Origin of the sequence: Candidatus Tokpelaia sp., from assembly GCF_008636115.1 — a bacterium.
Lineage (GTDB): Bacteria > Pseudomonadota > Alphaproteobacteria > Rhizobiales > Rhizobiaceae > QLZD01.
In genome coordinates, this window is the sequence record NZ_QLZD01000028.1 from 1 (window position 1) to 56,949 (window position 56,949).

Below are 56,949 nucleotides of genomic sequence, written 5' to 3' on the forward strand. Positions count from 1 at the left end.
CTGTTATAATGCCTCTATTGCTGATTTTGCGGGCGCTGCCTCCGGGCTTTTTGCCTTTTGGCACGCCGCAGCGCCCGCAAAATCAGCAATAGAGGCATTATAACAGAGCATAAAGGCTGAGAGAAATGGCTGGGGTACCTGGATTCGAACCAGGGAATGTCGGTACCAAAAACCGATGCCTTACCACTTGGCTATACCCCAATATGCAGCGCCGGCCTCAGGCAATGGCTGCAAGCCGCCGCGATTTATAACTGCTCCCTGCGGCAAAGGCAATATGCCTTATAATAAAAGCAGCATTTTCAGCGCTGTTTTTTATCCATAGGCTATCTGTCAGAATATTGCCTTTATCTTCCTCGCAAAAGCCGCGCCCAAACGGCCTTTAATCTCTTGTTTCATCAACAGGGAGAGACAGGATTTCCGCATCAAGCCTGTTCATAAAATCAGCAATAAACCGGGCATTTATGCCGTAATCACGCGGCAAATAGCGCGAGGCAGAGCGCATATCGACAAAGCTTGTATCGCCTTCATCACTCAACCGAATAATAATATCGGACACAAAGCCCAGCACAAAAGTTTTTGCTACAACCTCAACCAGCAGCAGGCTGTCTTCTCCCGCTTTGCCCTGCTCGCCGCTTATCGTCCAGTTTTTTGCTTTCAGCACGGCATAAACCGCTTTTAACACTGTATCGGGCGAACCGTCATAACGCCGCCCGCTTAATTGCGGCCAGGCGGCCCATTGCTCTTCCGCTGCGGCAGGTGTAAAGCCGGCTTTGACCGGCAAGGCATCGGCCGGGCGGCTGCCGGCCAGAAAAGCCGGCGGCGTGTCAAAATCAGTAGTAATATCGTAAAGCGGCGGAAAGGCAAACCACGCTGCCCCGATAAAGAGCAGCGGCGCCAGAGCCATAAAGGCCAGCAAACCGCCTTTCACACAAGACAGGCCGCCTTTATAGCCTTCCTGCCACAAAGCCCGCAGCCCGAAAAAAGCAAAAATCAGGCTGAGCGCGGCAGAAATACCGACAAGCGCCATAATATAGGGCAAATTTACCGTTTGGATAAAACCAAAGCGGTGTAAAACAAGCGCAACCAATAGCAGAGCCACGGCAAACAGGCCAAAACGCGGGCACATAAGCGCGGCTTTTGATTGCGGGCGTATATATTTGCGTCTCATAATCTCTCTTGGGCCTGATAGAAGGGGAACCTATCCGATCGGGCAGCCGCCGGCTTTGGCCGGGCAGGCCTTGACCGGACGAGCTTCCCCCTCCCCGGCAGGAAAGCATAATTTGGCTAAAATTCCCTAAACCGGCAAGCCTGTTACCACCGGTTAAAAGATTTGGGGATTGTTTTTGACACAGAGTTCTGGAATATGCGGGAATTTGCGGGGAAGTATAGAAGTTTCTAAAGAAATCAGGAAATTATTGAAAATTTGGAGGACGAAAACCAGAGGGAGCGGCGAAAAGATTTTGACAGATATTTTAGCCGGGCAGGCGCAATCTGGTGAAAATCGGCCGAATAATGCGCAAAGCTTCAAAGAGGCTTTGAAAGCGCTGCTGCTGCCTTTGAAAATGCTTTTAAAGCCCATTAAACCGCCTTTGGAGTGGTTTTTATTATATTAAGCTATGTTCCATTTCGCTTTGGGGATAATTCTTTATGAACTGCTTCGCGCGACCAAATTGAACTGGCTGGGGCGCGGATAATAAAGAGGCGGATTATTCCATTCCGCTCCTGTCAAGGCGCTTTTGCAGGATCTTTGCTTATGCTTCAAAAACTCGATTTTGCCGGCGGAAAGATTCCGGAACCTCGTGGCAAAAATTGCAAAACCGCCTGACTCCGCCTGGCCCCGCCACTTCCGATATTTTGTGCTCAATATTCTCTGTTTTGTCCATTGCCCGCCGGTTTTGGCGGCTTTCATATTTCTGTCAGCTCCACTGCTCGCTGCAAATCAACCGAAACCAGGGTGGAAAGCCTCTTTTCAATCATTGTTACGCCAAACAGCCTGTCCATATGCGCCATAGTAATCGGATTATGGGTAATAACCAGAAAACGCGTTTTTGTTTGTGCCGTCATATCCCGCAATAAGCGGCAATAGCGCTCAACATTATAATCATCAAGCGGGGCATCGGCCTCGTCCAGCCCGCATATTGGCGCCGGATTGGTTAGAAACACGGCAAAAATCAGAGATAAAGCGGTCAAACATTGCTCACCGCCGGAAAGCAGGCTGATATTTTTCAGCTTTTTCCCGGCGGACAAACCAGAATTTCCAGTCCGATATTAAGCGGATCATCAGATTCCACCCATTACAATTCTGCCTTGCCGCCGCCAAACAGTGTAGCGCGCTGAAAATTTTGGCAAAAAAAACAGACGGATTTTGGCAAAAACGCGCCACGCTCAAAATTCATGCACTACTAGATAGTGTATGCCAGGCGCCAGAGATAACCGATGCCAACAGCCAATTTGACGCTTGGCTCACGCTAACCCGGCGCAAAGCCTCTGCCAGGCTGGATTTGCCGCAGCCATCAGGGCCGACAAGGCCTGTCAGCCCGGCTTCTATAACCAGCTCTGCCGGGTCAATAAATGATTTAAACCCCGCAAGGCGCAGTTTGACAAACTGCATAAACACCCCTTTATCCGGCAAAACAGCAGCAGTTTTGGCCGCAACACAGGCAATAGCCCGGTTGGGCAATAAAACTCTGCCGATAAATAGGGCAATTAAAAAAACAAGGCAAAATAAAAGAGACGCATAAATAAAAAGCGGGCGGCGCCGGCACGCCCGCTTTTCACTGTTTATCGGCAGGAAAATCGGGGTTTATTTCTTGTTTTCCAGCGCTTTATCAATAATAAGAGAAATTTCATTCGCCGTTAAAGCGCCCTCATATTTCTGCCCGTTAATAAATATAGTCGGCGTTACACGAATATCGAAATCTTTCATCGCCAGATCTGCCGTTTTACGGAACTGATCCAATAATTTCTGATTAGTCAGGCAGGCGTTAAATTCTTTCTCGTCCAGCCCGGCCATTTTGGCAAGGCGCATCATCGGCGTTTTGCCGTCCGGGGCAAAAGCCCATTCTTCCAGTTTTTCAAATAAAAGCTGAACAAAGGGGAAAAACCTGTCTTCCGGCACACAGCGCGTTAACATGGCAGCGGCCGTGCCCCGCGGCTCAACCGCCAATTCGCGCAAAATATAATGCACTTTACCGGTTTTTATATATTTCTCCCGCAGTTGCGGCATGGTGTTTAAATAAAAATCAGCACAGTGGCCGCAAGACAAAGCCGCATATTCAATAATAGTGACCGGCGCCCTGGCATCACCCTCAGCCATATCCTTTAATTCACCCGGGCGCAAAAGAGCCGCCTCGCTCACTGTGGCCACCGGCTTTGGCACTTGCGGCGGGGCAGAATGCTGCGCTTGCGCCGCTACTATTTGCCAAAGCCCGACGGTCGCCGCAACAAACATGGCCGCCACAAAAGAGAAAATACGCTTTCCTCTGGTTGAATTTTTCATAATCCGCTTTCTCCCATGCCTGTTTCAAATAATTATAACCATCATCGGCACCGGCAAAACCCGTTTTGGCAAGGCCTTATTACCAATAATTAACTCCGGGGCTTTGCGCAATATATTTCTGCCGCGCGTTTGCGCAATTTTGCCGCCGGACGACCTCAACCGCGATAAAGAGCCTGCCCCAGACGCAATAAAGAGGCGCGCAAAGCCTCATCAGTAATTTCGGCAATATCTGCCTGCACTTTATCAGGCATGACTGCCGGCGCCTTGGCTGCGGCAAAGCCGAAAGCCGTTTTAGCCCAGGGCAGAGCAGCCGCCGATGAACCGCGCCGGGGCACCGGCGGCTGCGCCTGAAACGGTATTTTCAGCTCTATTCGTATTTTAGCAATAGCCTGATAGCCAAAAAACCGGTTAATACGCGCTATTATTTCACTTGTCTCATGCTGCAATTTTACTGCCCTATAGCCAAAACAGGCAAGGATCAGTGTCGCCGCCGCCAAATTGCTTTTTGTCGCCTTATTTGCCGGCTGCGGCCAGATAATTTTAACCGGCACCGCCACCGCAGCCACAGCCTGGCCGACAATTTCTGTCCAGTTCTGGATAAGGCGCCGGTTCAACCCCGCCTTTTTTTGCAAAACCGGCTCCATAATGCCGGCAGTTGCGGCCGATAGCGGCAAAAAACCGTTTTTACTCTTTTGTTTTGTCATTTTATCAGGCCTGTTTCCGATTAAAGCGGCGCGGATACGCTATGATATAAGAAAAGCAAATTTAGGGCAAATAGTGCGCAAGGCAAAATTTGCTCATCTTTCCACAGTCTCATAGGCAAAATGCCTATACAAAAAGCGCAGTCTGCCTTACAAAACCGCTTTTTCCTCTTTTGCCGGGTCATTGCCATGCCCGGCTGCGGCACAATTATGCAAACTCTCCCCCCATCGGCGCTTTATGCCGAAAAGCTGCTCTCCTGGTATGATAAAAATTTGCGCCTGCTGCCATGGCGCATTACCCCGCAGCAGCAGGCGCAAGGCATAAAAGCGGCAGCCTATCGTGTCTGGCTGGCAGAAGTCATGCTCCAGCAAACGACAGTAGAGGCGGTCAAACCTTATTTTGCCAGATTTATCGCTGCCTGGCCCAATCTTGCGGCTTTAAGCGCCGCATCATCAGACGCTATTCTGGCAGGCTGGGCCGGGCTTGGCTATTATTCACGCGCGCGCAATTTAAAAGCCTGCGCCGATAAAATCATGGCCGATTACAGTGGTGAATTCCCCCGCACGGCCGCAGAATTGCGCCGCTTGCCGGGCATTGGCGATTATACTTCCGCCGCTATTGCCGCCATTGCCTTTGATGAGCCTTGCGCGGTGATTGACGCCAATGTTGAGCGCGTTATCGCCCGGCTATTCTGCATTACCACCCCGCTGCCGGCGGCGCGCAAGGCAATCCGCTCTGCCTGTCAAAGCCTGGTGCCGCAAGACGGCACCCGGGATAATGTGCCGCAAGACGGCACCCGAGATAATGTGCCGCAAGACGGCACCCGGGATAATGTGCCGCAAGACGGCACCCGGGATAATGTGCGACAAAACAGTGCTTTGAGCGATGGGCGGCAAGCGCGACCAATAAACCGCGCCGGTGATTTTGCCCAGGCAATGATGGATTTAGGCGCCACAATTTGCACAATCAAAAAACCGGCCTGCTCGCAATGCCCGTTAACCGGGTTTTGCCTGGCGCGGCAAAATAATATGGCGGCAAGCCTGCCGCGCAAGGCGCCTAAACCGGCGCGGGAAGAGCGTTGCGGCGCCGCTTTTATCGCCCTTTCCGCTACAGGTAAAATTTATTTGCAAAAACGGCCGGCTCACGGGCTGTTAGGCGGCATGAGCGAAGTGCCCAATTATTTTGCAAAAGGCGCACAAATAGCACCGGCAAAAGCAGATTTGCAAAACGCGCCTTTTGCCGGTAGCTGGCGCTATCAGGGGAAGATTACCCATATTTTCACCCATTTTCATTTGACTCTGGCGGTTTATAAGGCAGAAAATATTACTGAGACTGCCGCTCTCCTGCCCGCGGCCCAACAGCCTGTGCCGGGCTTTTGGGTCAAAACAGAAGGACTGGCGGCAGAGGCCCTGCCAACTGTGATGAAAAAGGCAATCGCCGCCGCCTTGCCCACTTTGTTTAAGAAAAAATAATAGACTTTACGCCGTCAAAAATATAGGCTGCGCTTTACATTATTTAAAGAGCAGGAGGGTTCATGTCTGCTTATGATGAAATTTGTGTGGAAGCGGCTAAAAAAGCTGAGAAAGCTTTGGGGAAAAACTCAAAGCGGATATACTCTATTTCGATGCGCCTATCTACGGTATTATATTTCCACCTTTCCGGGAAGTGATTGAGAAACTTGCGGCGCACAGCAACAAAAACCCGGCCATAGCTATTCTTTTGACTACAGGCGGCGGCCTGGCTGAGCTTGCTGAAAAAATCGTTGAATTCACCCACGCCCATTATCAGCAGGTTTATTTTATTATCCCGGATAATGCGCTGTCTGCCGGCACTATTATGTGCATGGCAGGCGACCGGATATAGGGTGGCTGCGCGCTTATGAACAAGCGCGGGACTTGTCTATCACTTTGCTGAAAAAACGGCTTGTCAAATACAAATTTAAAGACTGGACACACCATAGGAGTGATGAACATAAAAAGAGGGAGCCAGTTACCGATGCAGAAAAAGAGGAACGGGCTGAAGAAATTGGCAATACACTTTCTGATAATAAAATCTGGCATTCTCATGGCAGAAGAATCGGTCTTGAAACTCTGGAAAAGGAGTGCCGCTTAGAAATTGATGATTTTGGCAAAGATAAGGAACTGCAAAGGCAAATCCGCCTTTATAGCGATATGATGACGCATAATGGCAGCCTGATGCAACAAGGCTTCCTCATTCACAGCTATAAAGCAGAATAAAGGGAAAGGAACAGGAACTATGGCCATTGCTGACAAAATATTGGATATGCGCAAGAACCCCAGTTTGGAAAACGTCCGTAAAGAAGCTGAAAGATTGCGCCGTCTTTCAGAGCAGCAAAGTGGCGGCAGAATCCCCAAACCTGAGCATACAAGCTATGATTTGGCGCGTAAATTTGCTCCTCCTCCTCCGGGTATATCCGTATTCAAGCCAAAGCTGAGAAAATTCGGCAGCCTGTAAATCTGCCTGCCGCTATTAGTGGCGCTTCGCCCAAAAACTGCCCTCTTTGGGCGGCTTTTATTTTATCAATCGCAGCTAATGGCTTTACACCCAATAAAAGCAAAGGGGAGAGAAGCATAAAACGGACATGAAATGCCTCTTCCCCTTTGCTAGCTCGCAAAATGTAGCAGCGCTCCGGCTTACAGCCCGGCTTGCCGGCGCCTGGCTTTAACCGCCGGCGGCCGTCATCTGGCGGCGAATTTCGCTGCGCAATATATCAATCGGCTGCAACTGCCCCTCATCTTCATAATGCCAGAAAGTCCAGCCATTGCAGCTTTCCAGCCCTTGTGCCCATGAGCCTATTTTATGAATAGAGCCGGCCTGATTTTTATAAACAAGCGTGCCGTCTGCCCGCACCAAAGCGGCGCGCTCACGTTTTTTATCATAGACGGCCTGCCCTGCCTGCAACAGGCCGGCCTCAATTACGCTTAAAAAAGCCACGCGCGGCTCAGCCTTTTTACCACGCAGCACTTCCAGCTCTGCCCTGCCCAGCGGAGAAACAGCGGCAATGCGCGCCCGGGCCGCGGTAATATAGCTTTCCTCCCGCTCTATGCCGACAAAATTGCGCCCCAGTTTTTTAGCCACTGCCCCGGTTGTGCCGGAGCCGAAAAACGGATCAAGCACTATATCGCCCGGACGGGTGGAAGCCAGCATGATCCGCGCCAGCAGCGCCTCCGGCTTTTGTGTAGGGTGCAGTTTTTTGCCATTGGCGGCTTTCAGCCGCTCCCCGCCGGTGCAGAGCGGAAACAACCAGTCGGAGCGCATTTGCACATCTTCATTGGCAGCTTTCAGCGCTTCATAATTAAAAGTGTAATTTTTGCCTTTTTTATCACGCGAGGCCCAGATAAGCGTTTCATGCGCATTTTGAAAACGGCGGCCGCGAAAATTGGGCATAGGATTGCTTTTGCGCCAGATAATATCATTAAGCAGCCAAAAGCCCAGATCCTGCATAATACTGCCGACACGGAAAATATTGTGATAAGAGCCGATAACCCACAGCGTGCCGCCCGGTTTCAGCACCCGGCGGCAGGCCAAAAGCCAGGCTTTGGTAAAGGCATCATAGGCAGCAAAATCGGCAAATTTGTCCCAGTCATCATTTACCGCATCAACCACGGAGTGATCAGGGCGCGCAAGCACACCGCCAAGCTGTAGATTATAGGGCGGATCGGCAAAAACAATATCGACACTTTGCGCCGGCAAATGCGCCAGCGCGCTCAGACAATCTCCCTGAATAATGCTGTTTTGCCACTGAGCCGCCTGTGCCGGCGCTGCGGGAGCCTGTTGCAATGCTGATTTTACCGACATACACACTTCACTTTTTACTTGAATTCGGCCTTGAGATTGGCTGTTATTATGGCGCCGGCGGGTAAAAATGCCGTTAAATATCGGTAAACAAGCCGTTAAGGCGGCATATTTCTGCCTGCCCCTTTGCTTATTGGACGAAAACTGCCTATAATTTTGCCGCCCCCAAATTTATAATGCGATTACGGCTCGCCAGGCAGGCAGCGGGTTTAAGGTTAAAGGTTCGGCCATGGCAAAAATTAAACTGGTTATTTTTGATTGTGACGGCGTGCTGGTTGATTCTGAATATTTGGCAGCGCAAATCCATGCCGAGCTGCTGACGCAGGCCGGCTTTCCCACGACCGAAGAGGATATAATAGAGCATTATACCGGACTGTCCTTTGCCGAGATTTTAAAGATAAAGGAAAAAACCGGTGACCGGGCTGTTTCTGCCGTCCTGCTTGATAAAGCCGATCAAATATTCAGAAAACGCATGAAAAAAGACCTGGCGGCAATTACCGGAGTGCGCGATTGTGTGGCGACAATTCGCGAGCAGCTGCATTTGCCTTATTGCATTTGCTCCAATTCTGCTTCCGCCAATATTAAAGCTATGCTGGAGCAGGTGAAGCTTTATGATTTATTTCGCGGGCGGATATTTTCTGCCCCGGAAGCAGGCAGCAAAAAACCCAAACCGGCGCCTGATATTTATCTGTTTGCCGCAGAAAAAGCCGGGCTTGACCCCAAACAATGCGTGGTGCTGGAAGATTCTGTGCCTGGCGCCAAAGCGGCGGTTGCGGCCGGCATGCGCGTTGTCGGCTTTACCGGCGGCCGGCATGCCAGGGCGCGGCTCAGCGGTGATTTAATGGAAACAGGGGTAGAGACGACTATTGCCCGTCAGAGCGATTTCCCCGCCACAATCCGCGCTTTAGACAAATTTCAGGAATAAATGCTCCGGATTTAAAAAGATTCGGGGATTATAATATCTCCCGTTTTGGGTGACAGCCGGTCATGACGGGGCAGGCGCTCACCAGGCTTTTTGTCCGGCTCTGCCTTTGGCCGGGCAGGCGGGCGCTCTGGCACGGCAAAGCCGATGGTAATTTTTGTGCCTTTTACCGCTTCGGCAATTTTTACCGCTGCTTTTTCAGAAAATAAAAATTGTGTCGCCGCATTGGCCTGTGCCGGCATAACACGCTGCTGATAAAGCCGGGCAAACAAAACCTGATCGCCGCGGGCGATTTTTATCGCAATGGGCAGGTTTAACGAAGCCCTGCCCGCACCGGCAGCAGCCACTACGCGCCCAGCCGCCGCAATATGTATGAGAATCAGGCCCTTATCACGATCATAGCGGCAATCGCGCGTAATATCGGCAATCGCAGCCTGCCAGGCTATTGCTCTCCCGGCATAAATATTATAGGCATAACCGCCCTCGGCAAATTCCACCGGCGGGCAAAAAGCACGCAAATCCGCAGCGCTGATTGCCTCTTCACCCTGTTTTTTCAACTCTGCCCGCCGTGCCGCCTGTGTCTGGCAGGCCGGCAGGCAAAAAAGCAGCAGCGGCAAAAAAGCGGCAGAAAAAATTTTCCAATATATAATGCGGGCTTTGATAATGCTCATGAGCACACCTGTTAACACAATTTCGGCCGAATTATATGATATTATGATACTGTGCCGCCGGCCCATGCCCGTTTGCCGCAAATTATAAGGCCCGGCTCGGGCGACCGGCAGTAAGAGCAGTTTAAAACAGCAACAGTGAATATTCCAGGCTGAAATTGAGCAAAACCAGGAAAAATTATACGCTATAAGACTATAGCTGCGCTTTGACTGGAAGCGCCTGCGGCCCGCATGAAAATATAAGGAAAAGCAATAAATGACTCTTGCCGCTTCAAAACTGGTAATTTCAAAACTGGCCAATGGCCTGACCATTGCTACCGAAAACCGCCCATTTATGAAAAGCATTGCCCTTGGCCTGTGGGTAAAAGCCGGCTCGCGCAATGAGCAGGAACCCGCAGGGGCACCGTCAAGCGGGCAAACCCGGCACGGTATTGCCCATTTGCTGGAACATATGGCCTTTAAAGGCACAAAAGGGCGCACGGCAGAACAAATTGCCGCGGCGATTGAAGATGTCGGCGGTGATATTAACGCCGCCACAGGCTTGGAGACAACGGGCTATTTTATTCGTATTTTGCCGAAAGATCTGGCGCTGGCAGCAGATATTCTGGGTGATATTATCACCGCGCCACTCTTTGATAAGACAGAATTAGAGCGGGAAAAACAGGTGATTTTACAGGAAATCGGCGCTGCCAATGATACACCTGATGATGTGGTTTTTGACCAGCTTACCGAGATCGCCTGGCCCGGGCAGGCAATCGGCCGCCCTATTCTGGGCACGCCGGCAACAGTCGCAAGTTTTGAGCCGGAAGATTTGCGCGCTTTCATGCGCGAGCATTATTATGGCGGCAATATGGTGGCCGTTGCCTGCGGTGCAGTTGAACATGAGGATTTTGCTGCCAAAATCGCTGAAAAACTGGGCAGCCTGCCGATAGAGCCGGCGGTAAAAGCGGCAGCCTTGCCGGTGCAGTATCAGGGCGGTGATAACCGGCAAAGCCGCAATTTAATGGACACACAGCTTATTATCGGCTTTGAAGGTTGCTCCAATACGCATGCCGATTATTATGCCGCGCATATTCTGGCGATGATTTTAGGCGGCGGCATGTCGTCCCGCCTGTTTCAGGAAATACGGGAAAAACGCGGCCTGTGCTATTCCATCTCAGCTTTTCACTGGGCTTTTGCCGATAGCGGGCTTTTCGGCATTCACACGGCAACCTCCGGCGCCGGCCTGGCAGAACTCATGCCGGTGCTGTTATCGGAGCTGGCCAAAGCCGCGCATAATATTGACAAGCGCGAGCTGGAGCGCGCCCGGGCGCAATATGCTGCCGGTCTGATTATGGGGCAGGAAAGTGCCGCTGCCCGCGCGGCCGGCATAGCGCGGCAAATTTTGTTTTACGGCTTTGTTAAAACAGAAGAGGAAATTTTGCAAAAACTGGCGGCAGTTTCTACCGCTCAGGTGCAAAATCTGGCACAGCGCCTGTTTTTCAACAGCAGGCCTTGCTTTGCTGCTCTTGGCTGCATTGACACTCTTCTTCCCTATAAAGCAATTTGCGAGGCAATGACGGCGAACGCGCCGGCAGCGGCGTCTGAGGCGCGCTTTCTGCCTGAAAAGTGAAGCTTATCTGCCAGGCAGCCTGTCGCAAAACGGCCTTTATGCGGTTTTATTAAGGAGAGCTTAAACAAAGCCGTTTACAAAAAACCGGCGGGAATGTGACAGCAAAGGGGCACAATACAGGCGGCTGCTATGCTGTTTGCCTGTATTTTTCTCTTCTGCCTTTATGCGCACAGGCTTAATTTGTGCATAAATCAGGGTGATTTTCTGCCGCTGCCGGTTTGGCCTGCGGAAATATGCTATTATCGCTTTTGTCCCTCTTGTGTGCCGCAGAACCGGCGGCAGGGTTGGGCTGCATGTTTTGGAATAAACAGATTAGGGGTTTAACCGCCTGCCGAATAATATTGTAAACATTGCCGATTTGTCATGTTTTTTGTCTCAAAACCCTTTTTCGGAGCAAAGCCCCTGTTGCAGCGTTTTGTTTTGCCGGTTTTTGTTTTGCTGCTCCTGTTTGCCGGCAGTGTTTGGGCGCAGCCGGCAAGTGACAGCCCGGATATTCCGGCACGCCCGATCGAGCCGATTAAAATTTCTCCTGACGATGTTGCCCTGAACCTGTCGCGGGCCGTGCAGATTTACCTTGATCAGGGCAAGAGTTTTCGTGTTTCGACCGCCCCGGGGCCTGACGGCATTATTCGCCGGATAGAAGTGCAGGCCAATGATGCGCATGGCAGCGGTAATTGGGCAGTTTTCGCCATTGCCAATCCGACAGATGAACAAATAGACCGGCTGATTGTCGCCCCGCATTATCGCCTGGCCGGCTCCGGCATATTAAAGCCGGATCTCGGTTCTGTCCGCATTCATTCCATTACTCCAAGCGAAGGCTTTGCCCTGGATCGGCAGGCCAGCCCGGATTCCGATATATTCCGGCTTACCATCAATCCCGGCGCGGTTATCACTTTTGTCGCCGAGCTTGGCACGGCCGCTTTGCCGCAGCTTTATTTGTGGGAGCCGGAAGCTTATAAAGACACAGTCAATTCCTACACTTTATATCACGGCATTTTATTGGGTATTAGCGGTTTGCTGGCTTTGCTGTTGACCGTGCTGGTGGTGGTCAAGGGCACTTCGCTTTTCCCTACTACGGCTTTTTTCGCCTGGGCTGTCCTTGCCTATATTTGTGCCGATTTCAATTTCTTCAACAAAATTTTTGCCGCCACACCTGAGCATGAGCTAATCTGGCGTGCCGCTACTGAAGTGGCGCTGGCAGCCGGGCTTTCCGCCTTTTTATTCGCCTATCTGCATTTACACCGCTGGCATAATCATTTTCGCTTTGGCGGTTTTGTCTGGATATGTGCGCTTGTCGGCGTAGTAGCGCTTGTCTTTTTTGACCCGGTGCGCGCTGCCGGGCTGGCGCGGCTGCTGCTTGGCCTTATTGCCGTTATCGGCGCCGCTCTTATCGGCTATCTTACTTTTCGCGGCTATGACCGCGCTATTATGCTTATTCCCGCCTGGCTGCTGTTCATTATCTGGCTGGTCGGCGCTTATGCCGCTGTTTCCGGCCGGCTGGATAATGATATTATTCAACCGGCTCTGGCCGGCGGCCTGGTATTGATTGTGCTGCTTATCAGCTTTACCGTCATGCAGCATGCTTTTGCCGGCGGCGGTGTCAATCAAGGCCTGTTTTCCGACCTGGAGCGGCAGGCGCTGGCGGTTATGGGCACAGATAATATTGTCTGGGACTGGGACGTCGCCCGCGATAAAGTGGTAACCAGCCCTGACCTTTCCATTTTTCTTGGCTCCGCCGCCAAAAATCTGGCCGGGCCAATGCGCAACTGGCTGCCCAATATGCATAATGAAGACCGTGACCGCTTTCGCATGGCGCTGGATTATATTCTGGACAAACGCGGCGGCCGGCTTGACCAAAGCTTCCGCCTGCGTTCGGGAGACGGCCAATATCACTGGTTTGCGCTTCATGCCCGCCCGGTTATCGGCAATGACGGTGAAATTATCCGCTGTGTCGGTATGATGGAAGATATGACCAAAACCCGCAAAGTGGAAGAAAGGCTGCTTAAAAACGCCATTTATGACAGTTTGACCGGCCTGCCCAACCGCCAGTTATTGCTGGACAGGCTGCAAAATTACTGCAATCTCGCCCGGCTGGATGAAAAAATCCGCCCAACTTTGCTGGTGATAGATTTTGACAATTTCCATTCCATCAACCGGCGTTACGGCCTGTCAGTGGGCGATACTTTTCTGCTGGCTGTCGCCCGGCGCTTAAGCCGCCATTTAAAACCGCTGGACAGTCTGTGCCGCCTCTCCGGTGATCGTTTTGTGCTGCTGCTGGCCTCGCAAAATAATTTATCCAATGTTGCCGCCTTTGCGCTAAATTTGAAAAAAGCCGTTTCCACGCCGATAAATTTTGCCAGCCATACTATAAAACTGACAGCCTCTATCGGCCTGCTGCCCTGGATAAATGACACTATGTCGGCAGAAGAGCGGTTAAATGATGCTGTTCTTGCTATGTATCAGGCAAAATATAATGGCGGTGACAGAATTGAACCTTTCCAGCCGGCGATGCGCGCCGGTAATCTGGCTGACGGCACTATGGAAAAAGAACTGCAGGAAGCCTTGCAGAAACAGCAGCTAAACCTTGTCTATCTCCCTGTATTTAATATTAAACAGGGCAATATTGTCGGCTTTGAGGCCGGCCTGCAATGGGACCATCATGCACGCGGTATTCTGAATATTCAGGATTTTATGACCGGGGTAGAAAATAGCGGCCTGATTATGGAAGTGGCGCGCTTTATGCTCGCCCAGGCGGCACGCGATATTAACCGCATAGAAGAGCATTTTCCCGGGCGCAAAATTTTTACCTCGGTCACTATTCCATCACCGCAGCTTGTCAGTTCGGAATTGCTGCCTTGTGTACAATCAGTCCTCGTGCATAATCCGCTCAAAAAAGGGCAAATGCAAATAGGCTTTTCTGAAAATATGATTGAGCAAAATCCTGAGCTGGCTTTTTCATTGGCAGAGCGGCTGAAAGCGCTGGGTATTGGACTGGTGCTGAATAATTTTGGCGCAGAACATGCCTCGCTTTATTATCTCACCCGCTTTCCCTTTGATATGATTCAGCTTGACAGCGTGTTATTTAATGATGATTCAGACAAAAGCCGCCTGTTGCTCAAGCCGCTTATCGATATGGCGCGCGATATTGGTGCGGTAATTATAGCTGACGGCGTGGAAAATGAAAATACGGCGCTGCTGCTGCAAAAACTGGGCTGCAATTTTATTAAAAGCTATACATTTTGCGATAATCTGGAAATTGGCGAAGCTATTGCCCTGCTGGAAAAACATTCCGCCACCTGAAGATTTTGCCCTTATCTTCTCCGCTTATTTATATCTGCTTTTGCCCGATAAAGGCCGCCCCCCTGGCCGGGTGATAGAAGTAAAAAACAGCGCCGCAGTTTTGCCCCGCAAAAGCGGTCGCAAAAATGCGGCGTAAGGAAAAAAGCTGCAAGATACAAACAGCCGGTCAGGCATGGCCTATCTGGCGGACAAGCCGGTGCGGATCAACACCGATTTGTGCCAGGCAACGCTCATATTGGCTGTCGGCCTCACCTTCAAACAGCAGAGAGCGGGTTGCCACACCGGTCAACCAGTCATTGGCGTTAATTTCCGCTTCCAACTGCCCGGGGCCCCAGCCGGCATAACCCAGTGCCACCAAAGCATGGGCCGGCCCCATGCCTTTGCTCAAAGCGTGCAAAACATCGACTGTTGCCGTTAAACACACGCCTTCCGCCACCCGCACGGTAGAATCGCAAATATAATCATCAGAATGCAAGACAAAACCGCGCCCTTGCTCAACCGGGCCGCCATTGCGGATTTTCAGCATACGCAAAGCGCGAGGCAGATGAACAGCCTCCATATTGCCGATAACGCCAAGCTGCCGCAATAAATCGGGCAGCACTGCCGTTTGCAACTGATTAAGCACAATTCCCATCGCCCCTTCTTTGGAATGGGCGCAAATATAAACAACTGTGCGGGTGAAATTGCCTTCACTCATGCCCGGCATGGCAATAAGGAGCTGTCCGCTTAAAAAACCGTCTCTGTGCATCATTGTCTTACACTGTTCCATAAAATCTTACACTTTCGTCCCTGTGACAGCTTTCAGAATAGAAATAAAATCTTTTAAAAAAGTAAAATATCAAAATATTCGCTAATTAAATTCTCCTTATTCTTCCATATTATTTCAGCTAAAATTAAATATAGTTAAATATAGATAAATATAATATTTTATTAACCATGATATATTTCAGCTATCATGGCATTAGTTTGAAAAGGAATATGAGGAAAATATTTGGTAAAGGCAGGTGACTCTGCTATATAGGTCGGCAAAGCGCGCCGGAAAGGACAAATATGATCAAAGCCGGGAAATTCCGTTTGCATTTAAGGCGCTTATATTTGCTGCCGGTGAGCGCGGCCGCTGTGCACTGGCTGATTTTTTCAGGCGCAGGCAGTGCCGTGGCAGCCGAGGTGCCAAATCCCGGCCCGGCGCCTTTTCCCGTTTCCACCAATTTTGCCGGTGAGGGGCAAAAAAATGTATTTTCTTATGCGCTGGAAAGCGGTTTTATGCGCATTTCCTTTGCCAATATGGCAGCCGGCCGCGCGCCCGCTGCCGCCGGAAAAAGCGGCAAGGCACAAGCAAAAACCGGGGAGGCCAGGCAGATTTACGGCCTGATAGCCATGGAGCTGAAACCGGGCTGGAAGACTTACTGGCGCAATCCCGGCACATCGGGCTTTGCCCCGAAAATAGAGCTTGACGGCGGCGCCAGGGCCGAAATTCTGTTTCCTGCGCCGCAGCTCTTCCGCGGGCCGGGGGAGGAATGGAGTTACGGTTATAAAACCCGTGTAAGGCTGCCTTTCCGCCTTATTCTGCCGCCGCAGCCGCAGAATTTTTATAGCGGCACGCTGACAATCGGCATATGCGAAACTTTATGTATGCCGCAAAAAATTCCCTTCCGCTTTAGCACTTCCATAGTCGATAATGACAGAGAGACGGCTGAGATTGCCGCCGCGCTTGCAACTGTGCCCAAAGCGGCAAACAAGAATTTTCAGCTCCTGAGCGCCAAAGCTGTAACAGGCGGCCTGCGGCTGGTTTTACGCTATCCGCCAAACCGGGGAGAGGAGGCGCCGCATTTGTTTCTGGACGGCTTTGATATGCAAACAGGGCAAGCCCGGCCGGTTGCCGGCCCAGGCAAAAGCAGGCCAGGCACGTTGAATCGGGCAAAAAAGCCGCTGCAAATATATGAAGCGCCGCTGCTGCTTGATGAGGCAGAGATTGGTGCCCCCATTGCCTATACGGCGGTTTTAAAAAATGGCGAAGCTGTTTCCGGCCAGGTGCATGTTGAGGCTTCAGGAAAAGGCAAGCCTTAGCCAAAAACCGCCTGTCAGACTGTCAGTCCGGGTAACAGGTAAATCGCGGATAAGGTCGCCGCCTATAGACAAAGCGAGCCAAAAATTTCTGCCGCTATAGCCGGTCACAAGGTTTTAGAATTTTTGACACGCAGTTCTGGAATTTCAGGCGACTGGAAAATAGCCTTTATAAGGCACTCACCGGCATAAACCAACAGACTTTCAAGATATAGGCAAACAGCCTTTGAAAAATATTTGAAAGCAGCTCAACGGCTTTACGGATAATTAAAGAGGCGAAACAGGCATCTTCCAATTTATCTAAAACTATTTATCCGCGCCCGAGCCAATCCAGTTCGGTTCTTAAAGCAGTTTATGCTGCGGCCTGGCTGCATTTTGCACGCTCCCGCGCGCCCCTTCGGTTTGCACGCTCCGCGCGCCCCTTCGGTTTCCGGGCAGCTATACTCTATTCCGATGGCAGAATTAGCCGCTCATGGCTGTGGCCTGACCGCATTTCCCAAGTAGCTATACTGGGGGCGGCCACACAGTGAGACAATACTTGGCGGCGGCCTGGCTGCTCTTTCTGATCAGCTATATACAAGGGGGCAATCGCTTTATTTAATGCCGGGTTGCGGCGTGTCTGCCGTATTTTGCCGGTTTTGGCCGGCCGCTGTCTCGGCTCCCTTGCGCGCCAGCCTGTCAACCCGCTCATTTTCCACATGGCCGCTATGGCCTTTCACCCAATGCCAGGCAATATGATGCCGCGCCTGTGCTGCGTCCAGTTTCTGCCACAGCTCCCGGTTTTTTACCGGCTTATTGCCGGAATTTTTCCAGCCCTGCTGTTTCCAGCCTTCTATCCAGCGGGTAATGCCATTGCGCACATAGGCGCTGTCCGTATAAAGCTCAATATTGCATGGCCGGGTTAACGCTTCCAGCGCCCTGATCGCTGCTGTCAGCTCCATACGATTATTGGTTGTCTCCGCCTCGCCGCCATAAATTTCCTTTTCATGGCCGTTATAAACCAGCAGGCAAGCCCAGCCGCCCGGGCCGGGATTGCCGGAACAGGCGCCGTCCGTATAAATAATAATTTTTTTCATAAAATTTCTGCTCTCTATAATCTATATGAGCCGCCCCCCGGCTTTTGTCTCACAACCGGTTTTGCCGGGGAATATACTATCCTCCCCTGGTGCTGCGCCGGCGCGTGAGCCGCAGCCGGTTAATCCCCCCGGCGCGACCGCCCAGCCGCAATCGCGCGCGCCTCAGCCATAGCCGGCCTGTTATGTGACCTTATTAGAGATCATCTGCGATTTTCGCCCGGCGGCGCTCACTGCCGCGGCAGCGTCACCATTGACAAAAGCCATATCGGCAACATTCAAAGGGACACCGCGCAAAACCCGATTAAGCGGAAAAATTTCTGTTTCCTGCCGCGTTTCCGCCAAATCAATCACCACGCTGTAATAGCGCGAAAAGGCCCGGATAATTTCCTCTACCACGGCTTCCGGCGCCGAAGCCCCGGCCGACAGGCCAATAAGACGCAAATTTTTTGCCGAAACATTATTGCCCCGGAATTGCGGCTCAATAATGCCTTCGCCTGCCTCTGCCGTATCTACCCAAACCAGTTCATGCGCCCGCTGCACCAAAAGCGCGCGCTTTGCGCCCGAATTTTCTGCTACTTCCACCAGGCGGCGAGAATTGGAAGAATTCGGCGCCCCGACAATCAAAAACAAATCCACGCCGTCAGCTGCCTGTTTTACCGCTTCCTGCCGGTTGGTTGTAGCATAACAAATAGAATCAGCCGCCGGCGCTTCTATCAGCGGAAAACGGCGCCTTAACACGGCAATAACAGCCTGCGTATCTTCTACTGAAAGCGTGGTCTGGCTGACAAAACCAAGCAGTGCTGCATTTTCAGGGCAATAAATTTCCGCATCGCGCACGGTTTCAACAAGCGATACCGCCCCTTCCGGCAGCTGCCCCATTGTGCCGATAACTTCCGGGTGGCCGGCATGGCCGATAAGCACAATATGCCGCCCGCGGCGAAAATGACGAATAGCCTGCTTATGCACTTTGGAAACCAGCGGGCAGGTCGCGTCCAGATAAAACAAATTCCGCCGTTCCGCCTCAGCCGGGACAGATTTCGGCACGCCATGAGCAGAAAAAACAACCGGCCGATCGCTATGCTCCTTTGGAATTTCGTCAATTTCCTCAATAAAGACAGCGCCGCGCGCCCTCAACCCCTCTACCACTGTGCGATTATGGACAATTTCATGCCGCACATAAACCGGCGCTCCATATTTTTTGAGCGCCGCAACAACAATCTGAATAGCCCTCTCCACCCCGGCACAAAAACCGCGCGGGGCGCATAAACGGATTGTCAAAGACGGCTTTTCCATTATTTTCCTTTATATCTGCCCCCCACCGCCCCTAACTTGTCTTGCAAAAAGCAAATAGCATTATTAGAGTCTGTTACTGCTCTCTCACGCCAATCGGTCATAAAATTCCAGCGCGCGGGTGATGGTCGTTTCTGTCAGCAATATGGCAAATATCAGCGATAAATAAATAAGCGAAAAGAAAAACAGTTTTCGAGCATAATATATTACGGCAGCAGGCGCTTGCGCCAATAAAAGCCGTCTTGCATATTCAACAAAAATCAGCCCTAAAACAGCAGCGCAAAGACCGTAAATTTTGCCGCCAAAACCCAGAAAACTCGGCATTACGCCAATAAGCGCCATCAGGACGGAATAGACAAAAATCTGCCTTTTGGTAGAGCGTTCTCCGCGCACATTGGGCATCATGGGAATTTGTGCGGTCTTGTAATCATCACTGCTAAACAGCGATAAAGCCCAGAAATGCGGCGGCGTCCACAGGAAAATAATCAAAAACAGCACAATGGAAGAAAGGCTGATTTCACCGGTAGCGGCAGCCCAGCCAATCATTGGCGGAAAAGCACCGGCCGCCCCGCCAATGACAATATTTTGCGGGGTAGAGCGTTTCAGCCAGATTGTATATATTACCGCATAAAAGAAAATGGTGAAAGCCAGCAAAAAAGCCGACAACCCATTAACAAAAAAGCCGAGAGCCGCCACAGACAGCGCTGAGAGCACAAGGCCGTAAAGCAAAGCTTGGCGCGGAGAGACCAGGCCCTTGGGGATAGGGCGGCCGCGCGTGCGCTTCATCACGGCATCAATATCGGCATCATACCACATATTAAGTGCGCCGGAAGCCCCGGCCCCGACGGCAATGCAGATAATCGCCAAAATCGCCTGCGACAGGGTGATATGCCCCGGTGGCGCGGCCATCAAGCCGACCAGGGCAGTAAAGACCACCAGCGACATGACACGCGGCTTGAGCAGCACCATATAATTGCCGGCTTTGCTGCCGTCAGGCCGCAAAATTGCTGCCGGCTGTGCTTCACCCTGCAAAGGTTCTTTTTTCGCCGTTTTATCGACCGGCACCGACTCTTTTGTGACAATTGCCATGGATAATGCGCATTCCCGTTACGACTTGAATCTCCGCCTGCCCTCGGCTCAAGACACACAGCCGTAAAACCGCAACAGTCGGATCCCCTTTCTCCTTTAAAGCATTTTACCCGTTGAGGGAACCGCCTTCTTGCCTTGCAATACCTGATTTATGTCCTTTTCCCGCTCTTTATGCGGTGCAAACTTCCCCGCAGCCTGATATTGGCCCCAAGCCGGCAATAAATGCCCGGCCTGAGGCAATAGTTTTTTCTCACTCATATTGGCAATAAATTTTATTGCGGCCGCAATTCCGGCAATTTTCTGTTATAATGCCGATAATCCGGTGCAAACCAGTGCCTTATTATTGTCTTTTGCTTTTATTTTGCCCAAACAGCTTTTATATAAAAGCAGGATTATCTGCCTGGAGAAAATTATGTTTTGTGCAAAACAATGCCGCATGGCGCCGCGCTTGCTGACAGCAGTGTTGTTTCTCTGCCTTTGCGGCGTCCTTGCAGCCGGCGGCAAAGCGGCAGCGCAGGGAACAGCACGCAATCCGGCACCGGTTCGCTATGGCGACTGGCAGAAAAACTGCACGACACCGCCCGGCACCCCCAATATGATATGCGAATTGACACAAACAGCGCGCGCTAAAGACCGGCCTGATATATCTTTTCGCATTTCCTTTATCAAATTGCCGCAAAAAAAAGGGGTATTATTGCGCGTCATTGTCCCCATTCGGGTAGAATTACCCATGGGTGTGGGGGTGAATATTGACGGAGCCAAGGATATGGGCAATATGCTTTATCGCCGCTGTTTCGGCGATAGCTGCCTGGCTGAGGCGGTGCTGACAGAAAAAGATATGCAAAATTTCTTTGCGGCGCGCGCAGTCTCTTTTTTTATTTTCCCTACACCGGAAGAGGGCGTAGGCGGCACTGTCAGCCTGAATGGGGTAAAGGCAGGTTATGACTCTCTGCCTTGAAGCGCACGGCGTCCATAATGCGCGCCGGCTGCTTTTTGCCGAAAATGGCCGCAGCCGGAGTAAAAGAGGATTATGATGAAAAATCTGCTGCAATCTTTTGATATTCCGGAAGAAAAAGTGCACAGGCAGGTCGAGCAGGCGCTCAGCGCAGCCGATGATGGCGAGCTTTATCTGGAATATCGGGAAAATGAGGCGCTGGTTTTTGATAATGGACAATTAAAAACAGGAATTTTCAACCGCAATCAGGGCTTTGGCCTGCGCGCTATTGCCGGTGAAGCTACAGCCTATGCCTATGCCGATAATTTAAGCCAGGCGGCTTTGGCGCGCGCCGCTGCCGCTGTTTCGACAGTAGCACACGGCTATAAAGGGCACTCAGCCGCGCCGCCGCAAGGCACAAATCAGCATATTTATGGTGATGAAAACCCGCTGGATAAGCCTGATTTCGCCGCCAAAGCAGCGCTGTTGCAAAAAATTGACGCCTATTTGCGCAATAAAGACGAAAAAATCCGACAAGTGAGCCTGTCGCTGAATGCTTCGCTCCAGCATGTGGAAATTATCCGCGCTGACGGCGCGCAAATGCGCGATACAAGGCCCATGGTGCATCTTGGCATTAGTGTGGTGGCCGGAAACGACAAGCGGCTGGAACAGGGCTTTTACGGTTGTGGCGGGCGCAAAGATTTTGCTGATTTTTTGACTGAGGAAAACTGGCAGCAAAGTGCCGATGAAGCTCTGCGCCAGGCGCTGGTGAATTTGCAGGCAGAGGCAGCGCCGGCCGGGCGGTTTGATATTGTGCTCGCCAATGGCTGGCCGGGTGTGATGCTGCATGAGGCTGTCGGCCATGGGTTGGAGGGAGATTTCAACCGCAAAAAAACCTCGGCCTTTACCGGCCTGATGGGTGCTCAGGTAGCAGCCAAAGGGGTCACTGTGGTTGATGACGGCACAATCGCTGAGAGGCGCGGCTCCCTGACCATTGATGATGAGGGCACGCCAGGTGCCCGCACTGTGCTGATAGAAGACGGAAAACTGGTGGGGTTGATGCAGGATCGGCTGAATGCGCGGCTGATGAACATGCAGCCGACCGGCAATGGCCGGCGGGAATCTTATCAGGCTGCTCCCATGCCGCGCATGACCAATACGATGATGCTAAGCGGCGATAAAGAGCCGGAAGAAATTATCGCCTCGGTTAAATGCGGCATTTATTGCGTTTCCTTTGGCGGCGGCCAGGTCGATATTACTTCCGGCAAATTTGTCTTTGAATGCACGGAAGCCTATCGCATTGAAAACGGCAAAGTGAAGGCGCCGGTAAAAGGCGCCACCCTGATCGGCAACGGGCCGGAGGCGATGAAGCGTATCACCATGATCGGCAATGATTCCCGGCTGGATAATGGCATTGGCACATGCGGCAAAGCCGGGCAGAGCGTGCCTGTCGGCGTGGGGCAGCCGCATTTGCGCCTCAATGATATGATTATCGGCGGCACTAAAGCGGGGTGAAGCGGAGCATTGGCTACCAAGCTGCCATATTCAAGACTTCTGCAATTTTGCTAATAAACAGAAATACAAGAAACTATAAAAGTCGGTCAAAGAGAGAGTTAAAGTGGAGTGGTATAAAAATTTTGGCCGAAATGAGAAATCTGTTCTTGCCGCAAGTTTGCTTGTTATTTTAGTTATTGTAAGTGGCTGGTTATGTGTCTGGCCGCAGCCCGCTTGCCCGGTAGCTCAACCGGCCTGTCATGATGCCGTAGACAGGCTCGGCTTTATCGGTGCGCTTATTAGCGCGGCTGCAACCTGCCTTATGGTCTGGTTTATCTGGTGGCGTGACAGCCGCAAGGAACGTGCCCAAAGGCGCGGCACGCTTTATGCTTTTTACGGTCATATCTGCTCTGTTCAGGCCAATTTAATGGAACAATCGGCTATAGCAATCGGAGCAATGAGACGCTATAGAGGCGGCGTTCCTTCCTCGATTATTTATATACCGAGCTACAGAATGCCAAGCTTGGAACATAATCTGTTGCTCTATGCCCATATGTCTGATTCACCAATTTTTAGCCGGTTGATTATAGAGTTAGAAAGTATTCTGGAATTTGTAAAATTGCAAAATAATGGTAAAAATAGTATACAGAACACGGGTTTTGATTTTTTTTGTAGGGAACGAGCTATTGCATTATGTGAATTGTTAAAACAGGAATGCCAGTCTTCTTCATCACAAATAGCAAATAGAATGGCGGATCCAAAAGATAAAATCGAAAAGCTCTACAAGCTATTAGAGCAAGGTCAGGAGGAAGAGGTCTTACCAAAAGAAGAGATTCTGCAAAATTATAAGGCAGAATTTTTGCCATAATTGGATCAGGGAGAAATATAGTGATAATAAGTTACATTTATAATTTTGAGCTTATCCTGTTTTCCAATTCCTCGGAGGGATTTGCACGAATCTTTATCGGTGCAGATAATATGAGTTCTATTCAAAATTTGACAGAAGCTATTTACCGGCGAGCACAGAAGGGCGGGTTCCAAAAATATTTTTCTGTCCATAAAGTGGAAATAGGTTACCGGCAATCTCCCCAAAAGCCTTCTTATGTCTGGAATGCGGAATTTCTGCTGGCTGAAATGCAAAAAGGGGCAGACATTATCCTTTATTTGCAAAAGCGGCAGGGAGCAGAATGGTTGAAGCCGGAAACTGAAAAGACGCAAGAAAAACGAGAAGTAAACAGGCAAGGCTCTTATAGCATGACATATAATCTCTCTTATGTCCGCTAATCTCTTGCCATAAGGAGGTGTTTACTAGCTTTTTAAAGCTGCCAGGTCTTTTTGGCCGGGCGTTTGGTGAGAATGGCCACCGCCTCACTATGCGGTGACCATAAAAACTGATCAATCGGCGTTATAGATTGCAAATGATAGCCGCCGGCCAATAAAATCACCATATCGCGCGCCAGGGTCACCGAATTGCAGGAAACAGCGACTACCGTTTTCACCGCTGATTTGGCAATTTCCCGCGCTTGCGCCTCTGCCCCGGCGCGCGGCGGATCAAAAACCAGCCCGTCATAGGCGGCCAGTTCGCGCGCGGTCAGCGGCTGACGGAATAAATCGCGCTGCTCACAGCTTATGCGCTTTAAAGCCGGCAGAGGCTTGCTGCTCGCTGCTGCCCAGACTGCCGGCACATTGTCGCCGGCTGCGCTGTTTTCCGCCACACTGCCTGCTGCCAGGCGGCCGGCCGCAATACGGTCTGCTGCTTTTCTCTCTTTTGCCTCACAGCCTTTTGCCTCAACATTGCCTGCTGCGATTTCCCTGCCTTTTTGCGCTGCGGCCGCAGCCGGCAAGGCGGCACTTTCCTGCGCCGCGGCAGCCGATGACGAAGCCGCCCCATGCGCGGCCGCCTGAACAGAAGCCGCCCGGGCAGCCGCCTGCGCCAAAGCGGCCAAGGCGGCTTTATTCTGTTCCACCGCATGAATATTGCTATTTTCCGCCAGCCGAAAGGTGAAACTGCCGCAACCGGCAAATAAATCCGCCACATTTTTGCAACGGCGCAGAGCGTGAGCAGCCAAAGCGCCCATATGCTCTTCTGCTCCGCGCACGGCCTGCAAAAAACCGCCGGGCGGCAAATCCACCGGCACAGTGCCGAAAAGCACAAACGGCCGGGTCAGATCGACAATAATTTCGGCGTCACTGCTCAGCCGCACAATATTGGCCGCTCTAGCCGTTTTTATTACATAATCAGCGCTGCGCAATTTTTCTTCTTCTTTTAGCGGCGGGGTCAGACCTTGCAGCGCTATATCCAGGCCGTTTTCCGCCGCTGTCAGCACAATATGGCAGCCTTCCCGCCGTGCCCGCAGCAGCGCCAATAGGTGGCGGAGAAAGGGCAGCGCCGCCACCAAAACAGGTTCAGCCACCGGGCACTGCTCCACGGCAATAATTTCATGGCTGTGCAGGCGGTTAAAGCCCAGTTGCAGCGCTCCCCCGCGCCAGCCCGTGCTTAAAACCAGCCGCCGCCGGCTCGCCGCGCCCACGCTGACAAGCGGCACCATGCGGCCGCTTATTTCTGCCTCGGTCAGGCCGGCCTGCGCCAAAACCTGCTTAAGCCGGCCGCGTTTCCATGACTGATAAGGCCTCTCCTGCCAATGTTGCAAAACACAGCCGCCGCAGGCGCCAAAATGGCGGCAGAGCGGCGCCTGCCGCTCAGGTGAGGCGCGCAGCACTTGTTGCAATATTGCCGCCTTGCCCGCGCCCGCCGCTATTTCCGCTTTCTCGCCCGGCAGAGTAAAGGGCACATAAACCGGGCGGCCGCCCAATATGGCAATGCCCTCGCCTTCTGCGCCCATATGGGTAATCTCCACCTCAGCCATTACCGGCGTCCTTATTATTTGTCTTCCGCCGGCCGGCCGGGCCAGGCTCCGGCTCAGCCAGGTGAAGCTCCGGCTCAGCCGCGCTCTGCTTTTTACCATAAAGCAAAAATTCCTGTGCCCCTTCTCCGCCGCTAATCGGGCTTACGCACAGGCCGCAAGCACGCCATTGCGGCAGGCTGTCCAACCAGTGATAAAGCTCTTGCGCTATCACCTTTGCCTGCGCTCTATCCAGTAATTGCCCACCTTTGCCAATATTTTCACGCCCGGCCTCAAATTGCGGCTTGACCAGCAAAACCGCCTTTGCCCCGGCGGCGGCCAGTTGCAGCACTGGCGGCAAAGCTAATTTCAGCGAAATAAAACTGACATCAGAAACAATAAAATCGGGCCGGTGCAAACCGTCTTTACCGGTAAAATGCGCCGCGGTCACCGCGCGGGCATTCAGCCCTTCATAAAGTGTCAGCCGCTTATCTGTGCGCAGATTTGCCGCCATTTGCCCATGACCGACATCAATGGCGGTTACATGGCGCGCCCCGCGCTCCAGCAAAACCTGGCTAAAACCGCCGGTAGAGGCACCAATATCCGCCGCTCTTGCCCCGCGCGGCGACAGGCCGAAACGCTCCAGCGCCGCCAGCAATTTTAGCGCCGCGCGCGAAATATAGGCGCGCGCCGGATCGGCTACCTCCAGCGCCGCGCCGGTCGCCACCAACAGCCCCGGCCTGGCCACTATCTCTCCCGCCAGCCGCACTGTGCCGCGCAAAACAGCATCACGCGCCCGGGCGCGCGAACCAAAAAAACCGCGCGCCACCAGCACATTATCCAGCCGCATTTTGCTCATATCTGCGCCCATAATTGCCCGCCGCTATTTTGCTTCATTTGTGATACGGCCTGTCAGATTCCGCCCTTCAATACAGATTTTGCCGTTGCAACAATACCCGCCGCCGACAGGCCGATTTGCGCCATTACCTGTTTCTGCTCCCCATGCTGCAAATAAGAATCCGGCAAAGTCAGAGTGCGGATTTTTAGCCCCGCGCGCCCGATTGCTGCGTCCAGCAGGCCTTTGCGGCTTAAAAATTGCAGCACTTGCGCGCCAAAGCCATTGCCGGCACCTTCCTCCAGAGTTATCAGCGCCTCATGCTCACGCGCCAGCCGCGCTATCAGCTCTTCGTCCAGCGGTTTGGCAAAACGCGCATCAGCGACAGTGACAGCAATCCCCTCTGCTGCCAATGCCTCAGCCGCAGCCAGAGCCTCATGCAATAAAGTGCCGAAAGAAAGCAGTGCCAGCCGGCTGCCCTCCCGCATTATGCGCCCTTTGCCTATCGGCAAAATTTCACCGCGCTGCGGCAGATCCGTCATTTCTCCCTCGCCACGCGGATAGCGGAAGGAAATCGGCCCGTCATCATAAGCGGCGGCCGTGCGCACAATGTGCATCAGCTCCAGATTATCAGCGGGAGCAGCCACAACAAAACCGGGCAGAGCTGTTAAAAACCCCGTATCAAAACTGCCGGCATGGGTGGCACCGTCAGCGCCGACAAAACCGGCGCGGTCAATAGCAAAACGCACCGGCAGCCCCTGCAGAGAGACATCATGCACAATCTGATCATAGCCGCGCTGCAAAAAGGTGGAATAAATAGCGACAAAAGGCTTGAAACCTTCGGCGGCCAGCCCGGCGGCAAAAGTTACCGCATGACCCTCAGCAATGCCGACATCAAACATGCGCCGGGGAAAATATTCGGCAAACCGGTCAAGCCCGGTACCGCCCGGCATGGCCGCGGTAATGGCGACAATTTTTTCGTCCCGGTGCGCTTCTTCCACCAGGCTGTCGGCAAAAACACGCGTATAAGAGGGTGTGTTGACCGCAGCTTTCACCTGCTCGCCGGTTTTGACATCAAAACGGCTGACACCGTGATATTTATCGCGCGCTTCCTCGGCCGGCGGGTAGCCTTTGCCCTTTTTGGTCACAACATGAATCAATACCGGCATTTGCCCGCCGCTGCCGGCGCTATGATCGCGCACATTTTTCAAAACCGGCAATAAATGGCTTAAATTATGCCCGTCTATCGGGCCGATATAATAAAAGCCCAATTCCTCAAACAAAGTGCCGCCGGTCAAAAAGCCGCGCGCATATTCTTCTGTCTTGCGCGCCGTGTCGGAAAAGAATTTCGGCAATTTGCGGCTCAAAGCGCGGGCGCGCCCGCGCAAAGCCAGATAGGCAGGGGCCGAAGCCAGCCGCGCCAGATAAGCGCTCATCGCCCCTGTCGGCGGCGCAATGGACATATCATTATCGTTTAAAACAACAATCAGATTAGCGTCCAGAGCGCCGGCATTATTCATGGCTTCAAAGGCCATGCCGGAGGACATGGCGCCATCACCGATAACCGCAATAATATTGCGTTTTTCGTGGGTGCGGCCGGCCTCTTTATCCTGCTCGGCCTGTAGTTTTTCTGCCATAGCCATGCCCAGCCCGGCCGAAATAGAGGTGGAAGAATGGCCGGCGCCAAACGGGTCATATTCACTCTCGCTGCGTTTGGTAAAGCCGGAAAGCCCGCCTGCCTGCCGCAGGCTGCGCATTTTGCCGCGCCGCCCGGTGATAATTTTATGCGGATAAGACTGGTGGCCTACGTCCCATATCAGCCGGTCATAAGGTGTATCAAACACATAATGCAGCGCTATAGTCAGCTCAACCACGCCCAGCCCGGCGCCCAAATGGCCGCCTGTTTGCGCAACATTATCAATCGTCTCGCGGCGCAATTCTGCTGCCAGCAGCGGCAAATCTTTTGCCGCTATTTTGCGCAAATCGGCAGGGCCGGCAATATTATCCAGCAAAACTGTTTCCGGTCGCGGCACATATACCTCCCTGGCCAAATCCGTTATCGGCACTTTGCAGTGCGGCTCCGGCCATAATGATTTAAAACGGCTTTTGTTTAACGCCTCGGTTTTAAGCATACCGGTGCAATAAAACAAGTTTTGTCAGGCAATCTGGCAAAAATAAACACAAATCCTGTCAAAATATGCCTGTAAAGATCTTTTGGCGGGCTTGATTGGGCGCCGGCCTGAAATTACAAGATAATTCATGACTATAGTCCAGCATATTACCTATTGGATTGCTCATTATGGCGGGCTGAGCTTTTTCCCGCTTATGTATGTCAATGCCCTTGGTCTGCCGCTTGTCCCGGCCGGAAGCCTGTTATTTGCCGGCTCTGTTCTGGCGGATAAAGGCAAAATTGATTTTAACACTATGCTGCTCGCCGCTTTTGCCGGCACATTTCTGGGCGGCCAGACTGCCTGGTATATCGGCCATTGGGGCGGGCAGAAACTTGTCGCCCGGCTGGCACATTTTCTTCATCTTGACCGGCAGAAATTCGCCGGATTTGCGGCCATGACAGCTACAAAAGGCGTGTATTTTGTTGTCATTGCCCGTTTTATCCCCCTCGCGCGGGAGTTTAACGGCTTAATCTGCGGCAGTCTCGGCATGAGCTTCGGCCGCTATCTGACCGGCAATTTTATCGGCGCTTTATTATGGGTTTTATGCTGGGGTGCCCTGCCCGATATTTTCGGCCATATTTTATAAAAACACGGCTTGCCGCCCGCACTCGGCGGCGGCCGGCACGGCTTCGCACGCCAATAAGATCGGCGCTAATCCAGCTTTTCCACTCCCTGCGGCGCGCCGGCAGAATCCAGGCGGATTTTTTCCACTTTATCTTCTGCCGCCTGCAACAGGTTTTCGCAATGTTTTTTCAGAGCTTCTCCCCGTTCATAAATGGCAATAGATTGTTCCAAAGGCACATCACCGCGCTCCAGGCGGCTGACAATCATCTCCAATTCCGCCAAAGCTTCTTCAAAACGCATTTTTCCAACCGCGCCCGCGCCTGCCGCCTTTTCTGCCGCTTTGCTCATGCCGCCTTATCTTTCGTCATTTATGCCGCCCTGCTGCACATCGCAGCAGGCGCCGATTATACAATATCTGTTGCACTAATATGAATGCCAAAACCCGTAAGCCCGACATAATGCCGCTCTTTCGAGGCCAGCAAAATAATGGAGCGCAACCCCAAATCGCGCAAAATCTGGGCGCCAAGGCCAATCTGCCGCCATTCTTCCTCGCGCAACTGCGCCTCTTTATGCGCCTCACCCCCTGCTGCGGTATTGTCGCGATAATGCCCGTCATCAGCGCCGCTATTCACACCGGCTGAGCCTTCACGCAAATAAACAAATACGCCGCGGCCATATTTTTCCCGCATGCGCCGCAGCATAAAATCCACTTCACGCCGGCGACCAAAAACATCGCTGAGCACGGCCTCGCGGTGAATGCGCACAGGCACATTGTCACCATCGCCAATATCGCCCAGCACCAGCGCCAAATGCTGCAAATTTTCAAAGGGCAACTGATAACTCAGCGCCTGCGCCCGGCCGGCGACAGTCTCTATCGGCATAGTGCCAATATGCTCCACCAGCCTCTCTTTATGGCGGCGCCGGCTAATCAAATCCGCCACGGTTACACAATGCAAACCGTGTTTCTCGGCAAAAGCAGCTATTTGCGGGCCGCGCATAACTGTGCCGTCATCATTCACCAGCTCACATAAAGCGCCAATGGGCGGCAAACCGGCCAAAAGGCATAAATCCACCGTAGCTTCCGTATGGCCGGAGCGCGTCAACACCCCGCCCTCACGCGCAATAAGCGGGAAAACATGACCCGGGCGGACAAAATCCTCCGCCCCGGCATTGGGATTGGCCAGATTACGCACGGTCAAAGTGCGGTCAGCCGCCGAAATGCCCGTTGTCGTGCCGTGCTTATAATCCACCGTCACCGTAAAGGCCGTGCTATGCGGCGAATCATTATCAGCTACCATTGGCGCCAGATTAAGGCGGCGCGCTTCTGCCTTAGGCATGGCGGCACAAACAATGCCGGAAGTATGGCGGACAATAAAAGCCATTTTCTCAGGCGTGCAATGCACAGCGGCAATAATCAGATCACCTTCATTTTCGCGGCCGCCATCATCTGTTACTACCACAATCTCACCGCGCGCAAAGGCCTCAAGCGCCGCGTCAACAGCATTTTCGTTTTTTTGTTCACTCATAATTTCCGGTTTTCCTGCCTTTATCCGATTTTTAAAATTATGCCGACAAACCTTGTCTTGCAACCGGCCTCGCCCCATTTTATTCCCAGATATTTCCCGGTATTTTATCGGTATAAGGAGTTGCGGTCAAATTATGCAACAGGTTTTGGCATAAATTTAACGGAAAATCTGCCGCGCACCGATAAAATACCATAATTGGGGGAGATAAGGCAGCCTCGCGGGTTTTGCCGCCGCCTGTCTTGCCGCCGCCAAAGCACGCAACTGAAAATTACAGCCCAGCCTGAGGAGCTGCCAATGCCTTTTACATTTTTCTTGCAACACTTTGCCCGCCGGCTTGCCCGTTTTGCCGGGTGCAGTTTGACGGCAGCGGTTTTGAGCATTGGTTTTGCCGCCGCCGCTTTAGCCGATAGCGCAGACGGCACAATTACCCGGATCGATGAGAGTGATAATAGTTTGACATTGAATAATGGCAGGCTTTACAAATTGCCGGGAGAATTTGATTATTCAAATTTTCGTGTCGGGCAGAAAGTCTCGGTATTTTATGATACTGACCCTTCCGGCTCTTATATAACCGATATTGAAGTGCAGGGTAAGCCGGCAGCGGATACTGACCCGGCCGAAAATAATGAGACCGTCAATAATAATGGCGAAGCAGATGATAGCGAGCGCTGAGGCAGAGCTGCCTCTTGCCCGGGGGCAATTTGCCGCCCTTAAAAACCTGACGGCGGCCGTTTTGCCGCAGCGCGTGCCAGCCTGTCATTTACCGCTTCGCCAAGACCTGACTGCGGTATTGGCTCCACGGCAATAAGGCCGCCGGTTTTGCTCACTATTTTATCCAGCCGCGCCAGATAGGCGAATAAATGCAAGGCCGCCTCCCTGACATCACCTTTTTCGCTTAAATTCAGCATAGCAACGGCTTTTTCATAGTTTTTTGCCCGGTTTGCGCCAAAGGCCAGCAAAGCCTCGCCCGGCCTGATTATCCGCGCCTTGAGCCGCAGCACAGCCTCAGGCGCATAATGTGACGGCAGCATGCCCGGCGCGGCAATCGCTGCACCCAAATTCTGCTTTATAACTGCCTGCCCGGCCGCCTCCTCTATTGCCTCCCGCGTCAGCCCGCCGGCGCGCAGCAGGCTGATTTCCCCTCCCTTTATAGCGAGAATTGTTGATTCTACCCCTATTGCGCAAGCGCCGCCATCGAGAATAAGCGGTATTTTACTGCCCAGAGCGCGCTCTACTGCCGGCGCCGTGGTCGGGCTGATACGGCCGGAAATATTGGCGCTTGGCGCGGCCAAAGGGCGGCCAAGCCTGGCAATAATATCGGCAAAAATACCTTGCGGGCAACGCACGGCCATAGTCGGCAGGCCGGCTGTCACCAAAGGGTGGATCAAACTGCCCGCCCGCAAGGGCAGGACAAAGCTCACCGGCCCGGGCCAGAAATGCCGCATCAATTTTCGCGATAAGGCGTCAATCTCAACATATTTATCCGCCATATCCGCGCCGCTGACATGGGCAATAAGCGGGTTAAATTGCGGCCGGCCTTTAGCCGCAAATATTGCCGCCACGGCCTGCCCGTTCATTGCATCAGCCGCCAGGCCGTAAACAGTCTCAGTCGGCAGCGCAACAATCTGCCCGGCAGCCAATAAAGCCGCAGCACGCGCAATATTTTTTTCATTAACGGGCACAATCATGGGCAGCCTGTATCCAACGGCGAAATCCCCCATTTTACCGAGAATTTAGCGCAAAAACCGCCTGTTTACAATCTGCTTGTCACCAGGCTGAGCCTTATTTGCGTATTATTCCTGCTGTCCGGCCGGGCAAAAAGGGCGATAAATCTTTCTCCCGCGCCGATAATGAGGCGTATGAGGCAGAATAGGCCGAAATCGCCGATTTTAAAAAAATTTATGGAGCCGGCCTTGCCGGTGATTAACGGCCTTAAGACCCGCAACAGGCAAAGCCCTGCCGTCATTTTTTGGCCAAAATCTTTAGCGGCGCAAAGGAAAAACGATGCAAACCGGGCACAGCGCCCATCTGCGTTAGAGCGGCCAAATGCTGCGCCGTGCCATAGCCCATATGCTTGCCAAAGCCGTAACCGGGATAGCTGCTCTCTGCCCGCTGCATCATTTTATCACGCATATTTTTGGCAATAATGGAGGCAGCGGCAACAGAAAGCGATCTTGCATCGCCCTTTATCAGGGCAAAAGCGCGGCAGCGCAATCTGGGCGGAATGTCGCGCCCATCTATCAGCGCATAATCGGGACAGAGCGCCAGGCCGTCCACAGCCATGCGCATAGCTGCCAGAGCAGCAGCCCGAATATTGCCGGCATCAATCACTCTGGCCGGCAGCGAGGCTATCGACACCGCCAAAGCTTTGGCCAGAATTTCTTCAGCTAAAGCAGCGCGCTGGAGCGCGCTCAGCTTTTTGGAATCGGCGACCCCTTGCGGCAAATTATCGGGATCCAGTATGACAGCCGCGGTCACCACCGGCCCGGCCAAAGGACCGCGCCCCACTTCATCAACCCCGCAAACGGCGCGCGCGCCCTGGCGGCGCAGCAAAGCCTCAGCGGCAAAATCCGGCTGAGCCGGGATAAAGGCAGCTTTCATCGCCAAAGCGGCAGAGTCTGAAGTAGCAACCGGCATTATAATACCCTTTATTTGCAATTTCGCCGCGCGGCCTGGGCCGGCCGGCGCCGATAATAGGCTTGATTACCGGCAATAAGCAAGGCGCGCGCCTGTCACAGCAGCAATAATTGCTCCTTTTTTTGCTGCGCTGCCGGTGCCCTGGCCGCAACACTGCCCGGCCTTTTTGCGCCGCCGGCATTGCCCGGCCTGTCTGCTGCCGGCCGCCAGGCGGCCGGCACATGGAACAAATGGCTGGTCAGGCGAATTTTTTGCCGGTTAAGGCCGTATTTTTCTGCCGCCAGTTGAAAGCGGCGCGCCAGCAAAACCGCCATAACACCCTGCCCGCACCCATGGCCGGGCGCCCCGGCATTATTTTCTTTGCCGCCGCGCAAGAGCCGCAACTGGCCAATAACACGCCGATATTTATCGGGATATTCTCGCAGCAGCCAATCTTTAAACAAGGGTGCCACCTCATAGGGCAGGCGCAAAAGCGTGTAATGAGCCGTTTCGGCACCGGCAGCGGCGGCGGCCCGCATAATATTTTCTATTTCGTGATCATTCAAAGCAGGAATAATCGGCGCCAGCATAAGCGAAACCGGCACATTTTGCTCGGCCAGCCGCTGCATGGCCTGCAGGCGCCGCGCCGGGGCGGCAGCGCGCGGCTCCAGCCGCCGCGCCAGCCTGTTATCCAGACTGGTAATAGAAAATGCCACATGCACCAGTTGCGCCTCAGCCAGAGCCGCCAGAATATCGCTATCGCGCAAAATCAAGGCTGATTTGGTGATAATATGCACCGGGTGGCGCGCTTCATACAGCACTTCCAGCAGTGAGCGGGTGATCTGATAGTGTTTTTCTACCGGTTGATATGGGTCAGTATTGCTGCCCAGCATGATAATGCGCGGTTGATAAGCGGGGTGCGCCAATTCGCGGCGCAACAGCGCCGCTGCCTCCGGCTTGGCAAACAGGCGCGACTCAAAATCCAGCCCGGCAGAAAGCCCCATATAAGCATGGCTCGGCCGGGCATAGCAATAAATACAGCCATGCTCGCAGCCGCGATAGGGGTTGATGGAATAATCATAAGGAATATCCGGCAAATCATTGCGGTTGATAATAGAGCGCGGTTTTTCTACCTGCACCTGGGTTTGCAGGCGGGCAGGCGGCCAATTTTCTTCCTCTTCTTCTGTCTGGTCGGCAGCAGCAGCCTCTATTGCCAGTTTTTCAAAGCGGCCTTTGGGGTTAAGCGCCGCCCCGCGGCCGCGGCGATAAGAGGCTGCCGCCCGGCCGGCCGCCATTATCTGATTGGCCGCTGCAAGGCAGTTTTCCCTGTCCTTTGGCACATAAGCAGCGCTTTGTCCCACTTCTGTCCCCCGCCCATAATTTTCCGGCATTTTATCGGCTTTGCCGGCAACAGGCCGTCCGCCAAAAGCTGCCTTATCGGCAGCCTCGGCCCGGTTTTGCAAATCCGGCGCAATAGATGTAAATTTTATCATAATATCCCTCATATATTCCCCGCTTGTTTACTGTTTACCGGCAAATTTAGAACAAATCAAGAACATTTAGCAGATACAGGTAAAATAATGACAAGGACGGGAAATAGAGGCGGCCGGCAGAATCGGCATGAGCGATAAAATCTCGCCGGCCTGAGTAACGCCAATGGCAAAATTCAAGCAGCCTCTGCCCTGCCGGCTGTCATGGCACCTTGTCAGGCGGCTTTGCCGCAAACAGGAAGATTGCGCCGATCTATTGCGGCAAAGGCGCGCCATTTGTTTTTGTTGCCAGCACAAAAAAGCCCGGCTGCTGCCGGCGGATAAAAGCAGCAGCAGCCTCTGCCGCTGCCATTGTGGCATAAAGGCCAAAGCAACTGGCGCCCGAGCCGGACATAGAGCACCAGGCAGCGCCGCTGGCCTGCAATAAAGCCAGATTATCGGCCAGAGCCGGCAGGGCGGCCAAAGCCGGCGGATATAAATCATTGCGCATCAGGCGTAAAAAGGCAACATAATCGGCAAAATTCATATCCGGCTTAATTGCCGGCTTTTGCAGCACAGGCGCATTATCTGCCTTTTTCAGCCGGGCAAAGACAGAAGCTGTGGCCAGTGCCGTGCCATTATTGATAATGACCGCCGGCAAAGCGGGGAAACAAGGCAAAGGTGTGAGCCTGTCTCCCCGTCCACGGGCAAGATAAGCGGATTGGCGGTAAAACCAGGCCAGGCACATAGGCACATCTGCCCCCAACTGCGCCGCTAATTGCATAAGCCGGCGCTGCACTGCCGGCTCTTCCGCCTTTATCGCCGCCAGCGCGCATAGCCCGATAAAGCAGGCCGCCGCATCGGCCGAGCCGCCGCCCAGCCCTGCGGCAGCCGGCAGAGTTTTGCTCAGGCGGATTGCCACCGGCGGCACAGATTTTGCCCCCAATAGCGCCCGCAAATTATCACGCGCGCGCAAAACCAGATTATCCTCTGCTCTGCCTGTATTGGCGGCAAAAGCGCCGGTAATGGCAAAACTGTCCTGCGCCGCCTTGCGGAAATGCAGCCTGTCGCCGGCAGCGCTAAAAGCGATCAGAGTTTCCAGCTCATGATAACCGTCTGCCCGCTTGCCTAAAACATGCAAAGCCAGATTCAGCTTTAGCGGCGCCTGCAGGGCAAAACCGGCCTCCCTTTGTGCCAAAGCAGTGTGACGCAAAGCGGCAAAAGAAGACATAATCAAAGCGGCTTTCTATAATCAATCTTCTTTAAGGCGATATTCGCCGGTTTTTTCATCACGCACCAGATCAACAGGCTCCTGCCCGCCGCCGGCTTTGTTTTCAGGCCGCCGGGGTGGCGGCGCTTTTCCCCGCGGCCTTTTTTTCAGCCAAAAGCTGCGCCCGCTCCAAAATACAAAGGCGACAAAGGCCAGAAGCAATAAATTGCGCGTCATTTCCTTACCCTTTGAGCGCCGGCCCGGCGGCAAAGGCAAAACTGTCGCCGGGCCTGAGCGAATATTCTCTTAATTCTCTGCCTATAAGCCGTAACGCGCATAAAGGCTGCGTTCCTCAGCCAGTTGGGCAGCAGTTTCCACCGCTCCTTCCGCCGCCTGCGCCGCCCAGCCGGCCTTACCCGCCCAGGCCGCCTGCACCGCGCCCGCCTGCTTGACCTGCCCCAAAAAATTGCGCGGCGAGGCAATCAGCTCCATTTTGGTCTTAGAGCCAAAACGCGCTTTTAAAATTGAACCTATATCGCCCAAATCATCAACCAGCCCCAATTCCTTACCTTTAAGCCCAGTCCAGAACATGCCGGTAAATATTGTGCCGTCATCGCGCAGCCGATCGCCGCGGCTTGTCTTTACCAGATCAATAAAAATTTCATGAATCTGCCGCTGCAAATCCTGCAAATGAGCAATATCGGCCGGCTTTTCCTCGGCAAAAGGGTCAAGCGAAACCTTGTTGACCCCTGCTGTGTAAACGCGCCGCTCCACGCCGATTTTCTTCAACAATTCAGGAAAGCCGAAAGAGGCGGAAACCACGCCGATAGAGCCGACAATAGAAGACGGATCAGCATAAATTTCATCACCGGCGCAGGCAATCATATAGCCGCCGGAGGCCGCCACATCTTCGACAAAAACCAGCACTTTTTTCTTGTGCTCAGCCGCCAGATCGCGAATACGGCGAAATATCAGGCGCGATTGCACCGGCGAACCGCCGGGAGAATTAACAATCAAGGCCACGGCCGGAGCATGCTTGGCGGCAAAAGCCTTTTCCAGCAAAGCAGCGCAGTTTTCCAGCGATAAAACAGTTTGCAGGCGGCCGCCTTTGGCGGCAATCATGCCGCTGAGCCGGACGACAGGAATAACAGGCGCAGCGGCAAAAAAACGCCGCGGCAGCAAAAATTTAAGCGGATTTTTCAAAACAAATCTCCTATATTGCCGGTTTTCCCGGCCTGCCATCACCAAATTTGCCTCCCGCCCCGGTTCTTCAAGGCTTTTAGCACAAAACGGCCAGGGGAACACAAATTTTTTGCCGACAAGTGCCGATTACCGCCGGCGCGCCGTCTTCCGCCGTTTTCCCTTGAATAGTCGCCCAATGAGAGGCTTTAATCAAACAGGCCTTGCCGGCCATTATTGACAGCATCGGCGCGCGGCAAAAAACCATGGCCGTCAGCGCCATGCAAAATGAGCGGCGGCATAAATTGCAAGGCGCTGCGGCTGCCCCTTATGCCGCGCAGGATAAAGCGAATAGCGGCATGCTCCTCACGCGGGTAAACCGGCACAATCTGCAAAGCGCCAAACCGCCCGCGACAGGCGGCCAGAACATCATTGAGCGATTGCGGCCGCGCAATCAGCGCCAGGCCGCCCTGCGGCCGCAAGGTCACCGCCGCCGTGCGCAGCCAGTCTTCCAGCAGCCCCTCACGCAAAATATGCGCCCGCGCTTTTTCATCATCAGGCGTAGGGCGGTCACGCCGATCATTAAAAGGCGGATTCATCAGCACAAAGTCAAACATATTATCCGCCAGCCCGGCAAAAGCCCGCGCCTGCCCTTTGAGGCCAATATCGGCGGCAATTAGCCGCACCCGCCCGGCAAAGGCGGCATTAAGCGGCTCATTCAGGGTTTTTTGCGTATAATCCAGCATAAAGGCAGAATTTTCAACCAGCGCCAGCCGCGCCTGCCGGCAGCGGGCAAGCGCCGCCAGGCCGACAGCACCGCTGCCGGCGCCGAAATCAGCCGCCAGACCGGCAAAATCCCGCGGCAGACAGGCGGCCAGAATCATGGCGTCAATGCCGGAGCGATGCCCGCAGCGGCGCGGTTGTATCAGACAAAAACGACCGCGATGAAATATATCCCTGCTATAATCTTCTGCTTTATCTTTTGCCATTGCGCCCGGAATTTTGCCTGCTTTCTCTTTATATCAGCCCATGAGTTATGTGCCTGTTGCCGTTTTCCTGCCTTGCGCGCGAGAAAACGCCTTGCTTAAACTTCAGGATAAATTATAAGAAAGGCGTCTGTGCAAAACCTGCCTGTTCAGTCTCTTCCCTGTTGCGGTTTTGCACAAATTTGCTCCAGGCGCGAATAGAGACAACCGGCAGTTTTAATAAAAGCGGATAAAATCAGATTATGCAAGCCTCCATTGAACCTTTGACAAAATTGACATTGCCCGATATGCAGGCTGTCAACAGGCTTATTCTTGCCAGCGCCGGCTCCGATGTTGACATGATACCGCAAGTGGCAAACCACCTTATTTCTTCCGGCGGCAAGCGGCTGCGCCCAATGCTGACCCTGGCCGCGGCCAAAATGTTCGGCTATAAGGGCGCCCATCATGTCACACTGGCCACAGCGGTAGAATTTATGCATACGGCCACATTGCTGCATGATGATGTGGTTGATGAAAGCGGTCTGCGCCGCGGCAAATCTACCGCCCGCATAATCTGGGGCAATCAGGCCAGCGTGCTGGTAGGTGATTTTTTGCTGGGGCAGGCTTTTAAAATGATGGTGGAAACCGGCTCCCTGCCCTGCCTTGAGGTTTTATCCCATGCTGCCACTGTCATTGCCGAAGGTGAGGTTATGCAGCTTGCCGCTGCCGGGCATATGACAACAGAAGAAGGCACTTATCTCACTATTATCAAGGCCAAAACAGCGGTTTTATTTGCCGCGGCGGCAGAAGTCGGCGCCATTATTGCCGGAGAAAATGGGGAAACACGCCGGAATATGGCCGCTTACGGCAAAAATCTCGGCCTTGCCTTTCAACTGGTCGATGATGCGCTGGATTATGGCGGGCAAACTGCTGAGCTGGGCAAAAATATTGGCGATGATTTCCGTGAGGGGAAAATTACCCTGCCGGTTATTTTGAGCTATATACGCGGCAATGCGGCAGAAAAAGCCTTTTGGCGGGGTGCTATGGAACAGGGCAATAATAATGAGGCCGCGCTTGAACGGGCGCTGGCCCTTATCAGCAATTATCAGGCACTGGAAGACACAATAAAGGCAGCGCGGGATTTTGGCAATAAAGCGCGGGCGGCACTGGCGGATTTTGCCGATACGCCTTATAAACAGGCGCTGATGCAGGTGGTTGACTTCTGCGTCAATCGTGTCACGTAACAAAGCCGGCGGCGCTCTCAACCCATATACAAGCCGCCGCTATAATTATGGGAATGACTGCAATTTTCGCCCGCAAGCGCCTTGTGGCCAGGCAGCACGAAAGACAGATTATGCCGGTTAAAAAATCTTCCTGCTTTTATAAAGCCCTGCTTCTTGCCGGCATAATATCGGGCCCGGCACCTTTATGGCCGGCTGTTTTGGGTAAAGGGCTGTTTGCCGGCACTACCGCTTTCGCCGCAATAAAGAGTGACACAGTTTCGGCGCAAAGCTTTTCCGGCGCTTATCTGGCCGGCTCTTATGCCGCCAGTCAGGGCAGTCCTTATGCCGGTGCCTATTTCCGCCTTGCTTTATCTTTCCGCCCGCATGATAAAATAGCGCAGCGCGAATTACTGCTCAGCCTGATTGAAGACGGCAATTATACGCAGGCCGTGCAGACAGCAGCAGCTATGCGCGCTGATTCCGACCCTGCTATCCGGCCGATTGTGCAGTTGGTTCTGGCCGCTGCGGCGTTTAAAAAGCAGCATTATGCCGAGGTCAATGCGACTGTTGGCGCAACCAAAGGCGATAATGAATCGCTATTATGGGTTTTCTTTACCTCATGGGCGGATTACGGCAGCGGACGAAAGGCAAAAGCCTTACGCAATTTGCAGCGGGCGCATTTTTCAGAATGGTATAGTTTTTTAAGCTGTTACAATACGGCCCTGATGCAGGATTTGAGCCGTAATACTGCCGAGGCCGCCGCCGCCTATGAAAAAGCGCTGAAATATAAACAATTAGCTGAAATGGCGCCGGAAGCCTATGAACATTTGCTGACAGCCTATATAAGTTTTATCCAGCGGCTGCATGGCAAACAGGCAGCAATAAAGCGGCTTGACCGGGCGCAGGCCGGGCCGGGCGCCCCCGCCCCAATAGTGCAGACCTTGCGCCGCCGGCTGGAACAGGGGGAGATTATCCCTCCTATTGTTAACAATCCGGCGCAGGGAGCGGCAGAATTTGCTTATGATACAGGCAGCACATTTTTGCGCGCCGGGGAAGATCTTTATGCCGATATTTATTTGCAGACCGCCTTGTTTTTATACCCTGAAAATGAGGCGGCTCTTTTCCGGCTCGGCATTCTGGCGGCCAAAAGCGGCCGTAGGGAAAAGGCGCAGGCAGCCTTTGCCCGCATTGCGCCAAATTCGCCTTATTTTGATGATGCCGAATTATTGCTGGCTCTCGGCCTGAACCGGAAGCTGGCCGATAGAGCCAAAACCGATAAAAAAGATACACAGGCAGCGGCTGAGCTGGAAAAAATGATTGCCCGCTCGCCCGATAAAGCGCCGCTGCAAAATGTGCTGGCCAATATTTACCTGCAAAACGGCAATTATTCTGCCGCTATTAACCTGCTCAACACTATGATAAGCAGGTTGACCAGGCCTGAGGGAAAAGATTGGAGCCTGTATTTCCAGCGTGGCATTGCTTATGAAAGAAGCAAAAACTGGCCGCAGGCGGAAGAAAATTTTCGTGAAGCGCTGCGCCTTTCGCCGCAAAATGCCGATGTGCTGAATTATTACGGCTATTCGCTGACGGATCGCGGCATAAGGCTGGAAGAAGGGCTGGATATGGTGCGCAAGGCGGCGGATTTGCGCCCGCAGGACGGCGCGGTAATTGATTCGCTCGGCTGGGCCTATTACAAGCTCGGCCGCTATGATGAGGCGGTTACCACTTTGGAAAAAGCCGTGCGGCTGGAGCCGGGAGAATCTTCCATTAATGACCATTTGGGGGACGCTTATTGGAAAATCGGCAGAAAGCTGGACGCAGTTTTTCAGTGGAATCACGCTTTGGCTTTTAATCCTGAGCCGGAGGAAGAAGCGGCGATCAAAACCAAGCTGCAATTCGGCCTGCCACCGGCCGCAACCGCAAAAACGGCAGAGAATATTGCCGGCAAAAGTGATAACAGCGCCAATCCCGGCCGCTGACCGGGCTGGCGCAGCCGGCAGGCCGCGCCTGTTTTTTTTGCAACGGCTTTATCAGCCGAAACAGAACAGGGCAAGCCGGCCGCAGCCAAAGTGCACCGCTGCACAAATGCCGGATCTGCCGCAGCGGCGCCAGGGATAAAGGATAAAGGCAGGATTTTGCGGCAAAGGCCGGCTTTAGGGCTTGGCTTTGGCAGAAATTCGCCTATAAAGGCTAAAATGCTGTTTCTGCTTTAAGCCGCATTTTGGCGGCAGTAGCCAGTTCAAAGGGATTGGATTTGTGAGCCTGCCTGTTTATCTTGACCCGCGCCGCTCCTTTCAGGGGCTGATTTTAACGCTGCAAACTTATTGGGCAGATTATGGTTGCGCCCTTCTCCAGCCTTATGATATGGAAGTGGGCGCCGGCACATTTCACCCTGCCACTACTTTGCGCGCTTTGGGGCCAAAACCGTGGCGGGCGGCTTATGTCCAGCCCTGCCGCCGCCCGGCAGATGGCCGCTATGGCGAAAATCCCAATCGTTTGCAGCATTATTACCAGTTTCAGGTTATTTTAAAACCTTCGCCGGAAAATTTGCAGGAGCTTTATCTCGGCTCGCTCAAGGCAGTCGGGCTTGATGCAGACAGGCATGATATTCGCTTTGTTGAAGATGATTGGGAAAGCCCGACTTTAGGCGCCTGGGGGCTGGGCTGGGAATGCTGGTGTGACGGTATGGAAGTGTCGCAATTCACCTATTTTCAGCAGGTTTGCGGCATTGAATGCGCCCCTGTATCCGGTGAGCTGACCTATGGGCTGGAGCGCCTGGCCATGTATTTGCAAAATGTTGATAATATTTATGAGCTGAATTTTAACGGCCGCACCGGCGCGGCAAAAATAAGCTATGGCGATATTTTCCTGCAGGCGGAGCAGGAATATTCGCGCTATAATTTTGAATATGCCGATACGGCCCTGCTGCATCGCCATTTTATCGAGGCAGAAAAAGAGTGCGGCGCTCTTCTGGCCGCCGGCCGGCCGGTAGAAAAAGGCTGCTCTTATCGCTGTGTCCTGCCCGCTTATGATCAATGTATCAAAGCCAGCCATATTTTCAACCTGTTGCAGGCGCGCGGCACTATTTCAGTAACCGAGCGGCAAAGTTACATTTTGCGTCTGCGCAATTTGGCGCGTGCTTGCGGTGAGGCTTTTCTGCAAACGCAGGGCGGCGGTTTTACCCCGGCAGTGCCGCCGGCAAGAACAGTTGAAAAACAGACCAATAGCGGCGAGACGAGCCATAAGACAAAAAATAAAAAGTAAAGATTGTACCTATGCCTGACCTTCTTCTGGAACTTTATAGCGAGGAAATACCGGCTTTTATGCAGCGCCCGGCGGCTGAAAACCTGAAAAAACAGGTTGAAGAAGCGCTGGCGGAGAAAAAGCTGGCTTATGCGCATGCGCATATATATTGGACCCCGCGCCGTTTGGTTTTGCATATAAGCAATCTGAGTGAAAAATCACCTGATAGGCAGGAAACGCGCAAAGGCCCCGCAATTACAGCGCCGCCGGCAGCCGTGGCGGGTTTTTTGCGCGCCGGCGGGCTGACATCGCTTGACCAGGCGACAATCCTCACTGATCCCAAAAAAGGCGCCTATTACAGCGCCGCAATCACCCATAAAGGCCGGGCGGCGCGGGATATTCTGGCTGAAATTCTGCCGGAAATTATTCGTAATTTTTCCTGGCCGAAGTCCATGCGCTGGGGGGCAGATTCTGCCCGCGAAGGTGCCTTGCGCTGGGTGCGCCCGCTGCATTCTGTTTTATGTGTGCTGTCCACGGATACGCAATCCGATATTGTAGAATTTAATGTCGGCTCCATTAAATCAGGGCGCGCCACTTTCGGCCACCCTTTTATGTATGGGCGCAAGCCGATAAATGTGCGGAATTTTGACGATTATGCCGCCAGATTGACCAAGGCCAAAGTGGTTCTGGACGCTGGGCGGCGCAAGGAGATTATCCTGGCTGATGCGCGTAATCTCTGCTTTGCCCGCGGGCTGGAACTGGTGGAAGATGAGCGCCTGGCGGAAGAAGTGGCCGGGCTGGTGGAATGGCCGGTAGTGCTGTCCGGAACATTTGCCGAGCGCTTTTTGGCTATCCCGCCGGAAATTATCCGCCTGACAATTAAGACCAATCAAAAATGTTTTGTCACTCGCCTTATGCCGGCAGCCAAAACGGCAGCCGGGCAAATAGAAAAAATGGCCGGCCCGCATGAGCATCATGACAAAAAACTGGCAAATTATTTTATTCTGACAGCCAATATTGAACCAAAAGATAAAGGCGAAGAAATTATTAAAGGCAATGGCAAAGTTGTGCAGGCGCGCCTGGCTGATGCCCTTTATTTCTGGCAGACAGATCAGAAATCTCTGCCTGATCTGCCGCTATTGCGCCAATCGGCAGAAAAATTTGCTCTTGATATGCACAAGCCGCTGGATCAGCGCATGGCGCAACTGGATTATCTTAATGTCACTTTCCATGCCAAATTAGGCACGCAAGGGGCGCGCGTGGCGCGAATTATGGCGCTGGCGGCCAAAATTGCTCCGCTGACGGGGGCAGAAAGTAAGGCGGCTCGCCGGGCAGCCGCCTTGGCCAAGGCCGATTTGCAGACAGAAATTGTCGGCGAATTTCCTGAAATGCAGGGCCTGGCGGGGCATAAATATGCTCTGCTGCAGGGCGAAAATGCCGCTATTGCCGCGGCAATAGAAGAACATTACAAGCCGCAAGGCCCCAAAGATAATGTGCCGCGCAATCCTGTCTCTGTCGCCGTGGCGCTGGCTGATAAAATTGATATTCTGGTCGGCTTCTGGCTGATAAATGAAAAACCGACCGGCTCTAAAGATCCTTACGCTCTGCGCCGCGCCGCTTTGGGGGTGATTCGCCTGGTTTTGGCGCAAGACCGGCCGCTTCATTTACTGCCTTTATTTCGTGAAGCGGCGCATTTATTGCATATATCTATTGTGGAGCAGCATATGCAAAATTTTGCCGGCAGCAAAATTTCTGCTGCAACCGGCCAGAACGGCGCTGCATTGCGGCCGGCGGAAGAAGAAAAACATTTTGAAGAGCAGTTAATTGCCGGAGCAGACGCTGCTTTGCGCGATTTGCTCGGCTTTTTTCATGAGCGTTTTAAAGTCTGGCTGCGGGAGCAAGGCGCGCGCCATGATGCCATAGAGGCCGTATTAACGGCGCAGAGTGATGATTTGCGGCAAACAGCGCGCAAAATAGAGGCTGTGATTGCTTTTATCGGCAGCACTAATGGTGCAGCTCTGTTAAATGGAGCAAAGCGCGCCCTTAATATTCTGGCAGCGGAGGCCGGCAAAAAGACACAAATTGCCGCGCAGGTTGACCCGGTAGAATTTACTGCCAAAGAAGAGACAGCGCTTTATGATGCTGTTTTTCAGACTGAGAAAAAACTGCAAGCGCTGCCGGCAGAGGATAATTTCAGTGACGCTCTGGCGGCATTGGCGGAGTTGCGCGCACCGATTGACGCTTTTTTTGAAAAAGTGCTGGTCAATGACGAAAATACCACCCGGCGGGCCAATCGTCTGGCTATTCTGGCGCGTATTCGCAATCTGCTCACCCCGCTGGCGGATTTTAGCAGGCTGAATGGGTAAACGACCCTTACGCTCCCGGCTCATAACGCCCCGGTCATAGAGAGAGGGGCAGATGATAAATGGCAGCGGTTACCTTACAGTTTTGACTATAGCCCGTTTCCGGAACCGCTTGCCGGGCTATAATGGCGGTGATATGAAAGCTGCTTTTCCAGCCGGCAATATGGCGGGGGAAAATACAATGAGGGGCTGGCAAAACGCCGCGCCGCTGGATTGGGCAATGTTTAGCGGCAAATATGATGGCGGCTTTAACGGCGCTCCGAAAGTATGGCAGTGGCCAAAGCCGGTGCCGACAGGCTATATGGGGCTGGGCGATATTTTCCCCGGCCAAAAACCAAAAAGGCAGGATTATGCCGGGTATCCTGTCGGGTGGAATGGTGAAAAAACAAAAATCATAGAAGTTGATGAAAATGTTTAAAATTATAGCGGCTATTATAGCCGCTTTTTTTATTGTCTGCCTGCTCTGATAAATTCTGGCAGGGCTATGATAATTTTGTAGATGGAGCAAATAAAAATCTGCAAATGCAGTCGGCTCCGCGGGCGCAACACCCTCAACCGGCTCCCGCGCTTAATATTGATGGCAGCGGGATTATATATAATTATGGTGATGATGTTGATTGCTTGCGAAGGCAGGTAAGAGATTTAGAAAACCGATAATGATAGTTTCAGTTTACAATTAAAGGCAATTACAAAATGCCGGCATGATATAGCCCCCCAACCGCGTCGACAAGCCGGGCACATGGTCGCTAACAGCCGTCAGGAGTGCCTGGCCGCAGTATCTATTATGCTGACGGTTACCACGATCGTATCTTTATAACTGCCTATTGGCGGCGTTGCCTGAGCCGGAATAGTGCCGATAACACTATAGTTCAAACCCGCAGGCAGGCCGTTACCAAGACCAGTCCATGTTTCCGGATCAAGAGAATAGGAAACCGCATCGGTGCCGTTGATCATATGGCGCGTATTGTTGCTATAATTTAAACCATTATCAAGACTCACGGCAAAATCTGTCCCGGCGGAGCAATCAACAGTAACATTAGCCGTTGTGGTTACGGCATTTCTCAGGCTGAACTGCCGCGGAAAGACCATATCGCTCACGCTGGCAATGTTGCAATAGGTTTTAACATTGATAGTAACGCTGGTTGAGCTGTAAACATTAGGATCGCCGCCAATATCGCTGGTAGCGCTGCCGCAAGTATTGGGATTGGTAATTGCGTCATTTTCTCCTATCTGGTGAATGGTGAAATGGGTTACCGCATTATTATAATTATATTTGCCTTCGGCCAGGCTGGTTACAGCATCATTACCTTCAAGTTTCAGGGTAATCGGACTGTGCACGGAATAAGTCAGATCATCTAGCCTGGTGGCTATGCCGGTTATATTATATTGGCTGGTGCCGAGGCCGCCAACACGCACCCCGTCTGAATAAAAATTAAACCCTATCTCATTCCTGGCGTTTAAAGTGGCGTAGCGATAGCCGTTACGCAGAGTGGTGGGCCCGTGAATGTGCCAGCAAAAGGTCACTTTATTGCCGCTATCTATCCGCCCGGCCACTGTATCGCGCAGAGTGCATGTCCAGTCCATACTGCCCGAAACATCGGGAGCCTTATGGATATTGCCAATATTGACTGTTGCCAGATCTAAATTAGCAATAACACATCTTGCCCCCGGCACAGTTCGATTCGCAGCATAACCGGCAGGAGATAAAAAGACACTCAATAATAAAACCAAACCGACAAAACGCACAATGTGCCCCCGTTAAACCTGACGCAAAAGTCGAATCACTGCGGCCGAGACTAATATTATAAATTACTTTATGCAATAAATATTTTAAATTATCTTGATACGGCAATCTCAAAGACACGTTACGGACAGAGACAGTGCATTTGCTCCGCCTTCGTTCCCTGGCTGCGGCATAGCCGGCAGCGTAAATACAGATAGCAGCCGATAAGACAAGCTTGAGGGGCCAATATAGCCGGATAAAAGGTTTTGGAATTTTTGACACGCGGTTTTGGAATCTTTTCGCTGTCAAAATCAAGCTTTTGAAGCGTCAGTCAAAGGGTCTGCAAAAGCGTTTTGAAAGGAGCAGAAATTTCGCACGCCAATATTTATCCGCGCACAAGCCGGTTAAGTCTGGTTTTGCAGAGCAATTTATAAATAACTATTCCCAGCCCAAAGGCAGCAATGGTCGCGCCGACACTAGGCATGACAGGCGGAACTGTTTGCTTGCTTTTGAGCCAGACAGCACAATGAACAATCATCAAGTGCCAGAGATAAAGAGAATAAGCCGCAGCAGAAAGAACACCTGCTATTGCACAGGTTTTCTGCCCCATTTCATAATCCTGAATGATTGAGAATAATAAAACGGCGGGGAGATAAGCAGTATATCATACCAGACAATGCCGCCAAGGCTGATAGCGGCAGGCGGATAACAGGCTGCTTGATAACCGCCGCACGGCCTGCCGGCGCCCTGTCGCCCCGCCGGCAGGCTAATCTCCGCGACAAAATGGGCTGCCGGCTTTATAGCGCTAGCCAGGCGAATGCGGATATTGTGCAGCCTGATGACAGGCTGCTTGCCTTCGACCTGCCGTGACTGAGCCTGGCTCTCAAATCTGACAGAAGACGCCCTGCCGTGCCGCCGGCAGGCGCAATCTCCGCCACAAAATGGGCCGCCGGCTTTATGGCGCTAGCCAGGCGAATGCGGATATTGTGCAGCCTGATGACAGGCTGTTTGCCTTCGACCTGCCTTGACTGAGCCTGGCTCTCAAATCTGATAGAAGACGGAATAGCAGAAAATAGTGAACAGCAAAAAATAATTGGAAAATCGCCTCGATATATTTCGGGCGAATCCCTTCACACAGACACCCCGCCATCGCACAGATAGCGGGGCACTAAACTGTTTATAATATCAGACTTTGCAAATATTATTTAGTCAAACCGGCCAGACGCAGCCTGTCTGCTACAGCAAACTCAACCATTTTCGTCAGTTTTGCTGCTTCATTCATGCCGGCCATTTGCGCCAGTTTCAGCTTTTCCATACGGTTAAGCTCGGCCAAACGGAGTTTTTTCATTTTTTCGATTTCCGCCAGCTTCACTTCCTGCGCTTCCTTGACTTCGGCCGCAACAGTCAAAGCATGAATTTCAGCCAGAGCAGTATTCTTTTTGATTTCAGCCAAGCGCACAGCCTCAACCTTTTCAATCTCGGCTTCCACCACGATAGCTTCAATTTCTTTCAGCTTTTTGGCCTTTTCCGCCCGGGCAATACGCACAGCCTCGGCTTTAGCCAATTCTGCCGCTTCTTCCAGATTGGCAACGCGCTTGATCTCAGCAAGTCTTTTTGTTTCTGCCAGCTTGCGCATCTCCATATGTTCCAGTTCAGCCATTTTCATGGCTTCCATATGCTCCAGTTCGGCCATTTTCACAGCTTCCATACCGGCAATTTTGTCATAAGCCAACTCACTGAACCCGGCTACATCAGTCAAATGCAGCTTGCCTGCATTTTCAATTATTTCGGCAGCCTGTCCTTTAACATTACCATTACTAACATCAGCCATAATAATTTACCTTTCACATTTTATAGACATGATTGTCTATGGCTTGTTTATAGCATAAAATTACAAATGTGATATTATATGAATCATAAATATAATCCATATCCTAAAGTTTTCCACAGGCTTTTTATTTTTTGACAATGGGGGGAATATGGCGTCTGAAAAACAGCAAAGCTGCGGTGACTACGACCATACACAGGCCAAGCATGATAAAATATTCTGTCACACTGACAATGCCGCCAATATAAGCGGCAAAAATCGTCCCTGTCTTGCCGATAGAGGAAGCAATAGAAGAACCGGTAGCGCGAATATAAGTAGGGTAGAGATGAGCAAAAATCGCATAAAGCGGCACTTGAATACCATTATTAAACAAGCCGTATAAACCCAAAAAGGCCGACATTGGCAATAAATGCTCTTTCACATTAAATGTCAGCAGGGCAAAAACAGAGACCGCGCCGCCAATGGCAAAAACAACCATTACCTTGCGTGAGCCAAACCGCGCACAGGCCCAGGCACAGAGCAAGGCACCGATAAAACCGCCGGTGCTGAACCAGTAGGACATGGCGGTGCGCGCCGCCGCTTCACTGACACCTTCTGCCCCAAGCATGGCCGGCAGCCACATATAAACAGCATAAAGCCCGGCAATACCAAAAAAGGACACAATCCATATAGCGATTGTGTCATGCGCCAAACCGTTTTGAAACAAGGCTTTAATGCCGCCTTTTTGCGCTTTTGCCGCAGCTTCATCAGCCGCATCGGCGAAAACAGCCTTCTCCCCCGTTTCATGCCCCAAACGGCGCAGTAACAGGCGCAAAGCCGGCCATTTTTTCCTGCTCTGTGCCATAAAACGCGGGCTTTCAGGCAGAGCAAAAAATAAAATCACACATAAAACAAGCGGCAACAGGCCGCCAATATAAAAAGCATAGCGCCAGCCGCCCAAAGGCAGAGCAAGATTAAACAGGAAACCGGCCAAAATCGTGCCCAGAGCAATACAGACAATCGGCACGGTTACCGCCATTGTCCGATAACGCACCGGGGCAAATTCCGCTGCCGTGCTGGAGGCAACAGGCAACAGCCCGCCAAAGCTGAATCCGACAAAAAAGCGCAATATAATCAGCATAGTCATCGTCTGGCAGGCGCCGGTCACTATAGTAGCCAGACCGCATATTGGCAAAGTGAGCAGAATAACCGCGCGGCGGCCGATTTTATCGGCAATAAAACCGCTGACAAAAGCTCCTGAAGCCATGCCGATCATGGAAAAGGTGACCGCATATTTAAAAGCCTCACGCGGCAAATGCCAGTCATCGACCAGTTTGGGAATAGCCAGCCCCAATAAATTATTATTTACCGCTTCCAGCACAACAGCCAAAGCAATAGCAATAATAATAGCGACAATCAGCAACGAAAGGGGCGCATTATCCAGCGCTTCATCAATATTAAATTTATCTGCCTGGGTTGAAGCAGGCGCATTTTCCGGGTCTGACAGCATCATTACCCCCTTTTTAAAAACCGGCTGCTGCAAGCTATACTATATTATGCCGGCCAATACCCGGCGGCAAATTGCCGCTTGTTATTTTTCAACCTTTATATCACTCATATGGGTAATAAGACGCGCCACCAGGCCGTAATCCACCGCCTCTTTTGCCGACATCCACAAATCACGATCAATATCAGCCAGCACTTTGACTACAGATTGCCCGGTTTCACGGGCAATAATAGCGGCCAGCCTTTCCCGCATTTTAATAATTTCAGTAGCCTGAATTTCAATATCGCTGACACTGCCGCCAATCCCGCCCGAAGGTTCATGCAAGAGAAAACGGGTATTTTCCAGACACAGGCGCCGCGCTTTCGGCACAGCCAGGAAAATAATGGCGCCGGCGCTTGCTACCCAGCCGGAGCCAATCATATAAACAGGCGCCGGAATAAATTTTATCATATCATGAATCAAATCACCCGATTCGACATGACCGCCGGGAGAGGAAACGACAATATAAATCGGCTCATGTGATTCCTGCGCCAGGGCAACAAGCTGTGCCACCACGGTTTTTGCCATTTTATCTTCAATCTGGCCGACAATAAAAACAAAACGCGAGCGGAACAAATTTTCTTCCATACGCGCCGAACCAGGCTGTGCCGCTTCATTATTTTCTGATTTTTTGTCGCTTTGCATTATCTGCATTATATGTTCCATTTTTGTTTGCCCGGTTCTGCGGTAGCACAGCCAGGCCAAAACTGCAAGCAAACCGCTTATACGGTGCAGCAGCGGCCGGGCAGGCTCTATGGCAGCCAATTCCCCTTATCGCGGCAGAACGCGCCAAAAAGCCGACAAACAATGCCGCCTCTTGACTATTTGCTCTCCATAATGGGGCAATGACACTAAAAGCTCAAATATCAGAGCAGACAAACTGCATGACGAATCACTATAGAAGTAAATTTCAGGAGAGTTTTTTTAAACCGGTTTCAGCCGCAAGCACAGATTGATGAAACAGGCGCGCACCTTCAGCCTTGTCGGTTTTAATTTTTGCTTCCATAATTTTACCGGCAGCGGCAACGGCTTTATCTACAGCCGCAGAGCGAATCAAGGCGACTGCCTCTGTTTCTGCCCGTGCAATTCTCTGCTCGGCCATTTTATTGCGGCGCACAATATATTCTTCTGTTTTCTGCTTCATATCGGCGATAATAATTTCTGCCTGCCGGCGGGCTGAAGCGATAATTTCAGCGGCCTCCTGCTCGGAAGCAAAACGCTTCTTCTGATATTCGGCCAAAAGCTGTTGTGCCTCTTCACGCAGATGACGCGCTTCTTCCAGCTCCTGCGCAATGCGCTCTGCCCTTTTATTCAAAGCGCCTTTCACCATTGCCGGCACATGATAATAAGCCAGAATAAGAAAAAAGAGAATAAGAGCAATCAAAGCCCAAAAACTATTCGTCATCATAAAGCAGCACTCCCTGTGCCGCCCGCCGCAGCTATTGCCTGGGCAAGGGCCGTTTTATCAGCTTTTTTACCGCTTATTTTCTGCACAATATCAGCGGCAATCTCGCCGGCAATAATATCCACTTCGGTCAAAGCCTTATTACGACAGGCTGCAACATGCTCTTCCGCCTTGGCCAGTTTCTCTTCCAGCCCGGTTTCAAAAGCCTTACGCTCGGCTTCGGCTTTGGTTTTAGCGTCTTCCGCCGTCATATGGGCAATAGTCTTTGCCTGATTGCGCGCTTCGCTCAAATTTTTCTGATAGGCCTCGGCCGCCGCGTCAGCCTCAGTTTTCATACGGGCAGACTGATCCAGATCAGCGGCAATCCGATCACGCCGCGTTTCAATTATTTCGCCAATACGCGGCAAAACCACGCGCGCCATGAAAAAATAAAAAAAACCGAAACAGACAGCCAGCCACAAAATATGTGAGGCAAAATAAGTTGTATCAAAAGGCGGGAAAACCCCTTTTTGCTGCGTATTATGCGCCGTATTCACCTGTAATGCCGATACTGATCGCGATTCAAGAGCAGGAGAAGACACAGTTTCTTTCCCCTTTGACAGCGGCATTTTTGCTGCTGTCTGCCCCTTGGCACCGGCTTCCTTTTGCATGCCCTGCCCGGCGAAATTACTTTGCGCCGCGGCCCCCGCCGATTGCGTTTCTGAGGATTTCTGCACCGGGCTATTAGCAATGGTCACATTCGCGCCGCTTTTCTGCTCCGGCCCCGCACTTGCCGCCAATAAAGCAGAAGCAGCCGAAGAATCCCCCCCGGCATGATTTTCCGCATAAATTTGCGCTTTAGTAACCGACATAGCTATTTTTCAAACCCCGAATCAGACAGGCCTCAAATTAGACAGGCTCGCTGCAAAATCCGCTGTCAAAGCAGGCCCTGTGAGATACAATAGCCGACCCAAAAGGATTCAGAGGCAACACCCAATATTTACCCCTGGCTGCCTTTAGCCGGCAAAGAGCTTTTAATGCCGTTTTTTAAACAGCAAAGAGCAGGAGCAAAGCAATAAGCAGAGAAAAAATGCCTAAAGCCTCGGTTACGGCAAAGCCAAAAATCAAGCGGCCAAACTGCCCGTCTGCTGCCGAAGGATTGCGCAAGGCACCTGATAAATAGCTGCCGAAAATATTGCCCAGACCAATAGCAGCCAGCCCCATGCCGAAACAGGACAAACCGGCACCTATATATTTCGCGGCTTCAACTTCCATAATATTCTCCTTTAAACCAGGACAGGCCGGCTGACAAAACCTATCCGGTTTTCACCGCCTGACTCACCTCAATCTGCCACAATCTCTTTATAAAGGCGGCAAACCTAAAAGACAATGCGCTTTTATTTTCTGCCGTGCTTTGCCCGCATTATATCTAACCGCGCCGCTTTCAACATCAAACAGCACCCATATGCCTTAATGCGCCGGGTGAATGGCATCGCTCAAATAAATGCACGTCAAAACAGCAAAAACATAGGCCTGCAAAAAGGCAACCAAAACTTCCAGCGCTGTCAGAGCGACTGTCATAATCAAGGGCAATACGGCACCGCCAATCCCCAAAGGCCCTAAGGTCGCCAGCGAAACAATAAAGCCGGCAAATACTTTCAGAGTAATATGGCCGGCCAGCATATTGGCAAAAAGACGAACGGAAAGGCTGACAGGACGCGACAGAAAAGAGATAAATTCAATAAGGGAAACCAGGGGTAAAAGCACAAGCGGAACGCCGCCGGGCACAAAAATCCGCAAAAAACGGAAACCGTTTTTGATAATGCCGTAAATCACAACAGTCATAATAACCAGCATGGATAGAGCAAAAGTGACAATAATTTGCGCCGTAACCGTGTAAAAATAGGGGAAAAGACCAAGACAATTCGCCATAAGGATAAAAATAAACAGGGAAAAAACCAGCGGGAAAAAGCGCATGGCCTGCGCGCCGGCCGATTCGCGCAAAGTGCGCGCCACAAATTCATAACAAATTTCCGATACAGACTGCATGGGTGTAGGCACAAGCCGCCGCCCTGATGAAGTCAGAAGCAAAAAAAGCGAGGAAATAATAACCGTAGCCGCCATAAACAGCGAAACATTGGTGAAAGAAATATCAACACCGCCAACAGATACCGGCACCAGGCGCAAAACTCCGAATTGGTGAATAGGATCAACAGAATCTGACACTTCCAACCTCATAGTGATGAAGGCATATCGACCCGGCAGGGCACAAAGCCGCAGCGCCCGGCCCAAAAGCGAGCATAACAGAGCGGGCAAAAAGCGCATAGAGCAAATTCAGCATATCCCGCCCTGATTTTGCCTTAAACTGTGCTCTATTTTCATAAAAGCAATAAAGTGTTAATGCAATCTTTATTTTTTCGGCGCCGGCAGATTTCACCCTTTTAAGCAGATTTTACGCAGGATTTACGGCTGTTTTCTTTTTTCAAAAGGCGTGGAGCGCCCCAGTGAGCGCAAAATATTCATTACCCCGGCGGCAAAACCAAGCAGCAGCAAAACCAGCAGCCCCCATGGCGAAATGCCTGCCAATTTGTCCACTATCAGCCCCAGAACACCGCCGACCAGAATGGCAGATAAAAAATCTGCGGAAAGGCGGAACCCCATGGCCAGAGCAGATTGACCGCTATCGCCGCGGCTTTGTTTTCCCATAAAAGGCATTGCCGGTGCGGCTTGCGCCGTTTTTTTCGATAATTTTTCGGCCAAAGCTTTGCGGCGCGCAGTTAAACCCGCCTCATTTTCCGCGCTTTTATTTTTCGCTTTATCAGCCATATTTAAAGGCCTTTCACCCTTTTTGCCCAAGGCAGACGGGAGGTTTATGCCGCCCTTTATTTCAGCTCCAGCCGCCGCCTCTGGTGCGGTAAAATATATGGCTGCCTATTTTTTGCATTTTATCCATTAAACCGGCCCAATAAGGGTGCACATAAACGGCGTGATAATGGGTGGCAGAACCAATATCGGCCAGCCATATCTGCCCGGCAGAGACTGCCTTGGCCACAGCTTCGGCAATATGCCAGGGGCGCAGCTCGGTTACGCGGTGTTTTCTGCCGTCACAGGCAAAGGAAAACTGGCAGCGATTATACCAGTTGACATTTTGATAAACCACACCGCAAACACTATCGGGATAAGCAGGGTTACGCACACGATTCAACACTATTTGGGCAATGGCGGCCTGCCCTTTGAAGGATTCGCTGCGCGCTTCAAAATAAACCGCTTCAGCAAGGCATTTCTGCTGTTTTGGCTCAAAGACTGAAGCCGGTAAAGGCTGAGCTGCCCAGGAATGGTCTTTTTTACCAATAGGCGGGATAAAACGGCCAGTATCTTTTTTATTATTATCCGTCAAAATACTGTCAAAAGGCGATTCCCGCAGCGGATCGGCAGGAATGGCAGCATAGCCCAGTGCCAGAATATCCGGTTTGTCATTATTAACCAGCGTGGCCAGCATTTGCGGCACCGGCAAAACCGGCTTTGCCTTTTGCTGCGGCGCGGGGACAAAACCCATTGCTGTTTGCACAGCCGCTTTATTGGAGCGTGCCGGCATAAAACGCACAGCATAGGCCTGGCCGGCGCCGCTCTTTAACACATTTGTAAAACCGGCGGCAGCAGAATCCTGCGCCAAAGCCGCATAATGCCGGTCATAATTAACAAGCTGCGGGCGGCGGTTTGCGCGCCGCGCCAGAACAGAATGACTCTTGGCACCGCTATTCAGCCTGTCTTCCCGCTGTGCCCGGCCCGGCGAAAAAGCCGCCTCTGCCGCATTTTTGGCAGGAGTAATATCCAGCACCGGCGCATCGGCCGCCATTTCGGCGCTATTATTGTAGGCAAGCGTAGATAAAGCCGGCAGGCTCGCCAATATTGTGACATTGGCGGGGGCAGATAAAGGTATGTTCTGCTGCACGGCAGAGAGGAAAAAAACAGAAAAGCCAAAGCTCAAAACAAGCGGCAGCCCGATTTTTTTTTGGCGGCGGCGCTTGCAACAGATTGGCACCGCATAATAACGCCCCTCCGGCAAATAATAAGTATCAGCAATTTTACCGGGAAAGGCGGGAGAAAAATCTGCCGAAAAGCGCTGCAACAGTTTTTTGAAAACCGACTTACGCAAAACATACTCCACCGGAAAGGCAGGCAAAACCGGGATAAAGACAAAGCCGGCGCCAAAAGCTTGCAATATTTCTCTCGCTGCCACCATAGAACGGCAAAATTTATTTAAAGTTAATGGCCTGCCGCAACCGGCAGTTGCACGCCGAATATTGGCAAAAATTTCGCAAGACAGGTAAAATGCAGCCGGAAAAATAAAGAGTAAAAAGGGGTAAAAGATAGAATATCAGGCAAGGCGCAAAAGCACCGCCGGAAAAATAATAAGCAACAGATCAAGAAAATGAGAAAAAGCAGCACCGGCGTATCACCGCCGGGAGAAAAGTCTTAGTGTTTTCTGGCGCGGCCGGCAAAAGGATTTTCTGCCTTTTTCAGCGCCAGTCGCACCGGCACGCCCGGCATGTCAAAATCCTTGCGCAGCCTGTTGACAATATAACGCAAATAAGAATGCGGCATGGCATCAGGGCGGGAGCAGGAAAGCATAAAACCGGGCGGACGCATTTTCACTTGCGTGATATATTTTACTTTCAGCCGGCGGCCGGCCACAGCCGGCGGCGGGTGATTGGCGGTCAAACCGGCAAGCCAGCGGTTAAGACGCCCGGTGGGCAGGCGGCGATTCCAGATTTTATGGACAAATTCCACATTTTCCATCAATTTCTCAAGCCCCTGCCCATAAGCGCCGGAGACAGGCACAGCCCGCACCCCGCTTATTTGCGGCAAAAGCCGCGCGCATTGCTCATAAAACCCGGCCAGTATTTGCTGACGGTTTTCTATTTTATCCCATTTGTTAAAGGCGATAACCGGCGCCCGCCCTTCCCGCACCACCAGATCGACAATTTGCAAATCCTGCTTTTCAAACGGCGCGGTCGCATCTATGACTATAATAACCGCTTCAGCAAAACGAATAGCGCGCAAAGTCTCTGCCACAGAGAGCTTTTCCAGCTTTTCACTAATGCGCGCCTTGCGGCGCAGACCGGCTGTATCAAATAATTTTACCTTACGCCCGCGCCACTGCCAGTCAACACTGATAGAATCGCGCGTCAAGCCGGCTTCCGGCCCGGTCAACAGCCGCTCTTCCCCCAATAATGTATTGATAAGGGTAGATTTCCCCGCATTGGGGCGGCCGATAATAGCAATACGCAAAGGCTTGCCGGTATCATAAGCCGGTTCTTCTTCCTCGCTTTCTTCATTTTCTTCCAGTTCAGCTTTATCGGCGCTTATAATATCTTCACCGATAAGCGCCGTTTCCTGCCCGGCACGGCGTTCTTCTTCCTCAACCCGGCCTTGCGCGCGCAGGCGCTCCTCCCCCACTGCCTGCGCCACAGCATCACGCAAATCGGCAAGGCCAAGGCCATGCTCGGCCGAAATGGCGCAAGGCTCGCCGAAACCTGACTGCCAGGCTTCATAAAAACCGGCCGGCAAAGCGCGCCCCTCAGCCTTATTAGCCACCAGCACCACCGGCTTGCCCGATTTGCGGATTAAAGCGGCAAATTCCATATCGGCCGGTGTCAGGCCGATTTTGGCGTCAAATAAAAACAGCAAAACATCAGCGCTTTCAATCGCCTGCCGCGTTTGCGCCCGCATACGCCCGGCCAGGCTGGAGGCCTCGCCTTTTTCCAATCCGGCCGTATCCACCACATTAAAACGCAAATCCTGCAGGCGGGCCG

General features: G+C 52.2%; 53 protein-coding genes, 1 tRNA gene and 3 pseudogenes (1 of these 57 only partly in view). 21 read left to right on the forward strand and 36 right to left on the reverse strand.

Going from position 1 to position 56,949, the window contains the following annotated elements; translation table 11 throughout:
* Positions 1-126 precede the first annotated feature (126 nt).
* Both DPQ22_RS04615 and DPQ22_RS04620 read right to left on the reverse strand, forming a co-directional pair.
* Positions 127-201 (reverse strand) — tRNA-Gln (locus DPQ22_RS04615).
* Between the two features lie 178 nt (positions 202-379).
* The gene (locus DPQ22_RS04620) at positions 380-1,168 is read right to left on the reverse strand and encodes a DUF1499 domain-containing protein (protein ID WP_150213611.1); all 789 of its coding nucleotides are present in this window, start codon (positions 1,166-1,168) and stop codon (positions 380-382) included.
* 292 nt (positions 1,169-1,460) lie between these two features.
* Between DPQ22_RS04620 and DPQ22_RS08865 the strand changes: the two genes are divergently transcribed.
* Entirely contained in the window at positions 1,461-1,613 is a 153-nt protein-coding gene (locus tag DPQ22_RS08865) for a hypothetical protein (protein WP_190323150.1), read from the forward strand.
* A gap of 292 nt (positions 1,614-1,905) precedes the next feature.
* Here the strand turns inward: DPQ22_RS08865 and DPQ22_RS04625 are convergent.
* The 4 genes and pseudogenes from DPQ22_RS04625 to DPQ22_RS04640 all read right to left on the reverse strand — a co-directional run.
* Positions 1,906-2,339 (reverse strand): annotated as a pseudogene (locus tag DPQ22_RS04625) (chromosome segregation protein SMC); the annotation flags it as partial.
* Between the two features lie 53 nt (positions 2,340-2,392).
* On the reverse strand, positions 2,393-2,680 hold the full coding sequence (locus DPQ22_RS04630) for an AAA family ATPase (RefSeq protein ID WP_246681484.1): 288 nt from the start codon (positions 2,678-2,680) through the stop codon (positions 2,393-2,395).
* A gap of 123 nt (positions 2,681-2,803) precedes the next feature.
* Positions 2,804-3,499, reverse strand: coding sequence for a DsbA family protein (locus DPQ22_RS04635; RefSeq protein ID WP_150213613.1), 696 nt, complete (start codon positions 3,497-3,499; stop codon positions 2,804-2,806).
* A 155-nt stretch (positions 3,500-3,654) separates the two neighbouring features.
* Positions 3,655-4,203, reverse strand: coding sequence for a DUF721 domain-containing protein (locus DPQ22_RS04640; protein ID WP_150213615.1), 549 nt, complete (start codon positions 4,201-4,203; stop codon positions 3,655-3,657).
* A gap of 207 nt (positions 4,204-4,410) precedes the next feature.
* On the opposite strand from DPQ22_RS04640, the gene DPQ22_RS09320 reads away from it, so the two are divergent.
* From DPQ22_RS09320 to DPQ22_RS04660, 5 genes are all read left to right on the forward strand, one after another.
* Complete coding sequence (locus tag DPQ22_RS09320) at positions 4,411-5,673, forward strand: A/G-specific adenine glycosylase (protein WP_320411417.1); 1,263 nt, start codon at positions 4,411-4,413, stop codon at positions 5,671-5,673.
* Positions 5,674-5,735: 62 nt separating this feature from the next.
* Positions 5,736-5,870 (forward strand): hypothetical protein, encoded by a 135-nt coding sequence (locus DPQ22_RS09440; RefSeq protein ID WP_425305148.1) that lies wholly within the window; start codon positions 5,736-5,738, stop codon positions 5,868-5,870.
* Entirely contained in the window at positions 5,867-6,064 is a 198-nt protein-coding gene (locus DPQ22_RS09445) for an SDH family Clp fold serine proteinase (protein WP_425305149.1), read from the forward strand. Before DPQ22_RS09440 ends, DPQ22_RS09445 begins: the two co-directional genes overlap by 4 nt.
* The gene (locus DPQ22_RS04655) at positions 6,040-6,438 is read left to right on the forward strand and encodes a hypothetical protein (protein ID WP_150213620.1); all 399 of its coding nucleotides are present in this window, start codon (positions 6,040-6,042) and stop codon (positions 6,436-6,438) included. The genes DPQ22_RS09445 and DPQ22_RS04655 overlap by 25 nt, the downstream gene beginning before the upstream one ends.
* Positions 6,439-6,457: 19 nt before the next feature.
* The gene (locus DPQ22_RS04660; RefSeq protein WP_150213622.1) at positions 6,458-6,676 is read left to right on the forward strand and encodes a hypothetical protein; all 219 of its coding nucleotides are present in this window, start codon (positions 6,458-6,460) and stop codon (positions 6,674-6,676) included.
* Positions 6,677-6,883: 207 nt separating this feature from the next.
* Here DPQ22_RS04660 and DPQ22_RS04665 read toward each other — a convergent pair whose 3' ends face one another.
* Positions 6,884-8,020, reverse strand: a complete 1,137-nt coding sequence (locus DPQ22_RS04665; RefSeq protein ID WP_150213624.1) for a site-specific DNA-methyltransferase — start codon at positions 8,018-8,020, stop codon at positions 6,884-6,886.
* Between the two features lie 226 nt (positions 8,021-8,246).
* Here DPQ22_RS04665 and DPQ22_RS04670 point away from each other — a divergent pair, with 226 nt between their 5' ends.
* Positions 8,247-8,942 carry an HAD family hydrolase gene (locus tag DPQ22_RS04670; RefSeq protein WP_150213626.1) on the forward strand — a complete coding sequence of 232 codons (696 nt, stop codon included), beginning with the start codon at positions 8,247-8,249 and terminating at the stop codon, positions 8,940-8,942.
* Positions 8,943-8,953: 11 nt separating this feature from the next.
* Here DPQ22_RS04670 and DPQ22_RS04675 read toward each other — a convergent pair whose 3' ends face one another.
* Positions 8,954-9,610: a hypothetical protein gene (locus DPQ22_RS04675; protein WP_150213628.1), complete on the reverse strand. Its 657-nt coding sequence runs from the start codon at positions 9,608-9,610 to the stop codon at positions 8,954-8,956.
* Between the two features lie 253 nt (positions 9,611-9,863).
* Here DPQ22_RS04675 and DPQ22_RS04680 point away from each other — a divergent pair, with 253 nt between their 5' ends.
* Positions 9,864-11,219 (forward strand): M16 family metallopeptidase, encoded by a 1,356-nt coding sequence (locus DPQ22_RS04680; protein WP_150213630.1) that lies wholly within the window; start codon positions 9,864-9,866, stop codon positions 11,217-11,219.
* A gap of 363 nt (positions 11,220-11,582) precedes the next feature.
* Positions 11,583-14,519, forward strand: a complete 2,937-nt coding sequence (locus tag DPQ22_RS04685) for an EAL domain-containing protein (RefSeq protein WP_425305150.1) — start codon at positions 11,583-11,585, stop codon at positions 14,517-14,519.
* 166 nt (positions 14,520-14,685) lie between these two features.
* Here DPQ22_RS04685 and DPQ22_RS04690 read toward each other — a convergent pair whose 3' ends face one another.
* Entirely contained in the window at positions 14,686-15,270 is a 585-nt protein-coding gene (locus tag DPQ22_RS04690) for a YqgE/AlgH family protein (protein WP_150213711.1), read from the reverse strand.
* A 299-nt stretch (positions 15,271-15,569) separates the two neighbouring features.
* Between DPQ22_RS04690 and DPQ22_RS04695 the strand changes: the two genes are divergently transcribed.
* Complete coding sequence (locus DPQ22_RS04695) at positions 15,570-16,586, forward strand: protein-disulfide reductase DsbD domain-containing protein (RefSeq protein ID WP_150213631.1); 1,017 nt, start codon at positions 15,570-15,572, stop codon at positions 16,584-16,586.
* A gap of 590 nt (positions 16,587-17,176) precedes the next feature.
* On the opposite strand, the gene rnhA is transcribed toward DPQ22_RS04695, so the two are convergent.
* The 3 genes from rnhA to DPQ22_RS04710 form a co-directional block, all read right to left on the reverse strand.
* Positions 17,177-17,659: a ribonuclease HI gene (rnhA, locus tag DPQ22_RS04700; protein ID WP_150213633.1), complete on the reverse strand. Its 483-nt coding sequence runs from the start codon at positions 17,657-17,659 to the stop codon at positions 17,177-17,179.
* Between the two features lie 180 nt (positions 17,660-17,839).
* Positions 17,840-18,952 carry a 4-hydroxy-3-methylbut-2-enyl diphosphate reductase gene (gene ispH / locus DPQ22_RS04705; protein WP_150213635.1) on the reverse strand — a complete coding sequence of 371 codons (1,113 nt, stop codon included), beginning with the start codon at positions 18,950-18,952 and terminating at the stop codon, positions 17,840-17,842.
* An 84-nt stretch (positions 18,953-19,036) separates the two neighbouring features.
* Entirely contained in the window at positions 19,037-20,038 is a 1,002-nt protein-coding gene (locus tag DPQ22_RS04710) for a heme o synthase (RefSeq protein WP_150213637.1), read from the reverse strand.
* Between the two features lie 412 nt (positions 20,039-20,450).
* On the opposite strand from DPQ22_RS04710, the gene DPQ22_RS04715 reads away from it, so the two are divergent.
* The 4 genes from DPQ22_RS04715 (at position 20,451) to DPQ22_RS04730 (ending at position 23,750) form a co-directional block, all read left to right on the forward strand.
* A complete protein-coding gene (locus DPQ22_RS04715; protein ID WP_246681487.1) occupies positions 20,451-20,996 on the forward strand; it encodes an invasion associated locus B family protein in 546 nt (181 codons plus the stop codon).
* Between the two features lie 75 nt (positions 20,997-21,071).
* Complete coding sequence (gene tldD / locus DPQ22_RS04720; RefSeq protein WP_150213716.1) at positions 21,072-22,487, forward strand: metalloprotease TldD; 1,416 nt, start codon at positions 21,072-21,074, stop codon at positions 22,485-22,487.
* Between the two features lie 103 nt (positions 22,488-22,590).
* On the forward strand, positions 22,591-23,334 hold the full coding sequence (locus DPQ22_RS04725) for a hypothetical protein (protein ID WP_150213639.1): 744 nt from the start codon (positions 22,591-22,593) through the stop codon (positions 23,332-23,334).
* A 110-nt stretch (positions 23,335-23,444) separates the two neighbouring features.
* Positions 23,445-23,750 carry a hypothetical protein gene (locus DPQ22_RS04730; protein ID WP_150213642.1) on the forward strand — a complete coding sequence of 102 codons (306 nt, stop codon included), beginning with the start codon at positions 23,445-23,447 and terminating at the stop codon, positions 23,748-23,750.
* A 32-nt stretch (positions 23,751-23,782) separates the two neighbouring features.
* Here DPQ22_RS04730 and DPQ22_RS09325 read toward each other — a convergent pair whose 3' ends face one another.
* The 3 genes and pseudogenes from DPQ22_RS09325 to dxs form a co-directional block, all read right to left on the reverse strand.
* Positions 23,783-25,333, reverse strand: coding sequence for a hypothetical protein (locus DPQ22_RS09325; RefSeq protein ID WP_320411416.1), 1,551 nt, complete (start codon positions 25,331-25,333; stop codon positions 23,783-23,785).
* 88 nt (positions 25,334-25,421) lie between these two features.
* A pseudogene (locus tag DPQ22_RS04740) lies at positions 25,422-26,180 on the reverse strand (TlyA family RNA methyltransferase); the annotation flags it as partial.
* Positions 26,181-26,221: 41 nt separating this feature from the next.
* Positions 26,222-28,177 (reverse strand): 1-deoxy-D-xylulose-5-phosphate synthase, encoded by a 1,956-nt coding sequence (gene dxs, locus DPQ22_RS04745; RefSeq protein ID WP_150213644.1) that lies wholly within the window; start codon positions 28,175-28,177, stop codon positions 26,222-26,224.
* A 226-nt stretch (positions 28,178-28,403) separates the two neighbouring features.
* Here dxs and DPQ22_RS04750 point away from each other — a divergent pair, with 226 nt between their 5' ends.
* The gene (locus DPQ22_RS04750) at positions 28,404-28,901 is read left to right on the forward strand and encodes a DedA family protein (protein WP_150213646.1); all 498 of its coding nucleotides are present in this window, start codon (positions 28,404-28,406) and stop codon (positions 28,899-28,901) included.
* Positions 28,902-28,966: 65 nt separating this feature from the next.
* Here DPQ22_RS04750 and DPQ22_RS04755 read toward each other — a convergent pair whose 3' ends face one another.
* Together DPQ22_RS04755 and ribB are read right to left on the reverse strand one after the other, a co-directional pair.
* Positions 28,967-29,227: an exodeoxyribonuclease VII small subunit gene (locus DPQ22_RS04755; protein WP_256371554.1), complete on the reverse strand. Its 261-nt coding sequence runs from the start codon at positions 29,225-29,227 to the stop codon at positions 28,967-28,969.
* A 56-nt stretch (positions 29,228-29,283) separates the two neighbouring features.
* On the reverse strand, positions 29,284-30,405 hold the full coding sequence (gene ribB, locus DPQ22_RS04760; protein WP_150213648.1) for a 3,4-dihydroxy-2-butanone-4-phosphate synthase: 1,122 nt from the start codon (positions 30,403-30,405) through the stop codon (positions 29,284-29,286).
* Positions 30,406-30,699: 294 nt separating this feature from the next.
* Between ribB and DPQ22_RS04765 the strand changes: the two genes are divergently transcribed.
* Complete coding sequence (locus DPQ22_RS04765; RefSeq protein ID WP_150213650.1) at positions 30,700-31,077, forward strand: DUF1344 domain-containing protein; 378 nt, start codon at positions 30,700-30,702, stop codon at positions 31,075-31,077.
* Between the two features lie 38 nt (positions 31,078-31,115).
* Here DPQ22_RS04765 and DPQ22_RS04770 read toward each other — a convergent pair whose 3' ends face one another.
* The 7 genes from DPQ22_RS04770 to DPQ22_RS04800 form a co-directional block, all read right to left on the reverse strand.
* A complete protein-coding gene (locus DPQ22_RS04770; RefSeq protein ID WP_150213724.1) occupies positions 31,116-32,093 on the reverse strand; it encodes an L-threonylcarbamoyladenylate synthase in 978 nt (325 codons plus the stop codon).
* A gap of 274 nt (positions 32,094-32,367) precedes the next feature.
* Positions 32,368-33,042 carry a ribonuclease HII gene (locus DPQ22_RS04775; protein ID WP_150213652.1) on the reverse strand — a complete coding sequence of 225 codons (675 nt, stop codon included), beginning with the start codon at positions 33,040-33,042 and terminating at the stop codon, positions 32,368-32,370.
* A 95-nt stretch (positions 33,043-33,137) separates the two neighbouring features.
* Positions 33,138-34,412, reverse strand: coding sequence for a PA0069 family radical SAM protein (locus DPQ22_RS04780; protein ID WP_150213726.1), 1,275 nt, complete (start codon positions 34,410-34,412; stop codon positions 33,138-33,140).
* A 352-nt stretch (positions 34,413-34,764) separates the two neighbouring features.
* The gene (locus DPQ22_RS04785) at positions 34,765-35,721 is read right to left on the reverse strand and encodes a 4-(cytidine 5'-diphospho)-2-C-methyl-D-erythritol kinase (RefSeq protein ID WP_150213654.1); all 957 of its coding nucleotides are present in this window, start codon (positions 35,719-35,721) and stop codon (positions 34,765-34,767) included.
* Between the two features lie 21 nt (positions 35,722-35,742).
* Positions 35,743-35,937, reverse strand: a complete 195-nt coding sequence (locus DPQ22_RS04790; protein WP_150213656.1) for a hypothetical protein — start codon at positions 35,935-35,937, stop codon at positions 35,743-35,745.
* Between the two features lie 81 nt (positions 35,938-36,018).
* Positions 36,019-36,903 (reverse strand): S49 family peptidase, encoded by an 885-nt coding sequence (locus tag DPQ22_RS04795; RefSeq protein ID WP_246681489.1) that lies wholly within the window; start codon positions 36,901-36,903, stop codon positions 36,019-36,021.
* A gap of 185 nt (positions 36,904-37,088) precedes the next feature.
* The gene (locus DPQ22_RS04800; protein WP_150213658.1) at positions 37,089-37,868 is read right to left on the reverse strand and encodes a tRNA1(Val) (adenine(37)-N6)-methyltransferase; all 780 of its coding nucleotides are present in this window, start codon (positions 37,866-37,868) and stop codon (positions 37,089-37,091) included.
* 239 nt (positions 37,869-38,107) lie between these two features.
* Between DPQ22_RS04800 and DPQ22_RS04805 the strand changes: the two genes are divergently transcribed.
* From DPQ22_RS04805 to DPQ22_RS04825, 5 genes and pseudogenes are all read left to right on the forward strand, one after another.
* Positions 38,108-39,088, forward strand: coding sequence for a polyprenyl synthetase family protein (locus tag DPQ22_RS04805; RefSeq protein ID WP_150213660.1), 981 nt, complete (start codon positions 38,108-38,110; stop codon positions 39,086-39,088).
* Between the two features lie 47 nt (positions 39,089-39,135).
* A complete protein-coding gene (locus tag DPQ22_RS04810) occupies positions 39,136-41,046 on the forward strand; it encodes a tetratricopeptide repeat protein (protein ID WP_150213663.1) in 1,911 nt (636 codons plus the stop codon).
* Between the two features lie 268 nt (positions 41,047-41,314).
* Positions 41,315-42,244: pseudogene (locus DPQ22_RS04815) on the forward strand (glycine--tRNA ligase subunit alpha); the annotation flags it as partial.
* Between the two features lie 98 nt (positions 42,245-42,342).
* Positions 42,343-44,676: a glycine--tRNA ligase subunit beta gene (glyS, locus tag DPQ22_RS04820; protein ID WP_150213666.1), complete on the forward strand. Its 2,334-nt coding sequence runs from the start codon at positions 42,343-42,345 to the stop codon at positions 44,674-44,676.
* A 52-nt stretch (positions 44,677-44,728) separates the two neighbouring features.
* On the forward strand, positions 44,729-45,091 hold the full coding sequence (locus DPQ22_RS04825; RefSeq protein WP_150213668.1) for a hypothetical protein: 363 nt from the start codon (positions 44,729-44,731) through the stop codon (positions 45,089-45,091).
* A gap of 338 nt (positions 45,092-45,429) precedes the next feature.
* On the opposite strand, the gene DPQ22_RS04830 is transcribed toward DPQ22_RS04825, so the two are convergent.
* From DPQ22_RS04830 to der, 12 genes are all read right to left on the reverse strand, one after another.
* Complete coding sequence (locus DPQ22_RS04830) at positions 45,430-46,419, reverse strand: Csu type fimbrial protein (RefSeq protein WP_150213670.1); 990 nt, start codon at positions 46,417-46,419, stop codon at positions 45,430-45,432.
* Positions 46,420-46,781: 362 nt separating this feature from the next.
* Complete coding sequence (locus tag DPQ22_RS04835; RefSeq protein ID WP_150213672.1) at positions 46,782-47,006, reverse strand: hypothetical protein; 225 nt, start codon at positions 47,004-47,006, stop codon at positions 46,782-46,784.
* A gap of 591 nt (positions 47,007-47,597) precedes the next feature.
* Positions 47,598-48,227, reverse strand: coding sequence for a hypothetical protein (locus DPQ22_RS04840; protein WP_150213674.1), 630 nt, complete (start codon positions 48,225-48,227; stop codon positions 47,598-47,600).
* Positions 48,228-48,351: 124 nt separating this feature from the next.
* Positions 48,352-49,716, reverse strand: coding sequence for an MFS transporter (locus tag DPQ22_RS04845; RefSeq protein ID WP_150213677.1), 1,365 nt, complete (start codon positions 49,714-49,716; stop codon positions 48,352-48,354).
* A gap of 78 nt (positions 49,717-49,794) precedes the next feature.
* Positions 49,795-50,415 (reverse strand): ATP-dependent Clp protease proteolytic subunit, encoded by a 621-nt coding sequence (locus DPQ22_RS04850; protein WP_425305151.1) that lies wholly within the window; start codon positions 50,413-50,415, stop codon positions 49,795-49,797.
* A 244-nt stretch (positions 50,416-50,659) separates the two neighbouring features.
* Positions 50,660-51,154, reverse strand: coding sequence for an ATP F0F1 synthase subunit B (locus DPQ22_RS04855; RefSeq protein WP_150213732.1), 495 nt, complete (start codon positions 51,152-51,154; stop codon positions 50,660-50,662).
* A complete protein-coding gene (locus DPQ22_RS04860; RefSeq protein WP_246681491.1) occupies positions 51,154-52,005 on the reverse strand; it encodes a F0F1 ATP synthase subunit B in 852 nt (283 codons plus the stop codon). The genes DPQ22_RS04855 and DPQ22_RS04860 overlap by 1 nt, the downstream gene beginning before the upstream one ends.
* Before the next feature lie 175 nt (positions 52,006-52,180).
* Positions 52,181-52,408: a F0F1 ATP synthase subunit C gene (locus DPQ22_RS04865; RefSeq protein ID WP_150213679.1), complete on the reverse strand. Its 228-nt coding sequence runs from the start codon at positions 52,406-52,408 to the stop codon at positions 52,181-52,183.
* 195 nt (positions 52,409-52,603) lie between these two features.
* Positions 52,604-53,371, reverse strand: a complete 768-nt coding sequence (locus DPQ22_RS04870; protein ID WP_150213681.1) for a F0F1 ATP synthase subunit A — start codon at positions 53,369-53,371, stop codon at positions 52,604-52,606.
* A 225-nt stretch (positions 53,372-53,596) separates the two neighbouring features.
* Positions 53,597-53,959: an AtpZ/AtpI family protein gene (locus DPQ22_RS04875; RefSeq protein WP_246681492.1), complete on the reverse strand. Its 363-nt coding sequence runs from the start codon at positions 53,957-53,959 to the stop codon at positions 53,597-53,599.
* Positions 53,960-54,020: 61 nt separating this feature from the next.
* A complete protein-coding gene (locus DPQ22_RS04880) occupies positions 54,021-55,376 on the reverse strand; it encodes a cell wall hydrolase (RefSeq protein WP_246681493.1) in 1,356 nt (451 codons plus the stop codon).
* Positions 55,377-55,609: 233 nt separating this feature from the next.
* Positions 55,610-56,949: the 3' portion of a ribosome biogenesis GTPase Der gene (der, locus tag DPQ22_RS04885; protein ID WP_150213683.1), read on the reverse strand. It continues 130 nt past the right edge of the window; the window shows 1,340 of its 1,470 coding nt (coding positions 131-1,470); its start codon lies off the right edge, out of view — the gene reads right to left on this strand; the stop codon is at positions 55,610-55,612.

Excerpts from the sequence above, each read along its gene's own strand:
- DPQ22_RS04620 (WP_150213611.1), bottom strand. The coding sequence starts at position 1,168 with ATGAGACGCAAATATATACGCCCGCAATCAAAAGCCGCGCTTATGTGC.
- DPQ22_RS04635 (WP_150213613.1), bottom strand. The coding sequence starts at position 3,499 with ATGAAAAATTCAACCAGAGGAAAGCGTATTTTCTCTTTTGTGGCGGCC.
- DPQ22_RS04640 (WP_150213615.1), bottom strand. The coding sequence starts at position 4,203 with ATGACAAAACAAAAGAGTAAAAACGGTTTTTTGCCGCTATCGGCCGCA.
- DPQ22_RS09320 (WP_320411417.1), top strand. The coding sequence starts at position 4,411 with ATGCAAACTCTCCCCCCATCGGCGCTTTATGCCGAAAAGCTGCTCTCC.
- DPQ22_RS09440 (WP_425305148.1), top strand. The coding sequence starts at position 5,736 with ATGTCTGCTTATGATGAAATTTGTGTGGAAGCGGCTAAAAAAGCTGAG.
- DPQ22_RS04660 (WP_150213622.1), top strand. The coding sequence starts at position 6,458 with ATGGCCATTGCTGACAAAATATTGGATATGCGCAAGAACCCCAGTTTG.
- DPQ22_RS04665 (WP_150213624.1), bottom strand. The coding sequence starts at position 8,020 with ATGTCGGTAAAATCAGCATTGCAACAGGCTCCCGCAGCGCCGGCACAG.
- DPQ22_RS04670 (WP_150213626.1), top strand. The coding sequence starts at position 8,247 with ATGGCAAAAATTAAACTGGTTATTTTTGATTGTGACGGCGTGCTGGTT.
- DPQ22_RS04675 (WP_150213628.1), bottom strand. The coding sequence starts at position 9,610 with ATGAGCATTATCAAAGCCCGCATTATATATTGGAAAATTTTTTCTGCC.
- DPQ22_RS04680 (WP_150213630.1), top strand. The coding sequence starts at position 9,864 with ATGACTCTTGCCGCTTCAAAACTGGTAATTTCAAAACTGGCCAATGGC.
- DPQ22_RS04685 (WP_425305150.1), top strand. The coding sequence starts at position 11,583 with ATGTTTTTTGTCTCAAAACCCTTTTTCGGAGCAAAGCCCCTGTTGCAG.
- DPQ22_RS04690 (WP_150213711.1), bottom strand. The coding sequence starts at position 15,270 with ATGATGCACAGAGACGGTTTTTTAAGCGGACAGCTCCTTATTGCCATG.
- DPQ22_RS04695 (WP_150213631.1), top strand. The coding sequence starts at position 15,570 with ATGATCAAAGCCGGGAAATTCCGTTTGCATTTAAGGCGCTTATATTTG.
- rnhA (WP_150213633.1), bottom strand. The coding sequence starts at position 17,659 with ATGAAAAAAATTATTATTTATACGGACGGCGCCTGTTCCGGCAATCCC.
- ispH (WP_150213635.1), bottom strand. The coding sequence starts at position 18,952 with ATGGAAAAGCCGTCTTTGACAATCCGTTTATGCGCCCCGCGCGGTTTT.
- DPQ22_RS04710 (WP_150213637.1), bottom strand. The coding sequence starts at position 20,038 with ATGGCAATTGTCACAAAAGAGTCGGTGCCGGTCGATAAAACGGCGAAA.
- DPQ22_RS04715 (WP_246681487.1), top strand. The coding sequence starts at position 20,451 with ATGTTTTGTGCAAAACAATGCCGCATGGCGCCGCGCTTGCTGACAGCA.
- tldD (WP_150213716.1), top strand. The coding sequence starts at position 21,072 with ATGAAAAATCTGCTGCAATCTTTTGATATTCCGGAAGAAAAAGTGCAC.
- DPQ22_RS04730 (WP_150213642.1), top strand. The coding sequence starts at position 23,445 with ATGAGTTCTATTCAAAATTTGACAGAAGCTATTTACCGGCGAGCACAG.
- DPQ22_RS09325 (WP_320411416.1), bottom strand. The coding sequence starts at position 25,333 with ATGGCTGAGGTGGAGATTACCCATATGGGCGCAGAAGGCGAGGGCATT.
- DPQ22_RS04750 (WP_150213646.1), top strand. The coding sequence starts at position 28,404 with ATGACTATAGTCCAGCATATTACCTATTGGATTGCTCATTATGGCGGG.
- DPQ22_RS04755 (WP_256371554.1), bottom strand. The coding sequence starts at position 29,227 with ATGAGCAAAGCGGCAGAAAAGGCGGCAGGCGCGGGCGCGGTTGGAAAA.
- ribB (WP_150213648.1), bottom strand. The coding sequence starts at position 30,405 with ATGAGTGAACAAAAAAACGAAAATGCTGTTGACGCGGCGCTTGAGGCC.
- DPQ22_RS04765 (WP_150213650.1), top strand. The coding sequence starts at position 30,700 with ATGCCTTTTACATTTTTCTTGCAACACTTTGCCCGCCGGCTTGCCCGT.
- DPQ22_RS04770 (WP_150213724.1), bottom strand. The coding sequence starts at position 32,093 with ATGATTGTGCCCGTTAATGAAAAAAATATTGCGCGTGCTGCGGCTTTA.
- DPQ22_RS04775 (WP_150213652.1), bottom strand. The coding sequence starts at position 33,042 with ATGCCGGTTGCTACTTCAGACTCTGCCGCTTTGGCGATGAAAGCTGCC.
- DPQ22_RS04780 (WP_150213726.1), bottom strand. The coding sequence starts at position 34,412 with ATGCCGGAAAATTATGGGCGGGGGACAGAAGTGGGACAAAGCGCTGCT.
- DPQ22_RS04785 (WP_150213654.1), bottom strand. The coding sequence starts at position 35,721 with ATGTCTTCTTTTGCCGCTTTGCGTCACACTGCTTTGGCACAAAGGGAG.
- DPQ22_RS04790 (WP_150213656.1), bottom strand. The coding sequence starts at position 35,937 with ATGACGCGCAATTTATTGCTTCTGGCCTTTGTCGCCTTTGTATTTTGG.
- DPQ22_RS04800 (WP_150213658.1), bottom strand. The coding sequence starts at position 37,868 with ATGGCAAAAGATAAAGCAGAAGATTATAGCAGGGATATATTTCATCGC.
- DPQ22_RS04805 (WP_150213660.1), top strand. The coding sequence starts at position 38,108 with ATGCAAGCCTCCATTGAACCTTTGACAAAATTGACATTGCCCGATATG.
- DPQ22_RS04810 (WP_150213663.1), top strand. The coding sequence starts at position 39,136 with ATGGGAATGACTGCAATTTTCGCCCGCAAGCGCCTTGTGGCCAGGCAG.
- glyS (WP_150213666.1), top strand. The coding sequence starts at position 42,343 with ATGCCTGACCTTCTTCTGGAACTTTATAGCGAGGAAATACCGGCTTTT.
- DPQ22_RS04825 (WP_150213668.1), top strand. The coding sequence starts at position 44,729 with ATGATAAATGGCAGCGGTTACCTTACAGTTTTGACTATAGCCCGTTTC.
- DPQ22_RS04835 (WP_150213672.1), bottom strand. The coding sequence starts at position 47,006 with ATGGGGCAGAAAACCTGTGCAATAGCAGGTGTTCTTTCTGCTGCGGCT.
- DPQ22_RS04840 (WP_150213674.1), bottom strand. The coding sequence starts at position 48,227 with ATGGCTGATGTTAGTAATGGTAATGTTAAAGGACAGGCTGCCGAAATA.
- DPQ22_RS04845 (WP_150213677.1), bottom strand. The coding sequence starts at position 49,716 with ATGATGCTGTCAGACCCGGAAAATGCGCCTGCTTCAACCCAGGCAGAT.
- DPQ22_RS04850 (WP_425305151.1), bottom strand. The coding sequence starts at position 50,415 with ATGGAACATATAATGCAGATAATGCAAAGCGACAAAAAATCAGAAAAT.
- DPQ22_RS04855 (WP_150213732.1), bottom strand. The coding sequence starts at position 51,154 with ATGACGAATAGTTTTTGGGCTTTGATTGCTCTTATTCTCTTTTTTCTT.
- DPQ22_RS04860 (WP_246681491.1), bottom strand. The coding sequence starts at position 52,005 with ATGTCGGTTACTAAAGCGCAAATTTATGCGGAAAATCATGCCGGGGGG.
- DPQ22_RS04865 (WP_150213679.1), bottom strand. The coding sequence starts at position 52,408 with ATGGAAGTTGAAGCCGCGAAATATATAGGTGCCGGTTTGTCCTGTTTC.
- DPQ22_RS04870 (WP_150213681.1), bottom strand. The coding sequence starts at position 53,371 with ATGAGGTTGGAAGTGTCAGATTCTGTTGATCCTATTCACCAATTCGGA.
- DPQ22_RS04875 (WP_246681492.1), bottom strand. The coding sequence starts at position 53,959 with ATGGCTGATAAAGCGAAAAATAAAAGCGCGGAAAATGAGGCGGGTTTA.
- DPQ22_RS04880 (WP_246681493.1), bottom strand. The coding sequence starts at position 55,376 with ATGGTGGCAGCGAGAGAAATATTGCAAGCTTTTGGCGCCGGCTTTGTC.